The organism is Dongshaea marina (assembly GCF_003072645.1).
Classification (GTDB): domain Bacteria; phylum Pseudomonadota; class Gammaproteobacteria; order Enterobacterales; family Aeromonadaceae; genus Dongshaea; species Dongshaea marina.
The window spans coordinates 2778972-2836642 of sequence record NZ_CP028897.1; the positions used below are offsets into that span (position 1 = coordinate 2778972).

The following is a 57671-nucleotide window of genomic DNA, read 5'->3' on the forward strand; positions in this document are numbered from 1 at the left end:
CGCCAGCCTACGACCGATAGCATCTGCTGCTTCAGGGCGTGCTCAACCACTTCCCGGGCATGTTGCGCCTTGATCGGATCCTGGCTTAAATACAGCGTCCCCACCGCAAATTTACGATGCAGTGACCAGCCCTGCTCCGCAGCCAGGGTGTGAAAAAACTCCTCCGGCAGACGCATCAGCAAACCGCAGCCATCTCCGGTCTTCTGGTCGGCGCCAATTCCTCCCCGGTGTTGCATCCTTGCCAGGGCGGACATTGACAAACGGATCAGCCGGTGACTGGCTTTTCCCTCGACATGGGCGATTAATCCAAATCCACAATTATCTTTTTCTACTCCAGCATCATAGAGCACTCCAACTCCCTCCTACGCTACAGCACATCAATGCTGCGCCAGCTTAAAAATGGCTGGCGCAATTTCTCACCATATCTGTAATTTTCCTACGGAGCAAGGAAATAAAAACAGTCACGAAATCATCCTGTTAGGTTACAAAACGCAACAAAATGAATTATTACTGGCTGAATTTGGATAAATGAGCCAAATACCAAATTATTAACGATATTCTGCCGTTTCATGAGGGTGCTCGATTCAGCCGAGAATCTCGGGTAAATCGCCTGGAGAGGGAAAAATGTTGTTGAATAACCCCGTTTCACCCCTGAGTAAAAAATCAGCGGGTACTGAACAATCGCTGATGCTGCATGACAGGGATCTGGCGGCGCTGTTTTCTCAATAGCTGGCAATCTATGGTCGCCATCACCACAGACTCCCCCTGTCCGGCCTCGGCTAACACCTCCCCCAGCCTGAGATGATGCAGCTATGGCCATAGGTTTCCCGCAAGGGATCATGAATCCCTCCCTGGTTGGCAGCGATCAGGGTGCACTGATTTTCGATGGCCCGGGCCCGCAGCAGCGGCATCCAGTGAGCCTGGCCAGTCACCCGGGTGAATGCCGATGGCAGTACCACAAGCTCGGCTCCCAGATTAAACAGCTGGCGAAACAGCTCGGGAAAGCGCAGATCGTAGCAGATCCCAACCCCCATCCTGCCAAAGGGAGTCTCCACCAGCGCCACCTCAGAGCCGGGATAATAGCTGGCTGATTCACGATAACTGCCGGTGGCATCGGCAACATCCACGTCAAACAGGTGGATCTTATTGTAGCGAGCCCGCAGCTCTCCCTTATCATCGTAGATAAGGCAACTGCTATATACTCGCTGTGGATCGGGCGAGTCCGCAATCGGGATCGCTCCCCCCACCAGCCAGATCCCAAGCTCCCGGGCACTGCGGGACAAGAGGCTGCGTATTGCTCCGCTGGCTTCACATTCTGCCCTGGCATAATCAACAAGCTGAGCTGAGGAAAACAGGGCAAAGTTCTCCGGAAGAACAACCAGCTCAGCCCCCTGCTGCCGCGCCTTTTTGAGCAGAGCATAGGCCCTGGCCAGGTTATCCTCCAGTTGAGGTGAGCTCACCATCTGCACGGCTGCAACCCGAAAACTATCTTCCATCCGGCACTCCTTCTTCCCTCGCTATATAGATCACCAGAATCGGCGATCCCTATTCAACACGCAAGAGGATTTGAGCTATGCGGTACTAGGCTACACTCTTGATATAGGTGTTCGCTGTGGCTGAAGAATATGGACCTTTTCAACCTGCTTTCTAAAATTATTCAGGTGAAACAAGCTGAATCGCTCAGTACCGATGAGCTGGCCGAGCTCCAGCGTTCTCGCTTTCAAAAGCTGCTGGCATATACCCTCAAGCACTCCAACTTCTACCGCGAATACTATGCCCAGCACGGGATCAAACCCGCCCACATCAAAGAGATCAGTATTCATGATCTGCCCACGGTCAATAAGCACCAGCTGATGGAAAATTTTGATGATGTGGTCACCACAAAGGATCTCACCAAACAGCGGATCCAGGAGTTCATCCGCGATCCTCAAAACATAGGTCGTAAATTTTTGGGCAAATATGAGGTGATCACCACCTCAGGCTCAACCGGAGAACCCGGTTTTTTTATCTATGACCAAAGCGCCTGGAATACCCTCAGAGCCCTGATCCTTGAGCGAGTCTCCAAGGCTGAGCTCAACCCATTTCACCGAGCCCGATTCGCCTTTTACGGGGTAACCGGCGGGCACTATGCCGGAGTAAGCCTTGCAGCAGACGCTCCCCGGGTGTTCTTTAATACTCTGCTGTGCTCGGTCAATGATCCGATCCAGGAGGTCATACGGCGTATTCAGGAGTTTCAACCCAATATCATCTCAGGATACGCCTCCTCGGTGCACACCCTGGCGGAGCAACAGCTCCAGGGGAAACTCGATATCTGGCCCAAGCGGGTCGTTTGCTCAGCCGATCACCTTACCGAGACGATGCGCGAGAATATTTTTAAAGCCTGGGGGATCGATGCCACCAACTTTTATGCCGCCTCAGAGTCGATCGGGATCGCCGTTGAGTGTGGTTTACATACAGGATTTCATATCTTTAACGATTGGCATTACCTGGAGTCTCTCACCAGCGTCCATCCATCGACTGGAGAAGGTATGAGCGCCAGCACCCTGATGACCAATCTCTATAACTATTGTATGCCGGTAATCAACTACGAGATGTATGATGAAATCGAGCTGGGAGAAAACCTCTGTCCCTGTGGCTGGCAGTTCCCCATGATGCGTAACGTTGCCGGACGGGTTGAGGAGTTTCTCTGGTTTAAAACTCCGGACGGTGGCCATGACTACCTGCACCCCCTGAACATAGTGGTGCTTGCAGCGCCCGGAATGCAGCGGCTACAGCTTCACCAGGACTCACAAGAGTCATTTATTGCCCGGATCGCCCTCGAACCCGAGGCCGATGAAACCCGGGTTGTCGATTCGATTCGCCAGCAGCTCCAGCTGTTACTGCAGCAAAAGCACCTGCCAAATATCTACTTTCAGGTCGAAGTGGTCGACGAGATTCCTCTGGATCCCGTCTCTGGTAAATATAAGTTTATCACCAAGGCTTTGTAGCTCAGGCGAACCGATCCCCTCGGGAGAGAGTCAAGGTTTTAGAGCTTGTCGTATCCCGCCAGGCTAGCTGCCAGAGCAATCCTGCCCCTAACAGGGCTATGGCGCCGGTCATCCACCAGGCAACCGTAAATCCATAGTGCTCAATCACTCCCACCACCAGAGGAGGACTGAGATACTCCCCTGCCATCATCACCATAGGCAACACACCACAGATCCTCGCCCTATGGCTACTGGGTGAGTGGTTTGCAAAGTAGAGGCTACTCTTGATGACTATCAGGATCTCGGCCACACTCATCAGGGCAACGGCCCCCCACAGTGAATAGGAGTGGTGCCACAGAGCCAGCAAGATAAAACCTGCGGCCAGCAAAAGACCGGAAACCGAAAGGCTCAAGGCTTCTGAAACCCGCTTAAACAAAGCAATCAGTATCGGGGTGCAACACACCACAATGATCGCATTTTCAGTCATTAGCTGCCCATACAGATGAGCCCCTGTATCTCCATAGAGAGACTGGGTATAAAGGGGTAGAGCAAACACCAGCTGGGAAAACCCAAAGGTCAGTAGCATGCTATAGAGGGTAAACCAGATGAGATAGGGACGCTGACAAAGCACTCGCCACAAAGAGCCCTCCACAGCTAACTCCTGGCGTGGGGAGTCGTCGGAGCTCGCACTCTCCTGGCATAACTGATTATGCCGGACGAACAATAGGACCAGGCTCATGGCAAACAGTGTCATCATCCCGTCCCCCCAAAACATCCACGGAAGATGATGAGCAAACAGGTATCCTGCGATGACGGGTCCCATCGCAAAGCCGAGGTTAACCGCCAGGTAGCCAAGTGAGATCGCCGTTTCCCTGCGCTCGGGACCCGCCAGATCAATCAGCATCGCGTTGGTACAGGGACGGATCGCCCCCATGGCAAAGCAGCCAATCAACACCGATGGAATGATAAAGAGAGTCTGGGCAAAAAAGCCGCAGATACCTATGCAGAACCCGGTCAGCAACATAGCCGCAAGCATCACCCACTTTCGGCCATGCTTGTCTGCCAGCTTTCCTCCGAGCATGGCACCGGGCAGAAAACTAAAGCTTGCAACCGCCACCAAGACCCCTGCCAAAGCCGGACTAAGGAGTAGTTTTTGAGTCAGGATAAGTCCCAGAAATGGGAAGATAAACGCACCCGCAGCGATAACGAGGCGTGCTAAGGCGACTAAATAGATATCACGAGGTAAAGAGGTGTAAAGCTTCCAGCTGTTGAGAAATCTGTCCTGCATTATCGCTCCTGATTAATAAGATACTGGGTTGATATAAGGGATAAAAAGATAAAGATGAGGAACGCATCGGGATGTTCATGGAAAAATACTCCTATAGAGATGATGACCAACAATTCTCCCTGACGGAGATTGAAATTTGGCCGACGAAACCTCAGTGTAAATCGGCATTTTTTATAATTCAAACCCAATTTAAAAGCAGTTACTTCCGGTTAATCAAATGAATAGCAAACACTCAATCGGGTAGCGGCACCAGAGGCACTGGTGCAAATGACTATGATTTGCATTCGTTTTATTTGATAATTCAACCAAAGTAGTTAAGATGAGGCTCTATTTTGTGAGGGGCATATGAATCGATCATCACGCGCGACAAGCTGGATCCTATATCTTGCATGCTTGCTGATCTTCAGCTGTACCCTGCAGCGCTCGATCAATGTCAGCCCCGCTGATATCCCCTCTAGCCTGTCCGCACAACAACACTCAACACAGGCTGACTCATCCGAACAGTCCCCTGACTTGTGCGATCTCAGTAGTAAATCACTCCACATGGATCCTCTCACACTCCTGAGCCTTGGTGTGATCTGTGCGCTCTTATCCCTGTTACTGGCACAATTAATCCCGCAAGTCATTGGCAGGCTCTACCAGGGCCCCCCTCGGACTCTGTCTCTCCCCTCATCCAGACTTCACTTACGATTGTGCACCTTCCGGGAATAACGCCTTGCTGTAATTCACAGTAAGTTTCATTTATTTCTGGAGAAAAAGATGTTGAACAGATTTAAGGCTGCATGGCTTTGCCTGCTGCTGTGGATCCCGGGTGCCTGGGCCACAGATGCGGCTTGGCTAACCAGCCCGCAAAATACCCATGCAAAAGTTAAGTTTCAGGCACAGACGACCCAGGCCGGGCAAACCCGGATGCTTGTCTCGGTTGCATTAAAAAATGGCTGGAAAACCTACTGGCGCTCACCGGGTGAAGGGGGCATAGCTCCCAGCATTCGCTGGCAGGATCCAAATATCAAAACCCGATGGTTCTGGCCAACCCCACAACGCTTTGAAGTGGCTGGGATCTCAACCCAGGGCTACCAGGGCGATGTTTCATTTCCTCTCAAGCTCGATGGTGTGAACTCCACGAAACTCAAAGGGACACTCACACTCCCAACCTGCAGCAATGTCTGCATTTTAACCGACTACCCGATTGATATTGATCTTGCCGGCTCACCCTCTTCTACGACGTTGGATTACAACTTTACCAAAGCGATGGCGCAACGCCCCCTACACTCAGGTGTCATTGAGGGTATCAGTGCGGGGTATCGTCAGGGAGAGTTACAGATCGTCGCAAAGCGCAAACAGGGGTGGCGATCCCCACAGCTATTCATCGACAGCCTTGCGGGTACCTATTTTGGAGAGCCCAAATTAAAGGTTCGGGGAGATGAACTGGTAGCACGGGTTCCGGTTACCGACGATTTTGGTGACAACACCGCGCAGCTTCATGGGAGGAATATATCCCTGGTGATGGTCAGTGACGGCATCTCACAAGAGAGCCAAGTTGAGGTTGGAGCGAGCCTGTTCCAAGAGCCTGCAACCGATATGTCGTTATGGCATGCCATCTTATTTGCCCTGCTGGGAGGCTTTATACTTAACCTGATGCCCTGTGTCCTTCCGGTTTTAGGCCTGAAGCTCGGTTCAGTGCTACAGGTCACTCATCGGGATCGCAGGCAAGTTCAACTGCAATTTTTGGCTTCATCACTGGGAATCATTAGCTCCTTTGGGATACTGGCGGGCTTTATGACCCTTCTTAGGCTCACCGATCAGGCTTTAGGCTGGGGGATCCAGTTCCAAAATCCCTGGTTTATTGGATTTATGGCCCTGGTCACCGCCCTGTTTAGCGCAAACCTTTTTGAGCTCTTTACCCTACGTCTCCCATCAAGGCTCTCGACCCGGCTGGCGACCTCGGGCGGTCAAGGCCTGGCTGGCAGCTTTTGGCAAGGTAGCTTTGCGACTCTGTTGGCCACTCCCTGCTCGGCCCCCTTTCTTGGCGTTGCCTTAGCATTTGCCCTGGCATCCCCACTCCCTCTGTTATGGGGGATCTTCATCGCCTTAGGGTTTGGAATGAGCCTGCCCTGGTTGCTCATCGCGACCTGGCCTAAAATCGCTCTGGCACTACCGCGTCCCGGTCGCTGGATGGGGAGGTTGCGAATTGCACTGGGATTGATGATGCTGGCCTCATCGCTATGGCTGATTAGCTTGCTAATAAGCCATATTGGCTTGCCTCTCACGGCGCTCATAGCACTGTTCCTGATCATCTCGTTACTGTTAAAAATATTTATGAAACATGGCCCCAACACCGGGATAAAAGTTTCAGTCTGGGCAACCCTGGCCCTTGCTCTGAGTATGACTCTGCCCTCCCTCGGTGCCCGGATTTGGAGTAATAGCGGCCAAGATCAGATCCAGTGGTCCCCCTTTCAAAGCAAGCCATCACTCAGGCCCTGTCTGAAAAAAAACGGGTATTTGTGGATGTTACCGCCGACTGGTGTGTAACCTGCAAAGCCAACAAAATCAATGTGTTGATGACCCCGGAAATTCAAAAAGCCCTTAGTGAAAAAGATGTCGTCACACTCAGGGGGGACTGGACCCTTCGCTCAGACGCTATCACAAGTTTTCTCAACAAACGTGGCGCGGCAGCAGTTCCCTTTAATCAGGTTTATGGCCCGGGTTTACCTCAGGGACAACACTTACCGACCCTCTTAAGTCAGTCATCGGTTCTTGATGCACTCAACCAGGCCAAAGGAGATAAAGCATGAAATACTGGCTACTCATTTTAACGGTGTTTTCCACCACGCTATGGGCAGAGCCTGCGCTCAGCCCGGCCCAGGACACCAGAGTCCGTGAACTGGTCCGCGAAACCTTAGTGAATAACCCGCAGATCCTGGAAGAGGCGATCGCCGCCTTGCAGGCACAACAGCAAAAAAAGCAGGGGCAAGCCCTGAGCGCCTTTATCAAAAATAACGCAAGCATTCTGTATCACGATCCCGCAACCCCGGTCATAGGCGCAAAAGATCCTAAGCTCACTCTGGTGAACTTTACCGACTACAACTGCCCCTACTGTAAGGTGCTGGATCCCGAGCTGATGAAGCTCCTCAGGGCGTTTCCACAGATCGCGGTTGCCATCAAGCATCTTCCCTTCAAGGGAAAATCCTCAGAGCAGGCCGCAGAGTTGGCACTCAGCGTTTGGGAAAAAAATCCTGAAAAATTCAGGGCCCTCCATGAAAACCTGATGCGCTATAAGCCCCACCACACAGAGCAAAGCATCATGCGATCTGAAAAACGTGCGGAAGTCGAACTTTCGCTGGCTGATATTAGCCCCCAAAGCCACGAGACCCTGACTAGCAACTTACAACTTGCCCGGCAACTTGGAATTAACGGCACGCCAACCACCCTCATCGGGGAGCAGCTCTTAGTCGGCGCAGTCCCTTACAACACCCTTGAGCGGGCGGTTCGCCAAGAGTTAGCAAGAGGTGGGCATGGATAAAGTAAAAAAATGGAGCAAAGAGATTGTATTGGGGCTGGTGATCCTTGTGGCTTTCAGCCTATTCATGGATTGGCTTCGCAAGCCGAATACCTCCCCCTTGGTGACGCAAACAAGTTTGATAACCCTTGGAGGTGACCCTGTCACTGTGGATAAGCTGAGTAAGGAAAAGCCCCTGCTTCTCTATGTCTGGGGAAGCTGGTGTTCTATCTGCAACTACACCTCGCCAACCGTCGACACATTAGCAAAGGAGGGAGTAAATGTGATGAGCCTTGCGTTACGCTCAGGTGACGATGCGCGGGTGACCCGCTACCTGGAGCATAAAGGTGTAAACCTTCCAGTGATCAATGATCCTGAGGGTAGAATCGCTTCACAGATGGCAATCGGTGCCACCCCCACCTTTGCAATCTTTTATCAGGGCAAGCTGGTGCAAAGCACCAGCGGCTGGACCAGTGGTTTAGGTCTCAAATTAAGGCTATGGCTGGCAACCCTCTAACCCAGTCATTTAAATTCAGAATAAGGGGCAGGAGACTAAACCCTGCCCTACCTACATAAGCAGGTAAACCTTAGCTCACTTCACGACTCTTTGCTTTTATCCTCCGCTGACTTTGAATCCATGCCTTGCTTGTGTATGGTTTTAAGTTAGCTGCAGATGAATCTGCACTTTAAGTTTCTGAGCAGTAACACGACAAATGATAACCAGGGAAGAGATGATGAATCATTTTCAAGATAAAGTAGTAATTGTAACTGGCGGTGGTAGCGGTATTGGCAAGGCGACAGCTGAAGCTTTTGTGAAGCAGGGCGCCAAGGTACTGATCAGTGGTCGCCGCATTGCTCCTCTCAAAACGTTAAGCGAAGCCCATCCCGGCAAAATTAGTTATATCCAGGCCGACGTCACCCAGGCCGACGATCGCAAACAGATAGTGCAAAGCGCCATAGATAACTATGGCCAGCTGGATATCCTGGTCAACAATGCCGGTATCTTTACCCCCGCCCCACTGCTAGAGTCTACCGATGATGATTTTAACCGGGTTTATCAGACCAATGTGCTCGCGCCTGCTGCCCTGATCCGGGAGGCTGCGCCTCACCTGGAAAAAACTAAGGGCTCGGTTGTCAATGTCTCCTCGATTGTCGGGCGAGCGGCGATGCAGGGAATGTGTTCTTACGGTGCAAGCAAGGCGGCTCTGGATTACCTGACCCGCACCTGTGCCATCGAGCTTGGGCCCATGGGGATCCGGGTTAACGCCATCGCACCCGGAGTCACTCAAACCGACATGGCTGAAAATATCGTCAAAGAGCAGAAGCAGATGTTCCTGGCCATGACCCCTATGGGACGCCTCGGCCAAAGCGATGATATTGCCCAGGCGATCCTGATGCTGGCGAGTAAGAATGCCGGCTGGGTCACCGGGCAAATCGTCGATGCCTCGGGAGGTATGCTGGTTTAATTTAAGCTTTACCCGACCGAAAGCATGCTATGGGGAGTGATATTCGGAGCTCCCCGATTTCAGCGATTATTTCTGACAAGCGGACTCCTTAAGAGCTCTGACAAATCTCATCCATGAGACGAAACACACCAAACAAATAAATAACTCCCGGGGCAAGCCCTCTCGCTTATGCTCGCCCTCGCTTCGCGAAGCGGAGGATTAGACCCACAGAGATTAAAACTACCTTTCTGGCCAAGTTAAAAACTCTATAGGTTCAACACTTTTCGGATACATAGTCCCTTGAACACTAGTTTGCTTAAAAAATGAGAATGAATCATCATTTGACACTCCAATCACATTTGTCTCCATATTGTTTGATAAAAAACCTTCAGACGAATGAATAAAAGCATAGCTTTCAGGCTTAACTCCATCTTCAGGTATCATTTTATCAAGCACTTTAAATATATCCACTTCAATACGGGCATCTTGCATATTACTATATACTAATGGCTCATTTTTTATTAACTCTTCAGGATTTTCTGGGAGCTCTTCTCCATCCCTGGGTTGCAAATGCAGCATTGAGTACTCATTCTGTCCATCACTTTTCCCCCAGTTTAAAATGCATACAATACAGCCACTTTGAGTGTCAGTAGTCCATAGATGGTTGTCGCCAGGCCTGCACTTGTTCGTTTCCTCGAGGCGGAATGGTGAGTCAGGGGATCTCATTGGTGTATATAAAACATTAACACAATCATGAGGATCACAGTCTTTTTCAGGCTGTACAAATAATGCAGCACCATCATAATCATCATCAGGTGATGGGTATGCTACAATCTTAATCGTGTTTAAACCAATGTTTTCACTTCCAACTACAGCTCCAGAAGATAGAACCGGGAAATAAACTTTATTCTCTTTAAGAAACTCTTCAGGTTTGTTAAGCATCATTAGACTTGGTGAGTCTGTATTTATATTTGGCTCATACCTTTGGATAACTCCAGCTCCAACTTGATTTAAATTATGCATTCTACAACCCTTAGACTAGACATATATAATAAACACTTTATACGCTAATGTTAATCCTAGTTCTTTCAAAATCTATTGTCATATATTGAATTTTCACCAATGATATATTTTACAATTGACGATTAATATCAAACAGTATAATTCAGAGCTATTATTGATTACCCCAAACGTCTGGCACTTTCCCGGAACTTCGAGTAGCCAGGGGAAACAGGTGATCTATTATTGTGATGTATTTAATTTAGGCAGGCATTGGTCCTGCGTCCACAAATTATTGCTGCCGAACAACTCCATAGCCAATATAGAATACCCCTAAGCCGCATTGAGTTAACCCCCGTGATAGGCCAGAACGATACTCTCGATGAGGTAACCAGTGTCAGGGGTATGCAGACCATCCGTCAGTGGGCGACAGAACATCAACTGGCGGCCATCCATTTCTGGGAATTCGACCGGGATACCCCCACAGGAAATTCATCCTCAGAAATGAGCGGAGCCCAGACCCCTACCCTGGCCTATAACAATGCGGTTACCGATGCTCAGGCTTCGACCAGCAGTTCACCCTGAGACACAAAACCACAGCTTGTTTCAGTCACTCGCTCGTGACCAGAACCAGATATGACAGACGATCCACACTCTCGAAGAAACTATCGCTCGTTGCACGGCTGGAGACAAACCAGACTATTACTGAATAAATATTCCAAAAATCATCTTCCTATCCCATAAAACCATGAATCTGGTCCTCCAACCAGCTAATTGAGACATGGATCACATCTTATTACTCATAAACAACTTAATGTTACCCAATAAAATGAGAGCGCTCTCATTTTCAGAAAAACTAACGAGAGGGATACTATGAAGAGCATTCTGCTTTGCTGCGCCGCCGGTATGACCACCCGCAGCTATCTCACTTCGCAATGGCGTTGCAAGCTCACTCTATCTATTCCCATTTACAAGCCTACTCCCCTGCTCTCCCGGTACGCGGGTGTGCCCGGAACCTAGTGTTTTCCAACCCAGTTCACCGTTGATATTCACCTGACATGTTGCAGCGGGGGAAACCTTAGATACATGCTGTCCATCCCCTGGATGGCGGGTAATTATCAACACAAACCTGGCCCCATGGGCCAAATACATTCAGCCATGCAGGACGCATAATGAATAGACTCATCAAATTAATCACCATCCTACTTTTTACCGGCCTTTCGACGGCTGTCTTTGCCCACTGCGAAAAGACCCAAGGGTCTGAGCCCGGCCAAGACAAGCTAGATTCTCAATGTGCTCCTTCCGGGAGCTTAGCCCCGCGAGGATTGAGTCAAACCACCGCGGCCAAGGTTCTGTTCTCACCCTATAAGGACGTTGGGATCTCTGAGGTCTGGGACAATGATCTCAATGATGTTGTGCTTGGAAGTCAAATCAATGGCCAGCTTCAATACCTGAGTGATGCTCTGCCAAAGACAGTTCAGACGGTGACCCTTGGCTTTGCTACCGGCCCCTGCGGTGGAGAAAACTGGGCCTATATCCCGGCCCAGCAATTTGCCGATCATGATATATACCGACTAAAGCAGCATAATATCAATTACATAGTCAGTACCGGCGGCGCCGCCGGGACTTTTACCTGTAACTCCCAACAGGGGATGCAGACATTCCTCGAACGCTATGACTCTGCCAACTTTGTTGGGCTCGATTTTGATATTGAGAACGGCTATAACGCCAGCAATCTCCATTCGCTGATGCAATCTGCCGCCGCCGTTCAGAAACAGTGGCAACGTCAGGGCAAGCAACTACGGATCAGCCTGACCCTGGCGACTTTCGGCATCAAGGGTCAATCACTCAACAGCATGGGGGAGACTGCGGTTAACGAGGCAAAAGCTGCTGGCCTTACATTTAACGTGAATCTGATGACCATGGATTACGGAACCGGCGTACAAAGTTGCACCCCGGATGCCAGCGGTTCGCGCTGCGACATGGCCCAGTCAGCGATTGTTGCCGCCGAGCAACTCCATAGTCAACACGCAATCCCCCTAAGCCGCATTGAGTTAACCCCCATGATAGGCCAGAACGATACCCCCGATGAGGTAACCAGTGTCAGGGATATGCAAACCATCAGTCAGTGGGCTAAAGAACATCAACTGGCGGCCATCCATTTTTGGGCATTCGACCGGGATACCCCCACAGGAAATTCATCCTCAGAAATGAGCGGAACCCAGGCCCCCACCCTGGCCTATAGCAATGCGGTTACCGATACTCTGACAACAACTGCCAGTTCATCCAGAGACACAATGGCTACAGCTAGTTTCAATCACTCATAGTGACTAGCTCCTGATATGACGGATGGGCCGCAGCATCGATAGGCTGTGGCTCTCTTCCCGGCTGGCGCTCAGCCAGGCAACTGGAGACTGATTCAGCCTATCGAACGGGATCCCCGGAATTAGTCCAGTTCAGGTAGAGGTAAACCCGGGTGAATAGATATTCCAAAAATCATCCATCAGTCACATAAAACCGTCAATCTGGCACTCCATCCGGTTAATTGAGACCTGGATCACATTTACAAACTCATAAAAAATTTAATGTTACCCGAAATGAGAGCGCTCTCATTTTTAAAGCAAACGAACGAGAGGGATATTATGAAGAACATTCTGCTTTGCTGTGCCGCCGGTATGTCCACCAGTATGCTGGTGAAAAAAATGCTTTCCTCGGCGCAGCAGCGCTCACTGGAGATTGAGATTAAGGCAGTCTCCATTTCTGATATCGAGCAGCATATTAAAACCTCAGATGTGATCTTGCTCGGCCCCCAGGTTAAATACGAGCAACAAAGGCTGACTGAGCTGGCGGCCCCTTTAGGCAAACCCGTCGATGTCATCGACATGATGGACTATGGAATGATGCGAGGGGATAGAGTGCTTGATATCGCGCTGGACTTAATCATTTAGCTAAGGCTCTGCTGACCTTCCTCCCTGGGAGCTGTTGCTCCTTAAGCATCAGGCCGGGATCGTCACCAACCAAACTTCCGATATTTTTCCTTAATTCAAACAGATGCGGGCACTGCCACAGTGCTTGTAGGACCATTTACACCCGGGAACTCATTATGCGATTTTACTCTTCGATGATGAATATGGTTGAAAACTACCTAGCCCCGGTGGCTGCCAGAATTGGTGGCCAGCGGCATATCATCGCAATCCGTGATGGTTTTATATCGGCGATGCCATTTCTGATTGTCGGCAGTATGATGCTGATTGTTGCTAATCCCCCTTTAACTCTGATACCCACTACCTGATTGGCCAATGGTGGCTGCACTTTGCCAAAGAGTATTGGGGCGCCATTACCATGCCCTATTTTATGACCATGGGATTAATGAGTATCTTTGTGAGCCTGGGGACAGCCTATAGCCTGGCTAAATCCTATAAACTGGATGGACTCACCTCAGCCATGCTCTCCCTGATGGCCTTTTTACTGGTGGCCGCTCCCCAGGTGAAAAATGCCATGTCGATGGAGTTTCTCGGTGGCCAGGGGGTGTTTACTGCGATTATTTGCGCCCTCTGGTCCGTCGAGCTCATCCATTTTCTGAAAAAATATAATATTACCCTGCGGATGCCTGAGCAGGTTCCGCCCGCGATTGCCCGCTCCTTTGAGCTGCTTTATCCGGTGATCGGGATCATGTTGACCGTCTATCCGGTCAGTCTGCTTCTACAGAGCCAGTACGGTATCTTACTCCCTGCGGCAATCATGCACGTTTTCCAACCCCTTGTGGCCATGGGGATACCCTGCCAGCAATCTTACTTGCCGTCCTCATTGCCAATCTGTTGTGGTTTGCCGGTATTCATGGCGACAATATTGTCACCGGATTACTCAATCCAATTTTCATGGCTAATCTGGCAACCAATGCGGCACTCATCTCTAAGGGCTTAGATGCAACCCAGGTGATGACCGCCCCTTACTGGTCCTTCTACATCTGTATCGGCGGCTCGGGTTCGACACTGATGCTGGCCTTTCTCTACCAACGCAGCCGCTCTATCCACCTACGGACCATAGGTAAGCTCAGCATTGTCCCGGCCCTGTTCAATATAAATGAACCGCTTATTTTTGGATCACCTGTGGTGATGAATCCGCTGCTGTTTTTCCCGCTGGTTTTAGTCCCCATGGTGAATGCCACCCTGGCCTATGCCGCGATGCACCTCAACCTGGTACAGGATATGATCGCCATGGCCCCTTGGACCACTCCCGCCCCCATTGGAGCCATGATCTCTGCGGCCTGGGACTATCGTGCCTTTGTCCTGGTGATCCTCATCATGCTTATCGATGGACTGCTCTGGTACCCCTTCTTCAAGGCCTACGAAAAGCAACTGGTTGAGCAAGAGATCCAATCTTCCCAGGTTGTTGATGCCGAGCCGGCATCTGCTCAATCCTGAAACCTAACCCCAAGGAGCAATGATGGATATACAACAAACCGCCCCAGATACAGATCTGGATATTGAAGCGATCGTCATGGAACTGCTGGTCAATGCCGGTAGTGCCAGAAGCGCGGCCCTGATGGCGATTGGCCAGGCACGCAAGAGTAACTTTGAGCAGGCTCAGCTGATGCTGAACCAGGCTAAACAAGCGATCAATGAGGCCCACACAATACAAACCCGCCTCATCGGCCTTGATGAAGGCGAAGGCAAACTCAAGGTTAGCCTGATTGTTGTGCATGCTCAGGATCACCTGATGAATGCCATGCTGATCCAGGATCTGGCCCAGGATTTCATCGAACTTTATCGTCGCACCCAAAACCTGTGAGGTCATCGCAATGCAAACCGCAAAAATAGCCATTATCGGAGGGGGTAGCAGCTACACCCCTGAGCTGATTGAAGGGATCATTTTGCGCTGGCAGCAGCTCCCTTTGCATGAAATTGCCCTGGTCGATATTGAGCCGGGTCACCACAAGGTTGAGATTATTGCCGGCCTGACCCGAAGAATGCTGGAGAAAAACAAGCTCTCCCATGTGGTTGTCAGCGTGCATTTTGCCGCCGAGGATGCCATCCGGGACGCCAGTTATGTATTGACTCAGTTCAGGGTAGGCCAGCTACAGGCCCGGGCCTGTGATGAACGCCTCGGCCTGAAACATGGGTTACTCGGCCAGGAGACTGTCGGGATTGGCGGCTTTGCCAAGGCCCTTCGCACCATTCCGGTGATGCTGGATATTGCCCGAAAAGTCGAGCTGTTGGCGCCCGATGCCTGGATCATCAATTTTACCAATCCGGCCGGCATGGTCACCGAAGCCGTGTCTCGCTATAGCAAGGCCAAAATAATCGGCCTGTGTAATGTCCCCGTCACCATGACGCATATGATAGCCAACATGCTACAAGTCGATATCAAAGATCTGCAGGTGAACTTTGCGGGGCTGAATCATATGGTGTGGGCCCATAAAGTCCTCTGTCAGGGTAAGGATGTAACAAGGCAAGTCATCGAGATGCTTTGCAATGGTGCGGCCCTGACGATGAATAACATCCGGGAGCAGCCCTGGTCACCTGAGTTTCTGCGGGCACTAGGAGCGATCCCCTGCCCCTACCATCGCTACTACTACCAGACACGCAGCATGCTTGAGGATGAAATGCGAGAAGCATCCGATCTGGGAACCCGCGCCGAACAGGTGATGCGGGTCGAACAGGAGCTGTTTAGCCTCTATCAGGATCCGACGCTGGATCAAAAGCCAGCACAGCTCAGCCTGCGCGGCGGCTCTTTTTACTCCGAGGTCGCCATCGAGCTCATCTGTGCGATTCACAACAACCTTGGCAGCCGTCTGGTGGTGAATACCCGAAATAACGGGGCTATCTCAGATCTTCCCGATGATGCCGTGATAGAGACGGATTGCATTGTCAATAGTCAGGGAGCCCATCCCCTGACCTTTGGTCCTCTCCCCGATGCGATGAATGGCCTGACCCAGCAAGTTAAAGCCTTTGAGCGACTCACCATAGAGTCTGCGGTTCATGGCAGTGAACAAGCAGCCCTACTGGCCCTGATGAGCAACCCATTGATTGGTGATTCACAGATGATAAAGCCACTATGGGAGGATATACTGGCCAGCAACCGCCAGTATCTTCCTCAATTTTAAGAATAAGAAGGGATTGTTGTGGCGGATAGCGATCCCCTGTTGGAGAGTATTCAGCCATGATCACACTGGAAGATGTAGCCACACATGCAGGCGTTTCAAGAGCCACCGTATCGCGAGTCATCAATCGCGACAGCAAAGTCCGCGACAAGACTCGCCTCAAGATCGAGCGCTCCATCGCCGAGCTGGGTTACGCACCGAACCCTTCGGCACGCTCATTAGCATCCCGTCAAAGTCAAACCCTGGGCCTGGTCACCACCTCCTACCTGGGGGGCTTTTTCGGCATGCTGATGGACAATGTGCAGAACGAAGCCAACAGGCATTACAAGCAGTTACTGGTAACTCAGGGGGGTGGAAGCGAAGCCAATGAGCTTACCGCCATCCGCAAGCTTTATAACCTTAATTGTGATGGGTTGATCCTGCATGTCAGAAGTATCAGTGATGAAAAGCTCCTGGCATTGGCCGATGAAGAATACTCTTTTATCCTGCTGGATCGCCAAGTTACGGGGCTCGAACATCGCTGCGTGGCCTTTGATCATCAAAAAGCCAGCCAAATGGCGACCCAAAGCCTCCTCAAGGCGGGTCATCGTCACATAGCCTGTATCAGCGGGCCACAATCTCGAACCTCGAGTCAACAGCGCACCCAGGGCTTTATTGATGCGATGCAGCAAGCCGGACTCGAGCCAGCGGCTCACCAGTTTGGCGAATATGACCTACTGAGTGGTTATGACGCCTGCTGCCGTATTCTTGAGCAGGGCACAGAGATGACGGCACTCTATTGCTGCAATGAAGAGATGGCGGTTGGAGCCCTGCTGGCGATCGCCAAGGCCGGATTAACGATTCCCGGGGATATCTCACTCATCTGCTACGACAGTGGTGAACGGGCCGCCTTCGTCTCACCCAAATTGACCAGTGTTCACTTTCCTATTGCGGCGATGGCAAAAACCGCGACCGAGCTCCTGATCAACCCACAATCGAAGCGCACACATTATGAGCCGACCATAATAGACAGAGGCTCAGTTGCCAGCATTTAGGCTCAAGATTGCGTTTACCCGTCTAACGACTGTTAAGTGCCCTGGACAGATCTCTCAGCCCACAGGGTATGGCCAAATCTTTCAGGAAGAATGCGCAAATGAGAGATATCGATACTGGCGAAGCTGAATTGAGCAGTAATAATTAGGGAGAGTTAACGAAGAGATTCAGGAGAATCCATGATCGATTATGCTCAGGTATTTTTAGATAGGGAGCAATTAACCAAGGCGTGTGAGTCACTGACTGTATCGGAGCTGGAAAGAGCGCTGCAAAATTACACCCAGATCCTTGAAGAGCGCCGGCAACTCCCAACACATCCGTTACGCCTCGATGCCTTAGCCGGCGCCTTAGCCCACTGTCGCCGGTTGCTTGACGAAATGCGCTCACCCTGAGAGCCTTGGGGCGCCAACAACATCCCGCTGCCAAGTACCATGGCCAGCACACAAATGTTTCACTGTGAGGGCAATTTGTTTAATGGTGGCAGATTTTCAGCCCGATGAGCAGCAAAGGCATGGCCCTTAGAGTTTTCCGGTGCCAGACCTAGCATGGCCCTTTGCCATCCATAGCATGAGGTTTTCTGTGGCTTAAGCCGTGGGCTACCCAAAACAGAGTGATTTTCTAAGTGGCAAACCGCTCAGAGTATCTTGCTGTTTGAGCATTGGATCTTCAGCCAGCACAACATTTAGCATCGGACTTTTGCTGTTCTGAGCATTCGGGAGCAGGCTCTGCCGCTTGCTCCCCGCTCCTTTCGAGTACACTCTCCTCCCGCGTCTTCACCTCGGGCAGAAACAAATTCAACCTGAGCTGCGCATAAGAGGGGAACTAAAAGCCCAAGCTGCGATCTGATCGTTTGTCCAGAACCATCAATCGCCAAGGAGCTTGGGCATGATCAATTTAGAAGCTATTTTCGTTGATGTCGATGATTTCTGTCAGGTCTTTCTACCCGCTTGGCAAAAACAGCAGATCTCCTTAGGTGTGAAGCAGCGGAACAGACCCTCTCGCCTGGCTGTCAGTGAAGTGATGACCATCGTCATCGCATTCCATCGTTTGGGATTCCGAGACTTTAAATCCTATTATCTTCAGTTCGTATGTAAGTACTGGAAAAGCGAGTTCCCCGGCCTGGTGAGTTACACCCGGATGTTGAAATTGATGCAAACGACCCTTGTCCCTTTGTGCTCCTATCTCACCCACAGACAAGCAAAACCTACTGGGATTGCATTCGTCGACTCAACAAAACTTCAGGTTTGCCATAACCTTCGCATCCCTCGACATCAAGTATTTGAAGGTGCTGCCAAGCGTGGCAAAGGAACCATGGGGTGGTTTTATGGATTTAAATTGCACCTTATCATCAATGATCAAGGTGGTGTTATCTCGGTCAAATTAACCCCAGCCAATGTTGATGACAGAACTCCTCTTCCTGAAATGTGCGAGCAGCTCTGGGGTTCACTCTATGGAGATAAAGGCTATATTTCAGGACCACTTGCAGAAGAGCTGGCAGACCAAGGGGTCACATTAATTACCAGCATCAGGAAGAATATGAAACCAAAGTTGATGCGGCTATGGGATAAGCTGATGCTTCGCAAACGCTTCATCATTGAAACCGTCTTTGATCAGCTGAAGAACATCTCTCAGATAGAACACTCACGGCATCGTAGCTGCGTCAGCTTTATGGTGAATCTCCTTGCTGGCCTCATTGCATATACCTTCCAGGAAAAGAAGCCGAGCATCCGAATGTCTCGGCTTGAAAAGGAAGAGCTTATGCAGATCTGAGGTAAATTCAGCACAATGGCGGTGATCCCCCGGCGGCAACCCCGGATGAGAAGATGCTTTTAATGAACTCAGGCATAAACTGCAGAATTTCCGGTTTCTGGGAAACCCCAAGGCCCATGGAGAAAGAGAGCGCCATGATCAGGATGGCCCGGCGATCCAGTTCAACCCGGGAGATAATACGCACCCCGGCCGCCGCGATAGTGCCAAACATCACTATGGTCGCACCACCTAACACCGGCTCGGGAATTCCCTGAACAAACTGCGCGACTCCCGCGAACAGGCCTAGCAGGATCAGCATACCGGAGATGAAGTAGCCCACGTAGCGACTGGCAACACCGGTCAGCATTATCACGCCATTATTCTGGCTAAAGGTCGAATTCGGAAAGCTGTTAAACAGTGCGGCCAGGGCCGAGTTCAGTCCATCGGCCAATACCCCACCCTTGATCCGCTTGAGGTAGACAGGGCCCTTGACCGGCTGACCCGAGACTTCCGATGTCGCAGTGATATCACCGATCGCCTCCAGAGCAGTGACGAGAAAGATCAACACCAGCGGGATAAACAGCGACCAGTCAAAACTTAAGCCAAACTGCATCGGCACCGGCAGGGCAAACCACTGATGGCCCTGCACCGGGCTGGTATCGACCATCCCCATCAGGTAGGCCGCAAGGTAGCCTACCAACATAGCGATCACGATTGAGGCAACGCGAATATAGGAGTTTTTAGAGCGATTGAGCAGCACTATGAGTCCGAGCACCAGGCCTGCCAGGGCTAACTTGTCGAGGCTACCGAAGCTACCATCCTTAAGGGCCGAATAGCCGCCGCCCATTGACACCAGGCCCACCTGAATAAGTGTCAGACCGATCAGAGTAACCACGATCCCCGAAACCAACGGAGTAATAATACGTTGAGCATACTCAAGGACCCGGGAGAGCAGGATTTCAGCAAATGATGCCACCACTATGGTGCCGAAGATAGCCGCCATCATGGTGGGTAGCTCGGCGCCACCCGCTTTGAGCGACAAGCCAGCTCCGATAATCGGCCCTAAGAAATTGAAGCTTGTGCCCTGTACCGACAACAGGCCGGAGCCTATCGGGCCAAAGGTGCGAATTTGAATGAATGAGGAGATCCCGGAGGCAAACAGGGACATGCTGATAATAGTGCTGGTCTGCTGAGCAGGCACCCCCAATGACTGGCAGATTATCAGTGACGGGGTAATCACGGCAACAAACATCGCCAGCAGATGCTGCATGGCAGCAAACAGAGTTTCTGGCAATGGTGGTCGATCATTGAGCTGGTACACCAGTTCAGAGTTCGTTTTCATAGCATATTCCTGATTGTATCGGGCGGTAACGGGCTCGCTGAATGGGAGTCCTCACCGGAGCGACAATTGGATAGCACCTGCGTAAGGTCGTTATCCTGCTGTGATTGCTGTTAATCAGTCGCCGCTCAGAGTGGCAGAGCGCAAATTGGCTCAAAAAATTTGAGCGCGATTATAGGGGGTTTAATCAAAAATGCAATGACAGAGAAATCCACCCAATGCTGATGTTTCCAAGGGTATGCACTCAATCTATTGATTTATCTGAATAATACTGTTTTGCATCGACAAAAGATGAGTCGTTACTGTCGAAGCTCAACCAGGTAATACTGTAGTGGAAGTCGAAACAACATCAGGGAGCAGAGCCTAGATCCGAATATCTACTCTCACCCCTTTGTGATCCGAAAGCATGGGATCGCTGAACACTACCTCAGAGCTCTCGACCCTGACGGGCCAGTTGGCAAAGATATAATCGATACGTAAGGATTTCTGGTTATCCTTCCAGCCGTCGATCGCCTTATCGACCGTGAAGCCCGGCTGATTTGAGCCCAGTGGGTAACAGTCCTGATAGCCACTTTCGACCAGCTCCCGATAGCCGGGAGTTCCGGCATCATTGTTAAAGTCACCTAGCAACAGGGCTCGATCCGGCTGCTCCTTCACCCAGGAGTCCAGCTGGCGCCACTGAAAACTAAAGGGCTCATTCGGACAGTCGTACCAGCCCAGATGACATGAATAGAGATCAACCGAGATTCCATGAATATCAACCCTGGCTCTGGCGATTTTTCGGCTGCGGGTAAAGGTCGGATCACAGGAGCGGGAGATATAGCGCTCTTCGCGTGCGGTGATCGGGAAGCGGCTTAGGATAGCTACGCCCTCCTGATACATCTGCTGATAACTAAAGTGTGAAAACGCCCAGACACTCTCATACTCTTTTCCCCGCTCCCTGAGATAATCACAGATGACGGTAAGGGGATTATCTTCAAAAATCTCTCCCGTAACCTCCTCTGCCTGGCGAAGCTGCGAGGCTTCCTGAAATGCAATCAGGTCGATCTCCTGCTCATGGATATAGCGTGCTATCTCCCGAAAATTTTCGATGGGATCGGCTTCCTGGTGGCCGTGTAGATTCAGTGTCAACAAAGATAATTTCATGATGCCTCCTCACCCTGAACAGCATAAGCCAAAATCAAAACGGGAGCCAAAGGCTCCCGCAATTTAATTAACAACCTGCTTCTGTGCTCAGTTAATTGGAGTGTTGATCCGCCTCACGAAGTGCGATCAGGGTATCAAGCATCGCCGGGTTGGCTAGTGCTGAGATATCGCCCAGTTGATCCCCCTCCATCATCGCGATCTTGCGGAGCACCCGACGCATGATCTTACCGGAGCGGGTTTTTGGAAGATCCGGGACGATCAGGATCTCATCCGGGGTGGCTATCGGCCCGATGTGATGACGCACCTCGTTTTTAAGCTCCCCGATCAGGTTATCACTCATGGCGTAACCCTCTTTGAGGATCACAAAGGCGAACAGGCTCTGCCCCTTGATCGGGTGCGGAATATCCACCACAGCCGCCTCGGCACAGGCCGGATGATTGGTCAGCGCGCTCTCAACCTCGGCACTGCCGATGCGATGCCCCGACACATTGATGACATCATCTACCCTTCCGGTGATCCAGTAATAGCCATCCTTATCCCGGTAGGCTCCATCACCGGTATAAAAATAACCACAGTGGTTGTTAAAATACGCACTTGTGTAGCGCTGATGATCCCCATAGATGGTCCGGGCAATTCCCGGCCAGCTCTTGCGGATCGCAAGCTCTCCCTGACAGTCGGGGCCTATCATGGGTTTACCCTCCTCCCCAGGATCACAGGATCAACTCCGAAGAAAGGATGGGCAGCTGAGCCCGGCTTACTCTCGGTCACTCCTGGCAGTGGCGAGATCATAATCCCGCCGCACTCGGTCTGCCACCAGGTATCCACAATGGCGCAACGTTGCTGACCGATCGCTTCATGATACCAACGCCAGGTCTCCTGATCGATAGGCTCTCCGACCGTACCCAAAATCCGCAGTGATGAGCGATCATAGCCCTCTAACCACTGATCGCCGTGCTTGGCAACGGTACGCAGTGAGGTCGGAGCCGTATAGAAAATATTGATCTTATGGCGCTCTACCATGTCCCAGTAGCGGCCCGGATCAGGATAGGTCGGCAGGCTTTCGAACATGACAGTGGTTGCCCCGTTGGCAAGGGGCCCGTAGACCACATAACTGTGTCCGGTGATCCAGCCGATATCTGCCAGGCAGGCATAGATCTCTCCCGGGTGGTAATCAAAAACATACTGGTGGGTCACCGAGGCGTAGAGCAGGTAGCCTGCAGTGGTATGCATGATCCCCTTCGGGGCTCCGGTACTCCCGGAAGTATAAAGCAGAAATAGCGGGGCCTCACTATCCATCGGCTCACAGGGGCAGTATGGACGCTCGGCCCGCATCACCTCATCCAGGTAAAAGTCACGACCATGCAGCATTCCGATCTGGGCACCGGTACGGCGTGCGACAAATAGAGTATGCACGCCGGGACAGGCCGCAACCGCTTCATCTGCCGTCCGCTTCAGGGGGATCCTTTTTGGCCCCCTGACCCTTCATCGGCGGTGATCAGAAGTTTGGCATTGGCGTTGAGGATCCGATCGCGCAGCGCCTCAGCACTGAACCCGGCAAACACCACCATATGCACGGCACCAATCCTCGCACAGGCCAACATGGCGATGGTTGCTTCCGGGATCATCGGCATATAGATAGCAACACAGTCACCTTTGCGGATCCCACGCTTTTTCAGGGCATTTGCCATTCGGCAGACTTCCCGGTGCAGCTCCTGGTAGGTGATGGTTCGACCTTCATCCGGCTCATTGCCCTCCCAGATGATGGCAGGTTGATCCGCTTTGTCCTGCAGGTGACGGTCGACACAGTTGTAACAGACGTTGAGCTGCCCCTCGAGGAACCAGGAAAAAAGTCCCTCCTCCATCACCTCATTTTTGACCTGCTTGAAGGGGTGGATCCACTCCAGGTGACTGCGAGCCAATGTTCCCCAAAATTTTTCAGGCTCATTAATACTCTCTTTGTACATCTGCTGATATTCCGCCAAGCTTGAGATGTGTGCTACCTGACGAATTCTTTCGGGAATGGGGTATCTCTCCATGATTATTTCCTCTTATCTTAATTTAGCAGTGAACTATTTATTTCCCCCAGCAATATATCTGCTGAAAGATTCTTTAACTGAATACTGTAGGGACTTATTCTATAATTTCTCACTTGCCTGATATTAATAATAAAGCAATAAGTATCTGCGCATTTATCTATGGCTTATCGAGATAAATTATCTAAAGGAAACTGGCGGATAAACCAATAAGCCTCAGGTTAGCGCCTATTGCATTGTAAAAGGCTCGAAATAACTACTGCATGTTCCAGCCATGAGAAACAATCAGCGACTGCCCCGTCAGGGCATTGCCAGAAAATGTTGCAAAAAACAGTGCTGTATTTGCAATATCATCAATTGTTGAAAACTCACCATCAACCGTATCTTTAAGCATTGAAGCCTTTACTTCTGACTCACTCAAATTCTCTGCTGCAGCGCGAAGTGGGATCTGTTGCCTCACGAGATCGGTCCACACATATCCGGGGGCAATAAGGTTCGCAGTAATATTGTGCTTTCCTCCCTCTACTGCCAGAGATCGGGTGAGACCTAGCTGGGCATGCTTTGCTGAAACATAGGCAGATTTATTTTCAGAGGCGCATACAGAGTGAACAGATCCGATGGTAATTATCTTTCCGCTGCTAGCAGACTTAATCATCTGTTGCATGCAGTATTTAGAGATTAAGAAACTTCCTGTCAAGTGAACATTTATCATTTTATTCCAGGATTCAAGTTCAAACTCCTCAACGGGTGATATCGTCTGTATGCCAGCATTATTAACAAGAATGTCAATTTGACCGAATGTGATCATCGCTCTTTCAACCACATATTTAATCATCTCCTCGCTCTCAACATTCAGACGCAGACCCAGAGATAGATTACCGGTTTCACTGGTAATCATGGCAGCAAGATCTTCGGCCTCTCCTAAATTAAGGTCTGCAATGACAGTATTTGCGCCATGTCGTGCAAAAGTCTCTGCGATTCCCCGGCCAATCCCCCTGGCTCCGCCAGTGATAATTACGACCTTTCCGGCCAAATCAAACATGGTAAATTCCTATATGCTATATTTAGAACTACATATTTTTATTGTTTTTATTCAATAATCTATAGATTACTCATAGAAAAATCAGTAATCTATACACAATCTGGAAGGTCCTGTTAGTTCATCTGCAATAAAATTAAATCAACCCCTGCACTCGGTGAATTACAAGGGTTGATTCATCACAATGAAAGAAAGGCTATTAATTATCTATCATGGTTAAGATAATCGATTGCAACCTCTCCATAAGGCAGGGTCAAATCCGCGATAAAGTGAGATGCCGAAACAACTCTTTTAATCGGTAATTCATTCACCGGAGCCATCGCATGGGCATGCAACTCCAGCGCCGCCGGCCCTGTATAAGCCCACTTCACCTGAATATCTGTCATCTGGTAACGAACCAGCTGGCAGATGGCTGGTGTTCCATCCACATGTGGGATCGACTTAACCAGGAAGTTCTGACCCCCAGAGCCTCCTGAACCGCCAGTTTATCCAGCTCTTCAAACTTAAAGCCCATGGTGCCTGTCGCAACCCGGGTTTTGCCATAGTCCAGGGTGCCGAGCAGGGTATCACCGTCTACTTCCAGTTTTGGTGCACCCAGTTTCTTAGGAAAGCCCCAGATCTCGCGGCCCCCGGCGATCGGCGGATGGCAATCCAAAAACATCGAGTGCACATAGGTTCCTGGCTGTCCCTCGAAAGTCACAGGGATCACCTGCCCCGACTCATTAAAATCTCCAAAGCCGCTTGAGTTTGGCATCCGCATAAATTCATACTTAACCAGAGGCTCCGGCGCTTCCAGCCCCGGTGGTAAGATACGGGCCAGTGCATCTGGATCTGTTTCATAGGTAATAATGAAATATTCACGATCCACGAATCGATTCGGCGCAACCGTATAGGCTGGATTTCCCTGCTGTACAGGCATCTCGAATGGATATTTACTCGGCTTAGTTTCCATAATACTTCCTGATGAATCTTTTATTCATAATAATTAGCAATGGCATATGGAGTAATTCCAAACCATGGATAGTTACTGGTTTGGTGAGGTTTTGAAACTCTCTGCGACTCCATGATGGAAAGGGCCTTTTTTCCATCAACAGCATTGACTTGATAGGGAGATACAGTAAAACCCTGGTGTAGCAGACTAATCACAATATCCCCAGCATCATGATCGTCCAGAGACTGTGCCATGGTCACATTATCTTTAACCATAAAAATGTATCTGCTTTCTTTCATGAGCTGAAACATTCCTTCTGTACTCAACAGATTGATCATATAACGAGCCAAAAACCTTACGTTTTTGGCTCCCCAATCTGTTTATATTTTAATAGTCCAGAATTGGTCTTAATCCACGCAGCGCATCATAAGTCCCCTGACACAGTGCCTGCATCTCATCCTCACCCGGATAGATCACTACCTCAGGTGTAATGAACTGTACCCGGCTGGAGATCCAATCGGTGAGAAGGCCTGAGTGGGCAATGCTGCCGGTCAGCAAGATTGCATCCACCTTACCGGACAAGGCAACGGCACAACCACCGATCTCTTTGGCAACCTGGTAGGCCATCGCCTCAAAGATCTGATTTGCCTTTACATCACCTTCCAGCGCACGGCTTTCTACTTCACGCATATCCTTGGTTTCCAGGTAGCTGTAGACTCCGCCTTCACCAATCAGCTTCTTATAAACTTCCTGGTAGCTGTACTTACCGGAGAAGCACATATCGATCAAAGCCAGAGGTGGCACACCACCGGCACGCTCAGGTGAGAAGGGACCATCACCACCCAGAGCAGAGTTCACATCAACAATACGGCCGGCCTTGTGCGCACCAATGCTGATCCCGCTTCCCAGGTGAGCCACAATCAGGTTTAACTCTTCGGTCGACTTGTTCTGCTCTTTGGCATAACGCGTCGCAACAGCTTTCTGATTCAGCGCATGGAAGCTACGAACCCTGGAGATATCAGCCATACCGGAGAATTTTGCAATCTCCTCATACTCATCAACCATGACAGGATCAACGGTGTAGGCGACTTTGTCAGCAGACACCTCTTTGGCCAACTCATCGGCCAGGATCCCGCCCAGATTCGAAGCGTGCTGACCATTCAGACCGACAGAGGCATCCTTGAGATAAGCCTCATTGATCCGATAAACACCGCTCTGAAGGTTTCGCACCATGCCGCCACGGCCGACGAACTGATCGATCTCGTTGAGCTCTAACCCTTCCTCTTTCAGGGCTTCAAGAATCAACTGCTTACGATATGCTTTTTGATCGGCAATCTTCTCAAAAGGAGCCAGTTCATCCATAGAGTGATTGATCGACCTGCAAAATAGCTCCTGTTCATTTTCATAAACTGCGATTTTGGTCGACATGCCACCCGGGTTGATCGCTAAGATTTTCATCATCACCCCTTACTTAGTTTGCGCTACAACGCAAGCCATAGAGTAGAACTTGGTTTCAATTGAGTCAGAGCGTGATGGGAAGTCGATCGGTGCCATGGTTCCCATGATAAAGCTCGCACCTTTAGCGCCACCCAGGAAAGTACAGGACTTATAGAAAGCGTTCGCGGCATTGATATCCGGCAGCAGGATAAGATCTGCATCACCACCCACCGGAGTCTCCATTCCCTTATGCTCAACAGACTCTTTGCTGAATGTCAGGTCAACAGACAAAGGCCCGTCAACAACACAACCTTTAATACCACCACGACGGTTCATCTGAGTCAGGATCGCAGCATCAATGGTCGATGGCATCGCAGTTTTAACCCCTTCAGTCGCAGCCATGACGGATACTTTTGGATTGTCGATTCCCACGCTGTGGAATACTTTGACGCAGTTTTGGATCATCAAAGCCTTGTCATTGACATCCGGCGCGATGTTGATCCCTGAGTCAGTGAAAGCAAACACCTTGTGATAGGTTGGCATCTCGAGAAATGCTGCATGGGAAACCAGGCGCGCATTTTTCAGACCCTTCTCTTTATTCAGAATCGGTCTCAGGTAATCCGGAGTGCTCAGAAGGCCGCGAGTCAGAACGTCCGCTTCACCTTCACGAACCAGCTCAACCGCTTTTTGACACGCTTTGAATGGGACTTTGACATCAATCAGCTGGAAGCTGCGAATATCAAAATCGATCTCATTACAGATTTGCTGAATCTTCTGTTCATCACCCACCAGAATCGGAGTCGCGATCCCCTCTTCAACAATTCTTTTAAGCGCCTGCAGCGTGGTTTTATCTTCGGCGGCAGCGACAGCAATCTTTTTGCCAGTTTTAGCTTTTGCAAGTTCAACGAAAGTTTGGAGCGACTTTAACATCTTCAAATCCTTAACATCAGGCCCGCCAGGCGGGCGATTATTGTCAAAATATGTCTATTAAAACTGCGAAGTGATTACAGCATCTCAACCGTTGCCGCGATGCCCATTCCTCCACCAATACACAGGGTTGCCAGTCCCTTTTTCAGGTCCTGACGCTTCATCTCATGAAGCAGAGAAACAAAGATCCGGGTTCCGGAAGCACCGATTGGGTGTCCCAGTGCAATGGCACCGCCATTGACATTAACCTTCGCCAGATCCCACCCCATTTCGCGGTTGACTGAGATTGCCTGGGCTGCAAATGCTTCATTTGACTCGATCAGATCAAGTTCGTTGATTCCCCACTGCGCCTTATCTAGCACCTTGCGAGATGCCTGAATCGGTCCGGTGCCCATGATTTTCGGATCAACACCTGCCGTCGCGAAACCAGTGAATTTAGCCATGGGTGCAAGGCCAAGCTCTTTGGCTTTCTGAGCAGATGCCAGAATCACCATAGCAGCACCATCATTGACGCCGGATGCGTTGCCCGCCGTAACACTGCCATCTTTTTTGAAACAGGGGCGCAGCTTGGAAAGACCTTCCTGAGTAGTCTCTACACGGGGGAATTCATCCTCATTAAACACAAGCGGTTCTTTGCGTTTTCTTGGAATTTCAACCGGAACAATCTCTGAAGAGAAACGATTGGTCTGCAGTGCTTTGGCAGCCTTCATCTGAGACAGGTAAGCAAACTCATCCTGCTCTTCACGAGAGATCCCATATTTCTCTGCAATATTTTCTGCAGTCTGACCCATGTGATAGTCGTTAAACGCATCCCACAGCCCGTCTTTAATCATGCTGTCCTCAAGAGACCAGTTGCCCATTTTGACACCCGTTCTTGAGTTTGGAGCCAGGTGGGGAGCCAGACTCATATTTTCCTGACCACCGGCAATGACCAGATCCGCATCACCATTTTTAATCGCTTGATAAGCCAGTTGCAGTGACTTAAGTCCGGAGCCACAGACCTTATTAATCGTGAGGGCGCTAACCCGCTCAGGAAGACCCGCTTCAATGGTTGTTTGACGCGCAGGATTTTGCCCACAACCTGCGGTGAGGACCTGACCAAGAATGACTTCATCGACGTCATTTGGATTTATGTTATTTCTTTCTAACAGCGACTTGATTACTGTTGATCCAAGACGAGTGGCGGCAACACCTGACAGGCTTCCACCGAAAGCACCCACAGCGGTTCTTGCTGCATCCAATACTACAACGTCATTATCGCCCACAATATTACTCCTTAGATGAAGGTTATATCTTCTCGCTGGTTTCCAAAGACAAGCACCCCGTATATCTTCCTTAGAAGATACCCAGAAGTTTTTGTCTTATTAATCCGAAATATTAATTAAAAAATGTTCAGGAAATTATCTCTGATATCTCAACTCATCGTTACGCAACTCTTTGCTGTGATGACTGATAGAGTTCATACAGAGACTTTCCCCAAAAGAGGGTGTAAATCCTCTTTTATAATTGACCCTGACATATTTGCTGTTGTCATTATCCATGACAATCGCAAATCTTTTCTGGCTATTGGCGTAGATAACACGGCCAATCTTTTTTCCTGGATTCATTGTGGCACCCTATAAATTCATAATTATCCATAATCATTTTCCATAATATCAGGACAGCATAAGAGAACATCAATCCATTGAGCTAAAATATCAAACATCTGACATTTAATGAATCATGGGTATTGGCTTTAATAAACAGCCCAATCTGACTCTCTGTCACACCTTGTCACATTAGCGATAAGCTTAATAAGCAGTACTCAAGTGTGCATTTAACGAGACACAATATACATAAGTGATTTTTCACATTCCATAATATATTTTTGCTTTTTTATGGTCGTATTTTATCGTTTGTGACGAGAATTATTCTTAAATGAGTATCTTCTACCATTATCTGCCTGATACGACATCATCTATCTTACATATGGGGATAAGCTAACCGAGAATATATCGCAGAAGCGTTTCAACCCGACAGATAAGGCAGAACACTAGGCGAAGCCATAACCTCAAGGGGACTAAGGCTTCTGCTGTCCTTTCCCTGACTGATTGAATCATTAATTTATTTGTGGATGAACATCGCAGCACCTTATCCAAGTTTTCATATAATTAATTTTATGTACACCAGATCCCAAAATGATAGTTCGTGACTACCACCTATTATTTGTGACCGTACATGCTGAATGTTACAGAGTGTTTCCTCAGATGCCTGAATAGAGAATAATTCGGAACACCCAACCAATAACAGTTTATTAACATCCCTCCGAATTAGAAAAGAATATCCTTTATTTCGTACAGGTTTTATTCATATGCCTCCCTGAATTTAAATAAATCACTCCAAATGAGTCTTCGCATTATTTACAACTCTCCCGTCTTGAATCAGCCAACCTGTGTTACATAGCTGGTTCCGCCTCAAGCCAAGATTGCCGATAGCATTATTTTGTGTCACGATTCTCATCTAATTTTCATACTTGACAGATGGCGTACAGAAATAACGCCTTAATGCCGTCAAAGGTATTGCTGGCAGCAGACGTCTGAAGAAGAGACAGAGATAAACCAAAGGATTTTGATGTTCTACAGATAAAATAGGCGCTACACAACCATGTGCGACAGGGCCAGAAGGGAAAAATCAGGAAACCTGTTGAGCTAAACCAGTCACAGCCTTAGCTCAACCAGAGTCATCTATCTTCTCTTGAGTCATCACCACCTCCTCAGTCAACTGCTTTTGATTCGGGAGCACCCTGTTCTGACATGAATAAAATGCTCTATTGAGCCTCCAGTTTAAGGACGACCTAATCTCATTTTTCCGTCTGAATCATAAGGAGTTTTGATGACGACAAAAATTTTGCTCGTTGAAGATGATGCCGACCTCTCGCAGCTCATCACAAGCTATCTGTCTAAGTATGATTATCAGGTGCAGTGTCATACACAGGGAGATACAGTTTCTCAGGCGATCAGGCAGTACAATCCGGATTTGATCCTGTTGGATATCATGCTTCCCGGCCTTGATGGACTAGAGGTGTGCCGCAGCATTCGTCCTGCGTTCGATGGTGCGATTATCATGATGACGGCTTGTGATGAAGATATGGATCAGATCCTTGGATTGGAGCTCGGGGCCGATGATTACCTGGTAAAACCGGTTCAGCCCAGACTCCTGCTTGCAAGGATCCGCGCCCTGTTTCGCCGCCGCCCCGTGACAAAGTCAACCTCGGGTAATCAGGTTCTGTCATTTGGGCCTGTTGAAATAAACCCTGCAAACCGGACCGTCTTCATCAGTGAGACCCCTATCGAAGTTGCCTGTGGTGAGTTTGATCTCCTTCTGATCCTGGCGCGTAACGCAGGTACGATCCTCAGTCGAGATGAGCTGGGACAAGAACTAAGAGGAGCCGGATTTGATGGGCTCGATCGCACCATTGATGCCAGGGTATCACGGCTGCGCCGTAACCTTGGAGCTCATCATGATTGTCCTCTCGAAATAAAAACCGTACGCAACAAGGGATATCTGTTATCTGGAGCAGATATAGGATGAGCTGTGAAACAGATGACTACAAGCTGGTCACCTCCCCCGGCGTATATTGACTCACTTTGGTGCACTGGTCCTCTTTTGTACTCTGCTCCCCCTGCTGATGGGTGGTGCTATCATGTATTACCGTAACCACAGCTCCCCGGATCAGCCTAATACACTGAAAGCTAAAGATATTCCGGTTATCTTTAAACAGTTGAATGATCTACCATCCGCTCACAGACAACAGAAATTGGAGGAACTTCAACGAACCTATAATCTCCCATTTCAGCTGACTAACGGCTCTCACTCTCATTCAACTCAAATCTATCCCAAAGGCAAAGTCGGTGATTGCCCTATTGATAAGCAGGATAGATCCACATTAACCATCACGGATGGTCAGGGAGCAACGCTGAAGGTTGGCCCTCTGATTGAGAAAAAACGCCCAACGCCTCTATGGATGGATAGCCAGATCGATCTGCTCATTATTTGGCTTTTTTCCAGCCTACTGCTCTTTACTATCGCCACCTGTGTGTACCTGCGCTACCATTTTCGCGACCTTCTCAAGCTGAACCACACAACCTCCCGCCTGGCTGGCGGAGAGTTAAACGCAAGGTGTGACAAACTAAAAAGCCCGCTTTTAAATCCTCTCCACGACTCGATTAACCAGATGGCAGGAAAAATTGAGACCATGGTCCAGGGGTGGAAAGCGATGACCAATGCGGCAGCCCATGAGCTTCGGACCCCACTTGCCCGGCTGCAATTTCGTAACTCGATGCTGAGTGAAGAGGACGACCCACAGCTGAGGGCAGAGCTTCAGGAGGGGATCGAACGTAACATTAAAGAGTTGCAGTCGATGATTGATGCCGTTATCCAGTATGGGCGGATCAGTCGCTGTGATATTCCTCTAAGCCGCGAACCAACCCGATTGGCAGAATGGATCGATAAACTTGTCGCTCAATTGTGGGATCTGCCGGATTCACTCACCCTCTCAGTTAAGTGTCGATCACAGAGTGCCTGCCTTGATCGTAAACTGATGTTTGTCGCCCTACAGAATTTATTGGGAAATGCACGAAAGTATGCCCGAAGCCGGATCCTTCTGAAAATCCTGAGTTTCGGCGAGCAGACCCTGTTCATCATTGATGATGATGGTCCTGGCATCCCGAAAAAATACTGGGATAATCTGTTTGATCCCTTCTATCGGCTGGATCGGCACCAGGACTTTACCAAGGGAGGATCGGGACTGGGGCTCAGCTTTGTCAAAATGATCGCTGAGCATCACCGGGGGCAGGTCAGTGTTACAAAGAGTCCACTTGGAGGTGCTCGGTTTATCCTTTCGATTGCCAGCTGCTAACCCCTTCTTTATGGCTAGAGCGTAACATGAGGTCGGGCTAAATAGTTGCTCCTATTACTGCTACATCTGTTGATGTGTGCTAGCAGACTCGCTATGAATCCATCCATGGAAGCTCCACCACATCGGCTATCATCCCTGATAGCCTTTCCCAGTTCGGCATCCATACCTCTCGTTCAATGGCTTAAAACCATTTCACCCCTGACGCAGAGGGTCTGCTCATTCACAATTCAACAGCTGCCTCAGGGACCTACTGTTAGGAACAGTTATTTAGAGCATTTTTGGTTTAATCCGGGTAATTATTCGCGCCCCTCAAGTTCAAGTGCTGCTTTGAGCTTTGTTAAGCTGACCTTCTGCAGCAAGGATGCTGCAGTAGAGCAACATGGATGTGACTTGCGAGTCAGCGATAAAAGTCAAAGCTGCTTTCATGAGATGAACCGGTTTATCCGGAAAACGCTCTAGCAACGAACCCGCATCACGAAACAATCGCTAGTATCAACATCCGTCGTCAATCGTGGACTTTTCACGCTCAGTGATGACAACTTGCCACCATCGCTGATATAGCCTCACGAATTTGACTATTGGTAGGCGTTGTTTCCTAAATCGATGGAACCTTTTGGTTTGAGCAAGATCTGATCTCCCATCGTCATGATGGGAAGCTTCAAATGGGTAAATCCAACGGCAAAATCAAGAACTGGTCTCAATACAATAAAGCATTGGTAAAGCGTGGCTCGATCACCTTCTGGTTGGATGAGAATGCAGTCAAAAACTGGCATTGTCAGGAGCACCATGGCGACAGAGGAAGAGGCTTCACGTTCAGTGATACCGCTATCGAAACCGCGTTGATGCTCAAAGGAGTATTCAGCCTTCCACTGAGGGGGTTGCAAGGATTCCTTGATTCGGTCTTTCAGCTCATGAATGTTCCTCTTAAGTCACCGACTTATAGCTGTATCAGCAAACGAGCGAAGACCGTTGAGATAAAATATCGCCGCCCCAGCCGAGGCCCTGTTGCTCACGTGGTCGTTGATGGGACAGGGCTCAAAATCCACGGTGAGGGAGAGTGGAAAATGCGCAAGCACGGAAAAGAAAAGCGCCGAGTTTGGCGCAAGCTCCACCTGGCTGTTGATGCTCAAACTCATGAAATCATAGCAGCCGAGGTCAGCCTTGATAGTGTTGGAGATAACGAGGTGTTGCCGACCTTATTAAACCCACTACGACGCAAGATACAGCAAGTCTCAGCAGATGGTGCATACGATACAGAGGCTTGCTATGCACTGTTACAGAGAAAGGGTTGTAAACCAACGATTCCTCCCCGCAGTAATGCAGCTTACTGGAAAGGAGATCATCCCAGAAATGAAGCTGTCGAAGCGCTTAAAAATGGGCAGCTTTCACAATGGAAGCATGACAACGACTACCATCAGCGCTCGTTAGCAGAAACAGCAATGTCTCGCTACAAACAGCTCAATTCTCCACAGCTGAGCTTACGTTGTTATAACGGTCAGGTTGGGGAAGCCTTGGCCGGAGTTAAAGCTTTAAACAAAGTGATCGGGCTTGGTATGCCTGTCAGGCAGCAAGCTGCCTGAATGGGTACAAGTCAATTATCAGACTCGGATTTAGGAAACAACGCCCTATTGGTAAATAACCCCCTTTTTCCTAAATCGCTCTCTTTGAGCCATCTATCGGCAGCGTCAACACAGTGAGTATTTATTAATAAACATCAATTCAGATGACGGAATCATTGCTCCTCAAGGAACAGCTCACTATGATGGCTGACTGATTTGAGGCATACCTCCTCCCCGAACGATGGGAGAAAGCCATTGTCTCGGGGGTAGTTCACCCGAACATATCTTTTCTTATCGCGCTCGATGACAATAGCAAATCTCTTTTGGCTATTGGCATAAATAACGCTCCCGCGACTTTCTACATAACTCATTGCTCGCCCTCTGATAACCCATGATTCTCTATAGCCATGTTCCAACACTTGGATAGAGAAAGCTTAGCGCTGCTAACACTTTCCCTTCAGCAGGTGATAAATAGTGGCTATTAAGATAATAAATGACCGTTCCTAAATTTTTCTAGCTCTGGAAAGATACATAATGTGCTTTGATTGTTCCACTGTATATTTTTTCTTTTTTATGATGATTTATGACCTTCTCACATCGATTTCATGTATCACTATAGCATTTGAAAACTTCCTATATCCGCACACCCTAGGGTCAGGTGTCAGTGGTCTACTCAACTTCGAGTTGAGTAGCTGCTATATGGACAAATCCATCATTATTTGATGGTAGGTGACACAGTGTGACTTTTTATATTTTATTGTGATCTCGTTAGCCCATCTCAGGTAAAATCTTTTACCTCCACCCTGAGAGGAGATAAGGCACAACTCCCTCATGGGTATTAGGTTTTCAATCGAATCACTAATTGCAGCACTGAATAGCAATAGTTCAACAGACTTATCCAGCCAGAACGATAAAACTAAGGCAAAAGCCTTAGTTCATCTACAACACAAAGCAGTTATAATGAAGTTGCCGTTATTAATACAGTCCGATCAAATGTTACTCCCAGCCAGCAGCGGAGCCGCATCCCGTGGACAAGTAGCAGGCATCAGGGATGTCACAAACCGATAAATTTAATATCGAAAAATGTATCTACTTTAAAAAACAACAGAATATTGTATATCTTGACTCTGAACCCGCTTTGAACTGCGCCTGTCTGATTGCTCTCAGTTTTATTTTATGACATGATCTTCTCTCAATTGGCGAATAAAAACCATAAAGACAATTTCACATCCTGGTCATGCTTTACTTATTTCATAAAATAATAGCACCTCCAGTGTTTGAGTTTAAACCAGGCATTAGATATAAATTGCAAATCTTATAGTTTCTCTGTTTTTTTAAAAAATTGGCCTTACAGAGCATAATAGTTCACCAATCTCATTATGCTCTGTAACTTATTTTTAAATTTTCACCCAGCTCCATTACTTAACGTGCGTGGGTATTTAGCTCTTAACCAGTATTAAACATCTATGATGACAAAACGAATTTTACTTGTAGAAGACGATTCCGATCTGTCGCAACTCATCACAACCTACCTTGAGAAGTATGGCTATCAGATCCAAGCTCATACTCAGGGAGATACGGTGCAACAAGCGATTAAGGAGTTCAAACCGGATCTGGTGGTGTTGGACATCATGCTTCCCGGTCTTGACGGACTCGAAATCTGTCGGACCATTCGCCCCGGTTATCAGGGAGCGGTGATGATGATGACGGCCTGCAATGAAGATATGGATCAGATCCTGGGGCTTGAGCTCGGCGCCGATGACTATCTGATCAAACCCGTTGAGCCCAGGCTGCTCCTCGCCAGGGTGAGGGCGATGTTTCGACGTCGCGCGGCAGAGCTCCAAACAGCAGACTCTCAGCTCCTTTCATTTGGTAATTTTGAAATTGACCAGGCCAATCGTACCGTATCCATTGCCGAAGAGGCCATTGAGTTAGCGGGGGGTGAATTTGACCTGCTATGGGCTCTGGCACGTCACTCAGGAACTATCCTCAGCCGGGATGAACTGGCTCAAGAGCTCAGAGGTGCAGGATTTGACGGATTAGATCGGACCATAGACGCCAAGGTTTCTCGCTTGCGCCGCCATCTCAATTCCCACCCTAATTGTCAGATCCAAATCAAGACAGTTCGCAATAAGGGATATCTGCTGACCGGGGCAAATGCCGGATGAACACTAACCAGCTAACCCATATTCCTCACAAAGTGCTGTTCCACTTTATCTCTTTGATGTTCCTGTGCACACTGCTCCCAATCTTTCTGGGAGGATTGGTCGAGTATCTGTATCATGACCACTCCTCATACCTCCCCGAATCGTTACGACCCAAAGACATTCCAGGTATCATTCAACAGATCGATCATCTTTTACCTGAGCAGAAAGAGCAAAAGCTGCAACAGCTGAGTAAGCGCTATGGCGTGCCTTTTGAGCTAAAACCGCCTGAGATCTCAAGCCCATCACTATTTCATCGAACCCTGCAGATCGAGGGGATTCCTATGAGTTATGAGGGGCGAACCATACTCTCTATCCCCAACCCCTACGGTGATACCCTGCAGATTGGCCCATTGCCTTTGAAGTTTCCAATAGGAACATCATGGGTCAACAGCAGGATCAAGCTACTCGCTGTCTGGCTACTCTTTTGTGCCCTACTGTTTTCGGTAGTGACCTACCTCTATCTTCGCTCCCACTTTCAGGATCTGCTCAAACTGAACCAAACCTCCAGCAAGCTCGCCGCCGGAGATATGAATGCAAGGTGCTACGGCTTAACCAGCCCCTGCTCAGCCCCCTTCAACACTCAGTCAACCAGCTTGCTTGTAAAATTGAGACCATGGTCCAGGGGTGGAAAGCGATGACCAATGCGGCAGCTCATGAACTGCGGACCCCTTTGGCTCGCCTTCAGTTTCGAAGCTCACTTTTAAGTGAAGAGGAAGATCCCGAGCTCAGAGCCCAGCTTCAGGAGGGGATCGAACGCAACATTAAAGAGCTCCAAGCGATGATTGATGCGGTACTCCAATACGGGAAGATCAGTCGATGTGATATTCCGCTGCATCGCGAGAAAACCCGACTTTCAAGCTGGCTTCATAAAATCGTCACTCAGGAGCGGGAGACCTGCTCCCTCAAGATGACACTCAAGTGTTTTGCCACTGAAGCCTCGGTCGATCGTAAGCTTCTCTATATCGCTTTGCAGAATCTTTTAGGTAATGCCCGTAAATATGCACGTTCCCAGATCTTACTCACCGTCTGCCCAAGTGAAGATAAAACACTGTTTATTGTTGATGATGATGGTCCCGGTGTCCCACAGAAGCACCAGGGAATGCTCTTTGAGCCCTTCTACCGACTTGATCGAACCCAGGATCTCACCAAGGGGGGCTCCGGGCTTGGACTCAGCTTTGTCAAACTAATTGCTGAGCATCACAGGGGACAGGTGAGCGTGATCAAGAGTCCTTTGGGAGGTGCCCGATTTATCCTGACCATTTCAAGCGCGGGCTCGGATACGCTCGGCAATAGCCGATGACAATACGAATAAGCCATTGCAGATCGCAGGGATGAGGGTAGACAAAAACTGTATTTGAAATACCATCAGGGATTGCCTGCAACAGCAATCCCCGGAAAGTTGCAGCCAGGAGGAGTACTCCTCCGGGCTCTTCATTACTGCTCCAACCACATCCGTGAGGAGCGCGCCGGGATTGTGACATTCACTCCCCCGTTACCATCGGTATAAAATGTTGAGTCGTCTAACGTCTCCTGGTAGCCCTTGTTACTATCCAGACCACTCACCCAGCCAGATTCAGCCGTTCCACACTTATTTATCCCCACCAGGCCCTGATCGCCACGACGGAACAGCAGGATGCAATCACTCGCCTTAACCACTGTCATGGGTTGGCCCTGAACCGAGTTATGGAAACGGATCATCGCCTTGATATCAGAGCGATTATAGTAGTTCACCCAACGAGAGTTATCCTCCGGATGGCTGGCATTGCTCTCTCCATGATCCGAGTAGACCATAGGCACACCACCATCACGCCCCAGAATATAGGCATAGCCGAGCTTTTCATCGGTTGGATCCATGATATTGCCACGGAAAATATCGTTATTCGGTATATCGTGAGTCACCACAAATGTGAGTGCCCTGAACTTGTTCAGTCCATCGGGATCACTCAGATCGCTCATCTTCCCGCTAAAGCTAAAGGTGTTCTTAATGATTGTAAATAAGGGGAAGTCATAAGCATTGTGCTCCGGGTTTTGGGACAGATAATCACTTAAAAAGTGGTAATCTGAAGCACTCTTATTCCCCGAGATGATCTCACCAAAAACATACATTCCCTGAATAATTTCGGGCGTGAAGATCGCTTTAATCTGAGCCTCAGTCATATGCTTGGCCGCATCGATGCGAAACCCCTTGATCCCCATCGCCTTGAGGGCCTTAAGATATTGCTGCTGCTGGCTGACAACCCAGCTGTTATCGTTGAGATCCGGCAGCCCGAAGTCACTGATATTATTGTTGTCACCGGCAGCACCCAGCCAGCCATACTGAACCTGACCGGTATTGTTGTAATCATGAATCACCTGGCGATCATGAAAATCACCTGAGCCCAGGAAGTTCTTATCCAGATCATCCCCATCACTGTTATAGAGCTTCTGGCTCTGATAATAGTCCCAGCGGTTGGCATAATCGCTGAGCACTGCAGCACCCGGATAACTAAGATCCCAGCCCCGACTCTGATATTCATTGGCCATATGATTCAGCACAATATCGGCATACACAGAGATGCCACGGCTTTTCATCGCATCGATCAATGCCTGGAGATCCTGTTTATTGCCCAGGGGATTATCAATGACCCGGTAGTCCTGGGGCTGGTAGCGACCCCACCAGGCATCACCAGAGGATTTGAGGGGGGCGAGATCAACACCTCCTTATAGCCGGCATTTTTTATCTCATCGGCCTTGCGCGTGACCTCACTGTATTTCCAGTTAAACGCATGGAGGATGACGTCCGCCTTCGCTCCAAAGGTAAGCAGCATGCAAGTTGCAACAACAAGTTGCCAAAAATTTCTCATTATCATCAATCCTTAATTTTCATGTTAAGTCAGTTCCTACTCAACTCGTATCATCACCCACTGTTTTCCTTTTGTGGCTCTTTATACTTCTCTCCTTTGTCAGATTAAAGTTTGATGCCCGGGCAAAGAGACCCTTTCACCCGAGCCGTATTAATTCTTTTTAGAGTGCTCCCGCCCCTGGGCTGACACACCCGCTTTTCGTTGATGAAGCTTCTGCACCCCGAAGATAATCACCGCCAGCAGGACCAGGAAGGCCGGCCCCAGCAGCATGGCGTTGGTACGGCCAAAGGCCTCTCCCAGGATCCCGGACACAGAGGTGCCAAGAGGGATGCCGATCGCACCACAGGTCACCAGGAAGGAGGTCGCATTGGCGCTGACATTTTTCAGCTGATCCATCCCAAAACCGAGCACCGAGGGGTAGATGCAGGAGTCACACAGTCCGAGCAGGACCATAGCCACCAGCAGCGCCGTGGTGGAACTCAGGTTCAGGTAGGCCACCATCACCAGGGCAAAGAGTAGAGAGGCACTCACTATGTATTTATAGGTTTTAACCCGGGGCAGCAGGAACTTGCCAAATACCGCCCGGCCAAACAGCTGAGCAAAGGTATAGGCCGACACCATGAAGCCTACGGTCTGCATGTTGAGCTTGAGACCATAATGAAGGTGCGGCTGGTTGAAGTAATTCATGATCTGCTCGACATAGACGATGAGAAACAGTGCCAGGGCACTTAACGCCAGTCCCGGGGTGATAAACTTCTCGCCCTTAGACTTACGTTTAGTTTCCAGGGCTCGTTCCACGGTTTCATCGACCCGAAGCGACAGCAAAAAGGCGATAAACAACACGAACAGCACCATCACCACCACAAACACCATCTGCCAGCTTCCATGCAGAATGATGGAGCCCACCACCGGAGCACTCACCAGAAAACCCAGGCTGAAAAAGACGTTGAGCAGGCTCAGCCGTCCCTGGGACTGCCCCTCTTTGTTGACGGTTCCCATGATCATGTAGTTACAGGAAACCAGTACATAGCCAACGGCCATGTTACAGATGAACACCATCAGGGTGTAGAGGTAGACGTTGGGCGCAAAAATCGATGCCAGAGAGCCCAGGATCATCAACACCGCCGCCAGGATCAGGGTGTTCTTGCCTTTGATCCTGCGGATCACCATGCCGCCGGTTGCCATCGCGAGGATCTGTCCCCACAGGCCGAAACCATCAAAAAAGATGATCCGGTTGGGATCCAGGGCAAAGTGTGCCGAGATGGGAACCGTCAACATGCCATAGATTGCACACTGAAAGCCGGTAAACAGAAATGCGATAAAGGTCAGATACACCGCCTTTTTCGCATCAAGCTCAGTTGGAAATATCATTTTACGACTGGCTTGATCTGAGTTGATTGATACTTGAGCCATCCTATTCTCCTGATCGAAGTTTCACGTTTTTTGTGGGGCGGACTCCCTGGCCCGCCCATCTGATTTTTTTATTCGCCCTTAGGACAGGGTCAGAATCAGCTTGTCGTTGACCTCCTGCTGCTGACCATTGAGATAGATATGGGTTGGCTGGCCTGAGCATATCTCAATCTCGACCGATGAAAAATCAGGTGTATACCCCTGATGTAAGATCTGTGAGGAGATCATCAGATCGCCGCCCTCATAGGTGTATTCCAATTGGAGCTTCCAGTAGCCTCCATCCTGATGATCAAAGCTCAAGCCATCATCAGCGTAGTGACAATAGCCCTGGCCCTTAACACTCTCATCCAGGAACAGCTTGAAACCGAGGGTCTCTGGCTTCTCTCCCAGGTATTGGCAAAGTTCGGCTTGCGGCAAAATCGCCCCGGCCCGCACCAGCAGGGGGAAGCGCTCCAGCGGTGCCCGATAGAGATGTACTCCTCCCTGGTACTGCTCACCGGTAAAGTAATCGATCCACAGCCCCTGGGGCAGAGTCACCACCCGGTGATCCTGCTCCGGTCTGAGCATGGGCGCCAACAGCAGGGAATCCCCTACCATGAACTGGTCCGAAATCGACTCCAACTCGTCCTGCTCAGGGAACTCCATCACCAGGGGGCGGATCATCGGCACGCCACTCTGGTTCGCCTGATAGAAGCAGTCGTAGATATAGGGCATGAAGCGATAGCGCAGCTCAATAGCCTCACGGATCGCCTGCTCATAGACCTCACCAAATCGCCAGGCCTCCTGATAACGCCCATCCAGGTTGCAGTGATTGCGGAAAAACGGGGTGAATGCTCCCATTTGGGTCCAACGGGTCATCAGCTCTCCATTACTATCCCCGGTAAAGCCACCACAATCGACCCCGGCAAAGCTTATTCCGGATAAGCCTAAGTTCATCAGCATCGGCATGGTGAGATAGAGGTGCTCCCACATGCTACGGTTATCGCCGGTCCATACCGCCGCATAGCGCTGCACTCCCGCAAAACCGGCACGGGTCAGGATGAAGGGGCGCTCATTGCGCGACAGCATCCCCTGGTAACTCGCCTGGGCACTGTGGAAGCCATACATGTTGTGATACTCAAGGTGGGTCAATGTCTTACCATCCCCCCGGTGCAGCACATCTTCATCCATGGTGTTGGTATCGTTGAACACCGCAGGCTCGTTCATGTCATGCCAGATCCCGCGCACCCCGGCCCTATCGGCAAAGTCACGCACCTGCTCGCCCCACCATTGACGCACTTTCGCCGTCGAAAAATCCGGGAACACACTTTCGCCGGGCCAGACCTTGCCACTATAGGTGGTGCCATCGGCGTATTTGCAGTAGTAGTCATTGACCGCCCATCCACATAAACCCCATAGTGGCTGTCTTTTTTCACCCCGGGATCCACTATGGTGACCACATTGAAGCCATCATTTTTAAGATCGGCCATCAATTTTTCCGGATTCGGGAAGGCATCGGGATCCCAGCTAAACACCCGGTAGCCATCCATATAGTGGATATCCAAAACCAGGGTGTCACAGGGAATGTTGCGCTGACGCAGGGTGGTCGCTATCTCGCGTACCTCATCCTCGGTGCGATAGCTATAGCGGGATTGCTGGTAGCCAAGACACCACTTGGGAGGCATGGGCGCCCTGCCGGTCAACAAAGAGTAGCGGCTCACCACAGACTTGAGGCTGTCGCCACCTATATAGTAGAAGTCCATCTTGCCGCCTTCGGCGCCAAAGACATACTCACCGGGATCATCGCGCCCCAGATCGAACTGGCTGCGGGCATAGTTATCAAAGTAGATCCCGTAGTAGCTTTGCTGATGGCGGTGGATAAAGAAGGGCACCGACAAATAGAGCGGATCTGTGGTATCCACATGCGGGTCAAAGATGTCGGTATTCCACATCACATACTTGCGCCCCTTCTTATCCAGGTAACCCGTCTTCTCCCCCATTCCGTAAAAACGCGCCTGCTGAGGCGTTGAGAAGTGGCTCATCGAGGTTTTCTTATACCAGTTAAAGGGACGGGTATTTTCGGTTTTAAGATGGCCCTGGCTATCAAGGATTTTCAAGGTGAGATCCTGCCTGGCGATCTCGACGGTCAGAGCCGGGCTGCTCACCCGGTAGTGAGTTTGTGTCTCCTCCAGGGAAAAGTCAGCATAGGCCAGGCCGTGTTCGATCAATGCATCACTGGAGTCCAGGCAAGGTTGTTGCTCAGGGCTCAGTACCACCCGGAACATCTCATCGCTGAGCCACTTCAGGGTCATGGAGCCATTCTCGGCCCGGACTATCAGGATTGGCTCATCGATGCTGTAGCCTGTCGCCTGACCCAGCTCTTTGTGACGATGAGGCTTTACCGCCTGATCTTTTTCCTGCTCCAGGATCTCTCCACAATGCATAAATACTCCTTTGTTAACCGGTTAACCTACCGGTTAAAATTTTTTATGAGGTCTGACGTTCTACCAACGCCAATGGAATTGTGACGCGAGATTCGGTTTGAGCCGAACCACGCAGCCGAACAAGCAGCTGCTCAACAGCTGTCTTGCCTTTAGAAAATACATCCTGATCGATTGTGCTCAGAGCTGGCACCATGTATTGGCAAGCTTCCAGGTTATCGAAGCCGATCAGGGCCAGCTCTTCCGGGATCTTGTGTCCACGGGCGTTGAGATGGGCGGTGATACCAAACGCCACAATATCTGCAATCGCAAACACAGCCTGGATGTTGGGATCCTCCACCAGCTGATCGGCTATCTGCTTGCCCCCTTCGAAGCTAACCTCGGTGCAAAATCTCTGGGTCTCGCTATAGTCAACACCCGCCTCTTTCAGGGCGCGCTGAAATCCACAAAAACGTAATCGGCTGACCTCTCCGGACAGATCGTCCCCCACAAAGGCGATCCCCTTGTAGCCCTTTTTGAGAAGATGACGGGTAGCCAGATAGCCCCCTAACTCATCGTCACTGCCCACCGAGATCGCATGTTGAAAGCCCTGGGGCTGGTGATCGATCAACACAAAGGGCAGATCCAATCGATCCACGGCACACAAGAGCTCGGTATTTTGCAGCCCCATCAACACCAGGGCATCCAGGTTGCGCTTACCCACCCATTCACACAGGTACTCCTGGGCCGAAGCCTCATCCGGGCAGCTTCCCATCACCAGATCGTAGTCAGGCTCACGATTAAGAGCCGCGTCCATACCCGAAAGCAGGGTACTATAGAAGGGGTTACTCTGAAGGAGACCCTTGTTGAGGACAAAACCAATAAGGTGCGAGCGCTTGGTTGCCAGGGCTTTCGCCGCCAGGTTCGGCCGATAGTTCAGCTCCTGCATCACCTTCTCTACCTTCAGGCGAGTCGTCTCGCCGCAACGGGCCTTGCCGTTGATGATATAGGAGACGGTAGCCACAGATACTCCGGCTGCTTTTGCGATGTCGCGAATGGTAACCTTGCTCAAGGGAACTCCAAATGAAACGTTAACCGCTTCACTTTTATTCAATTGCCGGGGGGGATTCAAGTTCTTTGTCACGACAAATCATAAAATTTTGAACCCCTTCACATTCAGCGGGTCACAGTTCATGGTCACTTTGAATTTACCGTGACAAACGCCACAAAAAGAGAGGAAGATGGTGAAGAACTCATAAATCCTATCAGTTTCTTCATTGACCTCAGTCACTTATGCCAAGGGAGTAGCGTTAAGGCGATGACATCCGAGATCCCATTACTGATTGCCGGCCCGATCATCCGCCGCACCAGTCCTAGCCAACTCTGCCTATGGCTGGTTACAGCCAAGCCCTGCACACCGAGACTGGAGATTTTTCTGGCTAACCGGGATGCGCCGACCATGACCCTGGACCATCAGCAACTGCCAGTTGGCGAGCACGCCTATATCCAGCTGCTGAACTACCAGTTCGATGAGGCGACACCTCTGCCCGAAGATGAGCGGATTGAGTATGATCTCAAGCTTAGCCATGACAGTGGCAGCAGCCTCATCTCTGAGTTACTCAAGGCAAGCCTCTATCCGGGCGAGCTGCGCCCCAATTTCGTCATCAAGCGCCACATCGATTCACTGCTGCATGGCTCCTGTCGTAAGCCCCACTATCCGAGCCCGGATGGATTGCTCAGGGTCGATGACAGAATCGCCCAATCCCTGGAACAGCCAAAGCAGCGTCCGGCTCTGCTGATGATGAGTGGCGATCAGATCTATGCCGATGATGTGGCCGGCCCGATGCTGGTTGCGATTCATCAGGTGATCGCGCGACTTAAGCTCTTTGCGGAAACCTGGCAGGGTGCACTACTTAATGACAGTGAATCCCTGTATGCCAGCCCTCTTTGTTACTATCAGCGCGAGGAGCTGCTGCCACACAACAAAGCCAATGAGGCATTGCGTGAGCGATTTTTTGGTGGCGTCTCCAAACCGATTTTTACCACGGACTCCGCCCATAACCACCTCATCAGCCTGGCCGAAGTGCTGGCGATGTATTTTCTTGTCTGGTCTCCCAGTCTGTGGGATGGAATCGATCTCAGTGCGCCGGACTCGCTCTCCACCGAACAGCTTAAGCTATATCGCGAAGAGCTTACGGCCATCGAAGCCTTTATTCCAAGCCTCAACCGGATACAGCGCTGCCTGAGCCATCTGCCTGTGTATATGATCTTTGATGATCACGACATCACGGATGACTGGAATCTGACCCGCAGCTGGGAGGAGAGCGCCTACAGCCATCCCTTCTCCAGACGGATCATCGGCAATACCTTGATCGGTTACTACCTGTGCCAGGGCTGGGGAAATGATCCCGCGCCTTTTAGCAATACCCTGGCTCCCGAGGTTGCGCGCTTTTTGCAAGACCCAGACAGTCAGCGGCAAGACAAGCTAATCGATCAACTTCTGGAGTGGAGCCACTGGCACTACCAGCTGGAAACCACCCCCAAACTGCTGGTGCTGGATACCCGAACCCAGCGCTGGCGCTCAGAAAGTAATGCAGCCAAACCGTCCGGCCTGATGGACTGGGAATCCCTATGCGCCCTGCAGCAGCAGCTGATGAATGAGCCTTCGGTGATCCTGGTCTCCCCCGCTCCTATCTTCGGTGCCAAACTAATTGAGGCGGTGCAGCGTACCCTCACCTACTGTGGCCATGCCCTGGCGGTGGATGCCGAAAACTGGATGGCCCATCCGGGAGCAGCCAATGTGCTACTCAACATTTTTCAGCACCCTAAAACCCCGCAACGCTTCACGATTCTCTCGGGAGATGTGCACTACTCTTTTGCTTACGATGTCAGCATTCGCCATCGCAAACATAGCCCCACCTGTGGCAGATCACCGCCAGCGGTTTTAAAAATGAATTCCCGAGAAAGCTGTTAACGGTCTTCGACTTTCTGAATCGCTGGCTCTACGCCAGCCACTCCCCGCTCAACTGGCTGACCAAGCGTAAAAGGATGCGGATCAAATCCCGACGCCTAGAGGGCCACAGCCCATTACGCCTGCTCAATGCCAGTGGGGTCGGTGAGGTTGTGTTTGACCCGGATGGAACCCCACAGCATATTCGGGTGCTGACAGCCGAAGGCACAGAGGTTGAGTTTAAAGCGGGGTAAAGCTGCTGCGGCTCTCCCGGCGAGAGTCGCCTTGATCTGAATAAATCAGGAATAAATATTCATCAAATAACCCGGGATGAGTTCACAAAATAAAATTAATAGATATCAATTCGTTATAGATAATGGCCGGGGAGTGCATCCTGGCTGGGTCGCTTGTTCCGGGGAGTCAATACTCAAAATGATATATTAACAACAAATGAGAAATCACTCGCGAAATCTACCATTCACGGTTGACAGGAGCCAGCAGAATGGCAAGCTGTCGCTTCACATCGTAAACCAAGGAGTTGTCGTGTGAATCCCATCTGTCAACAGATCAGTTCATCTCCTCCCAGTCACGCATAAATATGTAAGGGGTTGTGTGTTTTTACTCACTCCATTATAGTAGCCCCCTGCCCCGAACGGCTCGTCACAGATCACCGGGTTGGGCTATTTCTTCAAGCAACACAAAAGACACATTTATGGATAAAAAGTTAGGCTTAGGTGCACTCATCTGTTTGATCATTGGATCCATGGTCGGTGCCGGCGTATTTAGCCTCCCACAAAATATCGCGGATCAGGCAGCCCCCGGGGCTGTTGCCATTGGCTGGCTCATCACTGGCGTCGGCATGCTCTGTTTGGCACTGGTCTACCAAAACCTGTCGATTCGCCGTCCCGACCTCGATGGCGGGATCTTTACCTATGCCCAGGCAGGCTTTGGTGACTTTGTTGGCTTTAATGCCGCATGGGGCTACTGGATCTGCCAGATGCTGGCCAATGTCTCTTATGTGGTGGTGGTCTTTAGTGCCATCAGCTATTTTACCGACTCCCCAGGACACGTACTGTTTGGCGACGGAAATACCCTGCCGGCCATCGTCGCCGGTTCCGTCCTGATGTGGGCCCTGACCCTGCTGGTGCTGCGTGGGATCCATGTGGCAGCCATGGTCAATATAGTGACCACAATCGCTAAGCTTATTCCCCTGATTGTATTCTGTATTGCGGTGATCCTGGCTTCGCACCTCAAAGAGTTCAGCTTCGACTTCTGGGGCAGCCAAACCCCGGGGCTGGGTAGTGTGATGGACCAGGTGAAGACCACCATGAAGGTCACCCTCTGGGTATTTATCGGGATTGAAGGGGCCGTGGTTGTTTCCGGACGGGCCCGTAAGCGAACCGATGTGGGTAAGGCCACCATTATCGCTTTTACCGGGGCCATCGCCATCTACATCATGGTGACCCTGTTCTCGTTTGGTGTGATGAGTCAGCCTGAGATCGCCCAGCTGAAAAACCCGTCTACGGCGCTTATTCTGCAAAAAATTGTCGGCCCTTGGGGAGCGATCTTAATCAACATCGGACTGGTGATCTCGGTTTTGGGAGCTCTGCTAAGCTGGATCACCCTGACCGCCGAGGTTCCATACATTGCCGGTAAACAGGGCTTGTTTCCTCGCTGCTTCCAAAGAGAAAACGGCAATCGTGCCCCGACTGTCTCTCTGATCCTCTCCAGCTGCCTGGTTCAACTGTTCCTGATCATAGTGCTGTTTAAGAACAGCTCCTACCTGGCGCTGGTGAATATCACCACCTCGGCCGCCCTGGTTCCCTATGTCTTCTCCGGCGCTTACGGCCTGAAACTGGTTCTCAGCGGTGAGACCTATGACAAAGACAGTGCAAGGCGGCGCCGTGCCCACCTGCTGATCGCAGGGATCGCAACCTTCTACGGAGTATGGCTGGTGTATGCGGCCGGTATCGAGTACCTGCTGCTGGCGACCCTGATGTACTTCCCCGGCGTCCTGGTCTATATGTGGTCGAATAAAGAGCATGGGCAACGCAAGCTCAAAATGGTTGAAAAAGTGATTTCGGTTGCCCTGTTTGGGTTTGCGATTATCGCCCTGCGGATGGTTCTCAACGGGCAGATCTCTTTAACCTGATGGTAAAAAAGGGGGCTTGATAAGCCCCCTTTTCATTTTGAAAACTGATTGGATTAGCGTGTCCGGCGACCCGGTTCACTCCTGGTCTGGACACGCCTTGTGTGACTGAGCTTCTCGCCCCTCTTATAGGCCTCTTTGAGTAAAGAGACCAGCTCAATCTTCTGTAAATCTTGCTGAGTCTGTTTCATACAAATCCCTTTCGTAATCGTTCGGGCTATCCTGCCAAAAAAAAATCTCCCTGTCACTCCCTGATAACAATTAATTAACCTGGCAATTGAAGAAGCATAAAACCCATAAATTAATGATGGATATTGTGGGTGTTTTACCATCAATCCGTCATCTATCTCACATTTTCATCCTATTAACAATTGATCACAATATCCTCTCACCGCTACAATGCGCCGCCTCCCCAAGAAACATTTATGTAACATCATGATTTGTTGCGGGGGCGAAGTTAAATCAACAATAATTTTAGGGGATTTTCATGCAGGTACGGATTGTCGATTGCCAGTCAGCAACAGCAGCCACGGACTTTGCTGCATCGCTCAGAGAAACAGGTTTTGCCGTTGTCAAAAATCACGGTATCTCATTTGAACTGGTCCAGGGATCTATGATGAGTGGCTGAGCTTTTTCCAGAGTGATGCCAAACTGGGTTACCCGTTTGATAAACAAAAACACGATGGCTACTTCCCACCCGAAGTCTCCGAAACAGCCAAGGGACATAGCCAGAAAGATATCAAGGAGTATTACCACATCTTCTCCTGGGGACGCTATCCGAGCGAAGTCAGTGACAAGGCGCAGCAACTTCAGCTGCAGTCCACCGAACTGGCAAGCAAACTGCTGCAGTGGCTCGAAGAGGCGACTCCGGATTCAATTCGCAGCCAACTCTCGGAGCCCCTGTCACAGATGATCCAGGGAAGCGAACGCAGCCTGCAGCGGATCCTGCACTACCCTCCGATGACCGGAAGTGAAGAGCCCGGAGCCATCCGTGCCGCGGCCCATGGTGATATCAACCTGTTGACGGTTCTTCCCTCCTCCAATGAGCCCGGACTCCAGGTCAAGCCCCTGGGCCAGGATTGGCTGGATGTTCCCTGTGAGCCAGACACCCTGGTGATCAACGCAGGTGATATGCTGGAGGAAGCGACCGGTGGTTACTATCCATCGACCCTGCATCGGGTGATCAACCCATCCAGCGAACGCTCGCAAAACTCGCGGCTGACCGCTCCCCTGTTTCTTCATCCTCGCCCGGATGTGGTGCTCTCGAAGCGTCACACCGCCGAGAGCTATCTCGATGAGCGGCTGACCGAGCTGGGAGTAAAGTAACTCCGTCGAATGAGTCATCAGGCCCCGGCTCCAGCCAGGGTCCTGATGACTCTGTTTATAACTTCCCGGTCTACCTCATGCAAAACAAGTCTTGCGAACTTTGCTTACTCCCATGTATCCTCGCGCCCTTCGTCGTGTGTCCTCAGGCACCAGACCCTTCACTGATTGATTGGAAGATAAAAAGAGATGTCCCGTAAACCGACCTCTATTGAGCAAACCACCGAGCGCGTCATCTTTGCCAGCCGCTGGTTGCAGGCCCCCATGTACCTGGTGATGCTGCTGATCCTGTTTGCCTTTGTCTATTTTGCTTTTGCAGATGTCTATAGCCTGTTTCGGCATCTTGGAAGTATCACCGAAGAAGATCTCATTATCACCTCTTTGACCCTGGCGGATCTCATCCTCATCGCCAACCTCATCGTAATTATCGTGATCAGTGGCTATGAAAATTTCGTCTCGCGGCTGGATCTGGAACATCAGGAAGGAGAGCCAACCTGGCTTAAAAAGATCAGTCCGACCGGGGTTAAAATCAAAATAGCGGCCTCCATTGTGGCCATCTCATCGATTCAGCTGCTTAAGGTTTATTTTGAAACCTCGACTCACGCCAAAGCGATCGATACCCGATTATTACAATGGACGGTGATTATTCACATCACCTTTATCCTGTCGGCGCTGCTGCTAACGGTAATGAGCTGGGTGGAGAAAAGGATCTAGAACATTTTCTCCATAAATGGGGTTAATGCTATGTTTAATCTCTGGCTTTGCAGACTGACTCGCAATGCCGATTATCATCCATGATAATCCTTACCAGTTCGGTCTCCCTGCCTCTCGCTTTGTTGCGATGCAACGACGCCCCTGGTGCTCTACTGCAGCGGGTATCTTCCCTGATACTCGCCTCCAGTTCAGCGATATCCATCCATGGATATCTATCCCAGTTCGGCATCCTGCCTCTCGTTCAGTTGCTTCACAACTTCACCCTGCTTCTCGTTTCGCGGCTTTGCAGCAACACCCTTGCTGCAGAGGGTCAGCTTAGCAAAGCCAGAAATTCTTTATCTCAGGCCAAAGTGATGACCCGGGTTAGTCCGAAAGTGCTCTAAGGCGCTGAGACATGCCCGATAACTCTCCCTTTTGGGGAGGAAAGTGCAGGCTTTTCGTCATTTGATCGACAAAGAGGCATGTGTAAATATGCGTCATACCTTGGACAAAGTAGTCAAATGATTCATGAACCCAGCTCAATTAAATATTCGGGAAACCAATGCTGACGATCACCCGCTGATCCGACAGATCCATGAAGATGCCTTTGGTGAGCCCGAAGGTAAAACCATCGCCCAGCTTGCCTGTGACATGCTGAATGATGAGACGGCTAAACCATTGCTCTCTTTAATTGCTCACAGAGATAACAGGCCGGTTGGCCACATACTGTTTAGCAACGTCACCATTGAGGGGCATGAGCAACAATCCGTATTTATCCTTGCCCCACTCGCCGTCTCAAAAGAGTGCCAACATCAGGGCATTGGTGGCCAATTGATTCAGCAGGGTTTACAGCGACTGAAAGAACGTGATGCAGATATTGTGATTGTGCTGGGCGATCCAAACTACTATGGCCGATTCGGCTTCGGTGGCTCTCATCATATACAAGCGCCTCACCCTCTGGCTTACCCACAAGCCTGGCTCGCTTCAGAGCTCAAACCAGGCGCTCTGAACACTGCTGTTGGGATTGCTCGCTGTGCGGACGCTTTGAGTGACCCGGAGTATTGGTGACAATCTCTTTATGTCCCGTAAAAGAGATTGTTGGTGACTGATTCTACAGCCAGTTTTTTCGGGTCGCGGCTCAGCAATCCAGTACCACCCGCTCTGCGAAATATCGCCCCAGACTCTGATCCGATTGTTGATTTGCGTCCAGAGAAGAGGCATAGGCGACGAGCTTAGGATCGGGATCAGCGGGGATCCGCTTGATATGACAGAGCTTTTGTAAGGAGGGATTTAATTGGATATCTTTCCCTGTGGCATAACTCATATCGACATAGTAGCCCGGCTCATAGATCTGTAGCTCGACGCTCTTGCCCTGCATCGCCATGGGATGAGCGAGTGGCAGGGTAAAGCTCAGCGCTAACCTGTGATCTTGATAGGTGAGCTGTGGGTTAGTGGCCAGGCGATATTTCACTGGCTTCCCCTGGTCATACAGGTAACTGAAGTAGTGATCATTGCTCATATTACCGACCATAAAATCTGCGAGCTTTTTGAGGGTCTGCGCTCGGTGCTCCGGCGTAAGATCCTCTCCATCCAGAGTGTAAGCCGAGGTCATCTCATCAAACACCCAGGTATAGTGCAGGGCGGTCAGCTTGCCCTGTGGGCTGCCAATAAACCGGGTGTGAAGCTCAATCCATGAGTGGGGATGCGCTTCCCCATAGCCGCTCATTACAAGAAGCGCTATCGGCATTATGAGTTTTATGGCCTTATTCAAGCTGCCTCCCCCTCAATCTTTTTATTTCACATCAAGGAGATACGAATGATGAGCTCCATCGACCTGAATAGGTGATCGAACTATAGCTGACTTTGAGTTAGGTTAACCTGTCCTGTAAAAACTATCTATCGGATCTTCTTGTACAGGCCCTCCCGCCCGGAGGAGAATACCGATGGCTTTATATCACTTAACTCTGCAAAGCATCTGATAGCCGAGAGTCAGATTTAATGGATATTGCAACAGGTATCATGCACCAGCGGAGCACTCATCACAGACACAATTAAGCTCAAGTTGTGGACTCACCAGCTGGAAGTTAGCTTGCTCCACATCATGTTTTAACTCTTCTTCTGTAATCTTCCCAAGGCTTATCTCTTTGACCCTCTGGCATTTTCCACAAATCAAAAACAGTGGAACCTCATGGGAGTGGCTACAGCTAATATGACAACAGGCGACATACTTGTTGGCCAGGTTTAATTTATGGACAAGTTGCTGCTGCTGCAAGAACTCTAATATCCGATAGACAGACATGGCCGGTATCACTTCACCAAGCTCCTGCTGACAGAAGTCGACCAGTTCATAAGCAGACATGGCTTTTTCACAGAGCAATAACCCGGATAACACCAGTTTTCGTTTACTGGTTAAGCGTCCCCCATTATTCCGACACTTTTGCTCTGCATGCTCCAGGGCTTTTTGCACGCGGTTCATCTTCTCACTTCCCTCTTTAAACTCAAGATCGCCCCTTTGAACTTGGGGCGGTTGCTATGATAACAAAGGGCAATCCATCTGTGTGACTCGGGCTCCAGCTTTATCTTCTGAGCAATGAGCTCAACGGGAGCCTTTTTAATCAGCTTCCCGCCAAAGAGATCCAGAGGTAACCGCCAAGCTTAACCAGCTTCATCGGACTTTAACCATTTTCGGCTAAAAACAAGCGGGAGTAATTTAAAGAGTCCACTCGTCAGAACAAACAGCAGTGCACTGATGCAGACTATGGTTGGGCCTGTCGGGGTATCCAATACATAAGAGGCCCTAAGCCCCGCCAAACTCGCGCAGGCACCAAGACCCGCCGCAATCAGGGCCATCATTTCCGGTGTCCTTGAAAAAGGCCTCGCAGTCGCGGCGGGGACAATCAACATGGCAGCGATCAGTAACACGCCGACGACCTTGATGGCAACTGCAACGACGATAGCCAGGGCAATGGTCAAAATCAGTTGCTCCCGTTTGGGGTTATAACCGCTGGCCCGCGCCAGATCCGGGTTGAGGGTCGACAGCAACAGAGCCGACCAACGCCAGGTAAGCAGGGCTAATACCATCAGGGCACCGCACCCGATCACTATGAGATCGCTCTTGCCAACGGCCAGGATATCCCCAAACAGGTAGGACATGAGATCAATACGTACCCCGGATAGGAAAGAGACAGCCACCAAACCTATGGCTAATGAAGAGTGCGCCGTCACCCCAAGCAGGGTATCCATGGCAAACCCTCTTCCATTTAAAGAGGAAACTGTCATAGCCATCACCAGGCAAACCGCCAGCACCCCCACAAAGATGGGGGCGGACAGCGCCAAAGAGAGGGCCACCCCCAGGACGGCCGCATGGGCGGTGGCATCACCGAAATAAGCCATGCGTCGCCAAATGACAAAGCAGCCTAAGGGCGCGGCAGCCAGTGCCACCCCTATACTGGCCAGGGTGGCTCGGATCAGGAAATCATCAAACATGAGAGCTGCTCCGTGCATGGGCGTATGGGAGGTTGTTTCGGTGCACACAGAGGGCGCTCTCCTCATCTTGGCCCAAGCCAAAAAGGCTGTGATACGCGTGGGAGGCGCTGACGACTTCGGGGGTCCCCTGGCAACAGATATGCCCATTTAAACAGATGACTCGATCCGTTTGGCGCATCACAACCTGTAACTCGTGGCTGATCATCAGGATGCCACATCCTAAGGTTTCCCTTACCCTGGAGATCTGGCGGTAAAAATCTGTGGTTCCCCGGTGATCCAATCCTTGGGTCGCCTCATCTAACAGCAGTAGATTCGGTTCCCCTAACAGGGCTCTGGCAAGTAAAACCCGCTGCAGCTGCCCTCCGGACAGATCCATGATCTGCTGCTTATCCAGGTCCGGTACACCGGCATGAGCCAGAGCCTGAGAAACGGCGGTCGAGCTATGTCCACCCGGCAAATTCATAAAACGCCTGACCGTCATGGGAAGTGTTTCATCAATATGCAGTTTCTGGGGTACATAACCGACCTTAAGGTCCGAGGCTTGCTTTAATCGCCCGGAGCTGGGTTGCACCGCACCAATCAGGGCCTTGAACAGGGTCGTCTTCCCTGAACCGTTAGGACCTATAATGGTGACAATCTCCCCTGCCTCAACAAACATAGTGATCTCATGCAGGATCTTGCGCTTTCCAAAGTGGACGGATAACGCATCACACTCAATCAAGCTTTTACTCAACATCGGCTCCTCATGGGGTCGGCTGTTTAATTTTCGGCTAAGTAATCTTCATATCTCATTCTGTTATGTTATAACATAACATATGTTCTTGCTACTCGATGCTCGACTCATCCGATTTGTATGCTTAATCGCTCTGGAGAACCCCATGCCCAAAAAGATCCTAGCCTCTGCCCTACTCAGTCTTGGCCTGCCACTTGGTGCCGAAGCTGCAGCCCCCTCAGTTGCCGTCGATATAGCCCCCTACACTCCCTGGTTAGTCAAGTCATGGAGGGGGTAAATCAACCTGAGCTCCTGATCCCAGCCGAAGCCTCGCCACACCAATATAGCTTGCGCCCCTCCCAGGCCCGGGCATTGTCTAATGCCCAAGTTGTGTTCTGGATGGGGGAAGGGCTCACACCATGGCTGGAAAAAGCCATGGTCAATGTGGCAGGCTCTGCACAAAAGATAGAGATGCTAGAGGTCGATGGTACAACAAGGTATCAGTTTCGCGAGGGAGCAAGCTTTGAAGGTCACAGCCACCACCAGGAGGAGATCTCTCATAGCGAGGAGCACCATGATCACCAGGCTGATGAGAACTCGAGCCATCATCATGAGCAGCACGACCACCAGGGAGTCGACCCTCACGCCTGGCTGGATCCGGAAAATGCCAAGGTATGGGTGGTCGAAATTAAGAGAGTACTGTCAGAGCAGGATCCGGAGCATGCCGTCGTCTATGAACACAATGCCAACAAGACCATAGCATCTCTGGATCAGCTCATAGCAACAACAGGCAAGCAAATCAACGGTCTGGGCAAGCCAAAGTTCATTGTTTTTCATGATGCCTACCAGTATTTCGAAAAACGCTTCAAGATACCGGCGACAGGGTCGATCTCGCTGAGTGATGCCGAAGATCCAAGTCCGGCACGCATCGCCAAGATCCGAACAACCGTGAACAAACTTGGGGTGAGCTGTATATTCACCGAGCCACAGTTCAACCCGGGCCTGGTTAACAATGTCTTCGAGGGAACCAAGGTTTCAGTAATTGGCGTCATCGATCCCTTAGGGGCCAACATTAAACCCGGCAATGAGCACTATACAAAATTAATTCAGGCGATGGCGAACAGCCTGAGTCAGTGCAAACAGTAAGACTCGCTGGCAGAGTTCGTTTAGTGAGGGACTCTGAGCCCCTCTGCTTTTTCAACTGTGTAAGACCAACAAAAAGCCTGTCCGATGACAGGCTTTTTGAATCATGGTACTGATAAATCAGTTAGATTTTTTCATGTAGCAGCTCAGCAGTACCACCCGGGTACCATTGACCCGCCCCTCAATATGCTCCGGATTGGCGCACAAGGAGATATTGCGCACTGCGGTGCCTCGCTTAGCCGTAAAGCCTGCCCCTTTCACCACCAGATCCTTGGTGATGGTGACCGAATCCCCCGCCTGTAGAAGGGTTCCGTTACAATCAAGGGTCGCAGCCGTCTCTTCATCTTGCTCGCTTAGCCCGGCATCAGCCCAGGATTTCACCTCATCTTCCAGATAAAGCATCTCTAAGAGATCCTGTGCCCAGTTTTCTGTGGCCGACAAGTGCTTGAGCTGACGATACGCCATCACCTGAACCGCTGGCACCTGGCTCCACATGCTATCGTTCAGGCAGCGCCAGTGATTCAGATCCAAAGACTGCGGATTCTCAAGCTGACTGCGACAGGTTTCACAAAGCAGCACCGCCTGTTCGACACTGCCATCACTTTGTGGACCGACTTCGAACACACTGAGCCCTGAATCACTGCCACACAGCTCACATTGATTGCTGCTGCGTTGCTCTAGAGTTTGCTGGATATTCATACTGATGTTGCCCCGGGACTATAATGACCCGCTATTATGCATGGAATCACCTTTATGAAAAGCACCGGTAATCAAAATATCATTCCAAATAGGAATCAGTAATCCCCTTAACTTTCACTATTTTGATAAATAGAGCCGTGTTACCTTGTCTCAACCCTTTCCTTTTGAGATTTTGTTGTGGTTATTACTCCCGAGATGTTACTGCTGCTGTGTGGTGTAGCCATGCTGGCAGGCTGTATCGATGCCATCGCCGGTGGCGGCGGCTTACTCACGGTTCCGGCACTGCTGGCTGCCGGTCTTCCTCCCGCTCACGCCCTGGCGACCAACAAGTTACAAAGCTCGTTTGGTAGTTTTTCATCGAGTTTCTATTTCGTGCGAAAAGGGATCGTTAAGCTCAGTGAGATGAAACTTCCCATCGCCTGTACCTTCATCGGAGCCGCCATCGGGGCGATCCTGGTCCAGCACATCCATGCCTCGATTCTGGAAAAGGTGATCCCCGGTCTTCTGATCGCCATCGCCCTGTATTTTCTGTTCTCACCCGGCGCCAGCCAGGTCAAGGGAAAACCCAGGATCTCAGATTTCTGGTTTGCGATTATCCTGTGTAGTGCCATCGGCTTTTATGATGGCTTTTTCGGCCCAGGTACCGGCTCCTTTTTCACCATCGCTTTTGTCAGCCTGGCACGGCTGGATATTGTGCAGGCCACCGCCCGAACCAAGGTTTTGAATTTCACCTCAAACATCGCCGCCCTGCTGTTGTTTATTTTGGGAGGCATGCCAATCTGGAGCATAGGGCTCAGCATGGCGGTGGGTCAGTTTATCGGAGCTCGTCTTGGAGCTCGCCTGGTGGTCACCCGCGGCCGCAAGCTGATCCGCCCGCTGATCGTGATGGTTGCCATCGCCATGGCCTTTAAACTGCTGATTGCACAACATCCCGAATGGTTTGGGCTAATTGCCTGACCCGATCCCGCTGCAGGGCCGCATGGCGATAACAGAGGCTGATGGGACGCTTTAGCTGCTCCAAAAAACCAAATTCATGGCAGTGCTGAGCATCAATCTGCAGAGCCCGCACTATGCTTTGAGGCACCAGGGCCGGAGCCACTCCGGCCAGGGCCAGCTCGGCACTCGCCGTGTAGGAGTCAAGCTGCATCAATGGCTCAATCCCATGTTGTTGCAGCACACCTGCCTGGTAACGATTCGCCGGATTACTGAGATCATTGGTGATCAATGCTCTTGGTTTTTCACACAGCCTTGATGGGCTAACCAGCCAA

At 50.3% G+C, this 57671-nt stretch carries 60 protein-coding genes and 2 pseudogenes (2 of these 62 cut by a window edge); 33 read left to right on the plus strand and 29 right to left on the minus strand.

What is annotated here, in order from left to right:
* The 3 genes from DB847_RS26845 to DB847_RS13110 all read right to left on the minus strand — a co-directional run.
* Positions 1-350: the 5' portion of a hypothetical protein gene (locus DB847_RS26845; protein WP_267897708.1), read on the minus strand. It extends 142 nt beyond the left edge of the window; the window shows 350 of its 492 coding nt (coding positions 1-350); it begins with the start codon at positions 348-350; its stop codon lies beyond the left edge, outside the window.
* 313 nt (positions 351-663) lie between these two features.
* Positions 664-786, minus strand: coding sequence for a hypothetical protein (locus tag DB847_RS26065; protein WP_267897709.1), 123 nt, complete (start codon positions 784-786; stop codon positions 664-666).
* On the minus strand, positions 780-1496 hold the full coding sequence (locus DB847_RS13110) for a carbon-nitrogen hydrolase family protein (RefSeq protein ID WP_234418395.1): 717 nt from the start codon (positions 1494-1496) through the stop codon (positions 780-782). The genes DB847_RS26065 and DB847_RS13110 overlap by 7 nt, the downstream gene beginning before the upstream one ends.
* A 129-nt stretch (positions 1497-1625) precedes the next feature.
* Between DB847_RS13110 and DB847_RS13115 the strand changes: the two genes are divergently transcribed.
* The gene (locus tag DB847_RS13115; RefSeq protein WP_108651107.1) at positions 1626-2987 is read left to right on the plus strand and encodes a phenylacetate--CoA ligase family protein; all 1362 of its coding nucleotides are present in this window, start codon (positions 1626-1628) and stop codon (positions 2985-2987) included.
* Between the two features lies 1 nt (position 2988).
* Here DB847_RS13115 and DB847_RS13120 read toward each other — a convergent pair whose 3' ends face one another.
* Positions 2989-4254, minus strand: coding sequence for an MFS transporter (locus DB847_RS13120; RefSeq protein ID WP_108651108.1), 1266 nt, complete (start codon positions 4252-4254; stop codon positions 2989-2991).
* Between the two features lie 759 nt (positions 4255-5013).
* Between DB847_RS13120 and DB847_RS13125 the strand changes: the two genes are divergently transcribed.
* From DB847_RS13125 to DB847_RS13140, 5 genes are all read left to right on the plus strand, one after another.
* On the plus strand, positions 5014-6786 hold the full coding sequence (locus DB847_RS13125) for a cytochrome c biogenesis protein CcdA (protein WP_325049077.1): 1773 nt from the start codon (positions 5014-5016) through the stop codon (positions 6784-6786).
* The gene (locus tag DB847_RS26395) at positions 6759-7049 is read left to right on the plus strand and encodes a thioredoxin family protein (protein WP_325049078.1); all 291 of its coding nucleotides are present in this window, start codon (positions 6759-6761) and stop codon (positions 7047-7049) included. The genes DB847_RS13125 and DB847_RS26395 overlap by 28 nt, the downstream gene beginning before the upstream one ends.
* A complete protein-coding gene (locus DB847_RS13130) occupies positions 7046-7777 on the plus strand; it encodes a DsbA family protein (protein WP_108651109.1) in 732 nt (243 codons plus the stop codon). Before DB847_RS26395 ends, DB847_RS13130 begins: the two co-directional genes overlap by 4 nt.
* On the plus strand, positions 7770-8270 hold the full coding sequence (locus DB847_RS13135) for a protein disulfide oxidoreductase (protein ID WP_108651110.1): 501 nt from the start codon (positions 7770-7772) through the stop codon (positions 8268-8270). Before DB847_RS13130 ends, DB847_RS13135 begins: the two co-directional genes overlap by 8 nt.
* Before the next feature lie 217 nt (positions 8271-8487).
* Positions 8488-9219: an SDR family NAD(P)-dependent oxidoreductase gene (locus DB847_RS13140; protein WP_159084605.1), complete on the plus strand. Its 732-nt coding sequence runs from the start codon at positions 8488-8490 to the stop codon at positions 9217-9219.
* Positions 9220-9438: 219 nt separating this feature from the next.
* Here the strand turns inward: DB847_RS13140 and DB847_RS13145 are convergent, their stop codons facing one another.
* Positions 9439-10221, minus strand: a complete 783-nt coding sequence (locus DB847_RS13145; RefSeq protein WP_108651112.1) for a hypothetical protein — start codon at positions 10219-10221, stop codon at positions 9439-9441.
* A gap of 333 nt (positions 10222-10554) precedes the next feature.
* Between DB847_RS13145 and DB847_RS13150 the strand changes: the two genes are divergently transcribed.
* From DB847_RS13150 to DB847_RS13190, 11 genes are all read left to right on the plus strand, one after another.
* Complete coding sequence (locus tag DB847_RS13150) at positions 10555-10782, plus strand: glycoside hydrolase family 18 protein (protein ID WP_108651113.1); 228 nt, start codon at positions 10555-10557, stop codon at positions 10780-10782.
* A 587-nt stretch (positions 10783-11369) separates the two neighbouring features.
* A complete protein-coding gene (locus tag DB847_RS13155; protein ID WP_108651114.1) occupies positions 11370-12524 on the plus strand; it encodes a glycoside hydrolase family 18 protein in 1155 nt (384 codons plus the stop codon).
* Positions 12525-12839: 315 nt separating this feature from the next.
* Complete coding sequence (locus tag DB847_RS13160; protein WP_108651115.1) at positions 12840-13145, plus strand: PTS sugar transporter subunit IIB; 306 nt, start codon at positions 12840-12842, stop codon at positions 13143-13145.
* Positions 13146-13300: 155 nt separating this feature from the next.
* Positions 13301-13489 (plus strand): hypothetical protein, encoded by a 189-nt coding sequence (locus tag DB847_RS25630; RefSeq protein WP_234418396.1) that lies wholly within the window; start codon positions 13301-13303, stop codon positions 13487-13489.
* Between the two features lie 44 nt (positions 13490-13533).
* Positions 13534-14121, plus strand: a complete 588-nt coding sequence (locus tag DB847_RS26070; protein ID WP_325049170.1) for a PTS transporter subunit EIIC — start codon at positions 13534-13536, stop codon at positions 14119-14121.
* Positions 14016-14621 (plus strand): PTS transporter subunit EIIC, encoded by a 606-nt coding sequence (locus DB847_RS26075; RefSeq protein WP_267897710.1) that lies wholly within the window; start codon positions 14016-14018, stop codon positions 14619-14621. The genes DB847_RS26070 and DB847_RS26075 overlap by 106 nt, the downstream gene beginning before the upstream one ends.
* Positions 14622-14643: 22 nt before the next feature.
* Positions 14644-14988, plus strand: coding sequence for a PTS lactose/cellobiose transporter subunit IIA (locus DB847_RS13170; RefSeq protein ID WP_108651116.1), 345 nt, complete (start codon positions 14644-14646; stop codon positions 14986-14988).
* A gap of 10 nt (positions 14989-14998) precedes the next feature.
* Positions 14999-16303, plus strand: coding sequence for a 6-phospho-beta-glucosidase (locus tag DB847_RS13175; RefSeq protein WP_108651117.1), 1305 nt, complete (start codon positions 14999-15001; stop codon positions 16301-16303).
* A 56-nt stretch (positions 16304-16359) separates the two neighbouring features.
* Positions 16360-17334, plus strand: a complete 975-nt coding sequence (locus DB847_RS13180; protein WP_108651118.1) for a LacI family DNA-binding transcriptional regulator — start codon at positions 16360-16362, stop codon at positions 17332-17334.
* 177 nt (positions 17335-17511) lie between these two features.
* Complete coding sequence (locus DB847_RS13185) at positions 17512-17724, plus strand: hypothetical protein (protein ID WP_108651119.1); 213 nt, start codon at positions 17512-17514, stop codon at positions 17722-17724.
* Positions 17725-18217: 493 nt separating this feature from the next.
* Positions 18218-19102, plus strand: a complete 885-nt coding sequence (locus DB847_RS13190; protein WP_108649539.1) for an IS982 family transposase — start codon at positions 18218-18220, stop codon at positions 19100-19102.
* A gap of 2 nt (positions 19103-19104) precedes the next feature.
* Here the strand turns inward: DB847_RS13190 and DB847_RS13195 are convergent.
* The 12 genes and pseudogenes from DB847_RS13195 to DB847_RS13235 all read right to left on the minus strand — a co-directional run.
* A pseudogene (locus tag DB847_RS13195) lies at positions 19105-20423 on the minus strand (uracil-xanthine permease family protein); the annotation flags it as partial.
* Between the two features lie 360 nt (positions 20424-20783).
* Positions 20784-21566 carry an endonuclease/exonuclease/phosphatase family protein gene (locus tag DB847_RS13200; RefSeq protein WP_108651121.1) on the minus strand — a complete coding sequence of 261 codons (783 nt, stop codon included), beginning with the start codon at positions 21564-21566 and terminating at the stop codon, positions 20784-20786.
* 91 nt (positions 21567-21657) lie between these two features.
* Positions 21658-22254, minus strand: a complete 597-nt coding sequence (locus tag DB847_RS25635) for an AMP-binding enzyme (protein WP_267897711.1) — start codon at positions 22252-22254, stop codon at positions 21658-21660.
* A complete protein-coding gene (locus tag DB847_RS25640) occupies positions 22251-22979 on the minus strand; it encodes an AMP-binding protein (protein ID WP_267897712.1) in 729 nt (242 codons plus the stop codon). Before DB847_RS25640 ends, DB847_RS25635 begins: the two co-directional genes overlap by 4 nt.
* A 38-nt stretch (positions 22980-23017) precedes the next feature.
* On the minus strand, positions 23018-23602 hold the full coding sequence (locus tag DB847_RS25645) for an AMP-binding protein (RefSeq protein WP_234418397.1): 585 nt from the start codon (positions 23600-23602) through the stop codon (positions 23018-23020).
* A 253-nt stretch (positions 23603-23855) separates the two neighbouring features.
* A complete protein-coding gene (locus DB847_RS13210; protein WP_108651122.1) occupies positions 23856-24641 on the minus strand; it encodes a 3-hydroxybutyrate dehydrogenase in 786 nt (261 codons plus the stop codon).
* A 200-nt stretch (positions 24642-24841) separates the two neighbouring features.
* Positions 24842-25066, minus strand: a complete 225-nt coding sequence (locus DB847_RS26080) for an acetoacetate decarboxylase family protein (protein ID WP_199911563.1) — start codon at positions 25064-25066, stop codon at positions 24842-24844.
* Positions 25021-25590 carry an acetoacetate decarboxylase gene (locus tag DB847_RS13215; RefSeq protein ID WP_199911564.1) on the minus strand — a complete coding sequence of 190 codons (570 nt, stop codon included), beginning with the start codon at positions 25588-25590 and terminating at the stop codon, positions 25021-25023. The genes DB847_RS26080 and DB847_RS13215 overlap by 46 nt, the downstream gene beginning before the upstream one ends.
* Positions 25591-25610: 20 nt before the next feature.
* On the minus strand, positions 25611-25868 hold the full coding sequence (locus DB847_RS13220; protein ID WP_159084606.1) for a hypothetical protein: 258 nt from the start codon (positions 25866-25868) through the stop codon (positions 25611-25613).
* Positions 25869-25956: 88 nt separating this feature from the next.
* Complete coding sequence (buk, locus tag DB847_RS13225) at positions 25957-27027, minus strand: butyrate kinase (protein WP_108651124.1); 1071 nt, start codon at positions 27025-27027, stop codon at positions 25957-25959.
* 9 nt (positions 27028-27036) lie between these two features.
* Entirely contained in the window at positions 27037-27936 is a 900-nt protein-coding gene (locus DB847_RS13230) for a phosphate acyltransferase (protein WP_108651125.1), read from the minus strand.
* A 74-nt stretch (positions 27937-28010) separates the two neighbouring features.
* The gene (locus DB847_RS13235) at positions 28011-29198 is read right to left on the minus strand and encodes an acetyl-CoA C-acetyltransferase (RefSeq protein ID WP_108651126.1); all 1188 of its coding nucleotides are present in this window, start codon (positions 29196-29198) and stop codon (positions 28011-28013) included.
* Between the two features lie 1606 nt (positions 29199-30804).
* Between DB847_RS13235 and DB847_RS13245 the strand changes: the two genes are divergently transcribed.
* The 6 genes from DB847_RS13245 to DB847_RS13270 all read left to right on the plus strand — a co-directional run bounded on the left by DB847_RS13245 (position 30805) and on the right by DB847_RS13270 (position 37896).
* Entirely contained in the window at positions 30805-31503 is a 699-nt protein-coding gene (locus DB847_RS13245; RefSeq protein ID WP_108651128.1) for a response regulator, read from the plus strand.
* 46 nt (positions 31504-31549) lie between these two features.
* Complete coding sequence (locus tag DB847_RS13250; protein WP_108651129.1) at positions 31550-32830, plus strand: ATP-binding protein; 1281 nt, start codon at positions 31550-31552, stop codon at positions 32828-32830.
* A gap of 662 nt (positions 32831-33492) precedes the next feature.
* The gene (locus DB847_RS13255) at positions 33493-34410 is read left to right on the plus strand and encodes an IS5 family transposase (protein ID WP_108648954.1); all 918 of its coding nucleotides are present in this window, start codon (positions 33493-33495) and stop codon (positions 34408-34410) included.
* A 1448-nt stretch (positions 34411-35858) separates the two neighbouring features.
* Complete coding sequence (locus DB847_RS13265; protein ID WP_108651131.1) at positions 35859-36557, plus strand: response regulator; 699 nt, start codon at positions 35859-35861, stop codon at positions 36555-36557.
* Positions 36554-37234 (plus strand): hypothetical protein, encoded by a 681-nt coding sequence (locus DB847_RS24415; protein ID WP_159084607.1) that lies wholly within the window; start codon positions 36554-36556, stop codon positions 37232-37234. The genes DB847_RS13265 and DB847_RS24415 overlap by 4 nt, the downstream gene beginning before the upstream one ends.
* Positions 37231-37896, plus strand: a complete 666-nt coding sequence (locus DB847_RS13270) for an ATP-binding protein (RefSeq protein ID WP_159084608.1) — start codon at positions 37231-37233, stop codon at positions 37894-37896. The genes DB847_RS24415 and DB847_RS13270 overlap by 4 nt, the downstream gene beginning before the upstream one ends.
* A gap of 134 nt (positions 37897-38030) precedes the next feature.
* Here DB847_RS13270 and DB847_RS13275 read toward each other — a convergent pair whose 3' ends face one another.
* The 6 genes and pseudogenes from DB847_RS13275 to DB847_RS13295 all read right to left on the minus strand — a co-directional run bounded on the left by DB847_RS13275 (position 38031) and on the right by DB847_RS13295 (position 44320).
* Positions 38031-39218, minus strand: coding sequence for an alpha-amylase family glycosyl hydrolase (locus DB847_RS13275; protein WP_234418617.1), 1188 nt, complete (start codon positions 39216-39218; stop codon positions 38031-38033).
* Entirely contained in the window at positions 39176-39439 is a 264-nt protein-coding gene (locus DB847_RS25650) for a hypothetical protein (protein WP_234418398.1), read from the minus strand. The genes DB847_RS13275 and DB847_RS25650 overlap by 43 nt, the downstream gene beginning before the upstream one ends.
* A gap of 150 nt (positions 39440-39589) precedes the next feature.
* Complete coding sequence (locus DB847_RS13280; RefSeq protein WP_108651133.1) at positions 39590-40852, minus strand: MFS transporter; 1263 nt, start codon at positions 40850-40852, stop codon at positions 39590-39592.
* Positions 40853-40930: 78 nt separating this feature from the next.
* Positions 40931-41563, minus strand: coding sequence for a glycoside hydrolase family 31 protein (locus tag DB847_RS26400; RefSeq protein WP_325049171.1), 633 nt, complete (start codon positions 41561-41563; stop codon positions 40931-40933).
* Between the two features lie 42 nt (positions 41564-41605).
* Positions 41606-43272, minus strand: a pseudogene (locus DB847_RS13290) (glycoside hydrolase family 31 protein); the annotation flags it as partial.
* 43 nt (positions 43273-43315) lie between these two features.
* Entirely contained in the window at positions 43316-44320 is a 1005-nt protein-coding gene (locus tag DB847_RS13295) for a LacI family DNA-binding transcriptional regulator (RefSeq protein ID WP_159084609.1), read from the minus strand.
* Positions 44321-44566: 246 nt separating this feature from the next.
* On the opposite strand from DB847_RS13295, the gene DB847_RS13300 reads away from it, so the two are divergent.
* The 7 genes from DB847_RS13300 (at position 44567) to DB847_RS13320 (ending at position 51431) form a co-directional block, all read left to right on the plus strand.
* A complete protein-coding gene (locus DB847_RS13300) occupies positions 44567-46222 on the plus strand; it encodes a metallophosphoesterase family protein (protein WP_199911565.1) in 1656 nt (551 codons plus the stop codon).
* Between the two features lie 74 nt (positions 46223-46296).
* A complete protein-coding gene (locus DB847_RS25070) occupies positions 46297-46452 on the plus strand; it encodes a hypothetical protein (RefSeq protein WP_199911566.1) in 156 nt (51 codons plus the stop codon).
* 458 nt (positions 46453-46910) lie between these two features.
* Positions 46911-48350 carry a basic amino acid/polyamine antiporter gene (locus DB847_RS13305; protein WP_108651137.1) on the plus strand — a complete coding sequence of 480 codons (1440 nt, stop codon included), beginning with the start codon at positions 46911-46913 and terminating at the stop codon, positions 48348-48350.
* 484 nt (positions 48351-48834) lie between these two features.
* The gene (locus tag DB847_RS25655) at positions 48835-48975 is read left to right on the plus strand and encodes a 2-oxoglutarate and iron-dependent oxygenase domain-containing protein (RefSeq protein WP_234418399.1); all 141 of its coding nucleotides are present in this window, start codon (positions 48835-48837) and stop codon (positions 48973-48975) included.
* Positions 48976-49256: 281 nt separating this feature from the next.
* Positions 49257-49673, plus strand: a complete 417-nt coding sequence (locus DB847_RS25660) for a 2OG-Fe(II) oxygenase family protein (protein WP_234418400.1) — start codon at positions 49257-49259, stop codon at positions 49671-49673.
* A 186-nt stretch (positions 49674-49859) separates the two neighbouring features.
* Complete coding sequence (locus DB847_RS13315; protein ID WP_108651138.1) at positions 49860-50384, plus strand: TIGR00645 family protein; 525 nt, start codon at positions 49860-49862, stop codon at positions 50382-50384.
* A gap of 507 nt (positions 50385-50891) precedes the next feature.
* Positions 50892-51431, plus strand: coding sequence for a GNAT family N-acetyltransferase (locus DB847_RS13320; RefSeq protein ID WP_108651139.1), 540 nt, complete (start codon positions 50892-50894; stop codon positions 51429-51431).
* A 70-nt stretch (positions 51432-51501) separates the two neighbouring features.
* Here the strand turns inward: DB847_RS13320 and DB847_RS13325 are convergent, their stop codons facing one another.
* From DB847_RS13325 to DB847_RS13340, 4 genes are all read right to left on the minus strand, one after another.
* A complete protein-coding gene (locus DB847_RS13325; protein ID WP_159084610.1) occupies positions 51502-52134 on the minus strand; it encodes a DUF1007 family protein in 633 nt (210 codons plus the stop codon).
* Between the two features lie 246 nt (positions 52135-52380).
* The gene (locus DB847_RS13330; RefSeq protein ID WP_108651141.1) at positions 52381-52839 is read right to left on the minus strand and encodes a Fur family transcriptional regulator; all 459 of its coding nucleotides are present in this window, start codon (positions 52837-52839) and stop codon (positions 52381-52383) included.
* 179 nt (positions 52840-53018) lie between these two features.
* Positions 53019-53849: a metal ABC transporter permease gene (locus tag DB847_RS13335; protein ID WP_108651142.1), complete on the minus strand. Its 831-nt coding sequence runs from the start codon at positions 53847-53849 to the stop codon at positions 53019-53021.
* A complete protein-coding gene (locus tag DB847_RS13340; protein WP_234418401.1) occupies positions 53842-54582 on the minus strand; it encodes an ATP-binding cassette domain-containing protein in 741 nt (246 codons plus the stop codon). Before DB847_RS13340 ends, DB847_RS13335 begins: the two co-directional genes overlap by 8 nt.
* Positions 54583-54727: 145 nt before the next feature.
* Between DB847_RS13340 and DB847_RS26085 the strand changes: the two genes are divergently transcribed.
* Together DB847_RS26085 and DB847_RS13345 are read left to right on the plus strand one after the other, a co-directional pair.
* Positions 54728-54859, plus strand: coding sequence for a hypothetical protein (locus DB847_RS26085; RefSeq protein ID WP_267897713.1), 132 nt, complete (start codon positions 54728-54730; stop codon positions 54857-54859).
* Positions 54847-55707: a zinc ABC transporter substrate-binding protein gene (locus DB847_RS13345; RefSeq protein ID WP_199911567.1), complete on the plus strand. Its 861-nt coding sequence runs from the start codon at positions 54847-54849 to the stop codon at positions 55705-55707. The genes DB847_RS26085 and DB847_RS13345 overlap by 13 nt, the downstream gene beginning before the upstream one ends.
* Positions 55708-55824: 117 nt before the next feature.
* Here DB847_RS13345 and DB847_RS13350 read toward each other — a convergent pair whose 3' ends face one another.
* Positions 55825-56403: a PhnA domain-containing protein gene (locus DB847_RS13350; protein ID WP_108651144.1), complete on the minus strand. Its 579-nt coding sequence runs from the start codon at positions 56401-56403 to the stop codon at positions 55825-55827.
* A 195-nt stretch (positions 56404-56598) separates the two neighbouring features.
* On the opposite strand from DB847_RS13350, the gene DB847_RS13355 reads away from it, so the two are divergent.
* Positions 56599-57360: a TSUP family transporter gene (locus DB847_RS13355; protein WP_199911863.1), complete on the plus strand. Its 762-nt coding sequence runs from the start codon at positions 56599-56601 to the stop codon at positions 57358-57360.
* Here DB847_RS13355 and DB847_RS13360 read toward each other — a convergent pair.
* Positions 57311-57671, minus strand: partial view of a LysR family transcriptional regulator gene (locus tag DB847_RS13360; protein ID WP_108651146.1) — the end only. 485 nt of this gene lie beyond the right edge of the window; 361 of the gene's 846 nt are visible here — the last part of the coding sequence; its start codon lies beyond the right edge, outside the window; it ends in the stop codon at positions 57311-57313. The two genes, DB847_RS13355 and DB847_RS13360, sit on opposite strands and share 50 nt — an antisense overlap.

Bases quoted from the DNA above. Each gene is read 5' to 3' on its own strand.
- DB847_RS13130 (WP_108651109.1), top strand. From the start codon at position 7,046: ATGAAATACTGGCTACTCATTTTAACGGTGTTTTCCACCACGCTATGG.
- DB847_RS13265 (WP_108651131.1), top strand. From the start codon at position 35,859: ATGACAAAACGAATTTTACTTGTAGAAGACGATTCCGATCTGTCGCAA.
- DB847_RS13140 (WP_159084605.1), top strand. From the start codon at position 8,488: ATGAATCATTTTCAAGATAAAGTAGTAATTGTAACTGGCGGTGGTAGC.
- DB847_RS13330 (WP_108651141.1), bottom strand. From the start codon at position 52,839: ATGAACCGCGTGCAAAAAGCCCTGGAGCATGCAGAGCAAAAGTGTCGG.
- DB847_RS25650 (WP_234418398.1), bottom strand. From the start codon at position 39,439: ATGAGAAATTTTTGGCAACTTGTTGTTGCAACTTGCATGCTGCTTACC.
- DB847_RS13120 (WP_108651108.1), bottom strand. From the start codon at position 4,254: ATGCAGGACAGATTTCTCAACAGCTGGAAGCTTTACACCTCTTTACCT.
- DB847_RS13355 (WP_199911863.1), top strand. From the start codon at position 56,599: ATGTTACTGCTGCTGTGTGGTGTAGCCATGCTGGCAGGCTGTATCGAT.
- DB847_RS13180 (WP_108651118.1), top strand. From the start codon at position 16,360: ATGATCACACTGGAAGATGTAGCCACACATGCAGGCGTTTCAAGAGCC.
- DB847_RS13115 (WP_108651107.1), top strand. From the start codon at position 1,626: ATGGACCTTTTCAACCTGCTTTCTAAAATTATTCAGGTGAAACAAGCT.
- DB847_RS26400 (WP_325049171.1), bottom strand. From the start codon at position 41,563: ATGCCCTATATCTACGACTGCTTCTATCAGGCGAACCAGAGTGGCGTG.
- DB847_RS13320 (WP_108651139.1), top strand. From the start codon at position 50,892: ATGAACCCAGCTCAATTAAATATTCGGGAAACCAATGCTGACGATCAC.
- DB847_RS13155 (WP_108651114.1), top strand. From the start codon at position 11,370: ATGAATAGACTCATCAAATTAATCACCATCCTACTTTTTACCGGCCTT.
- DB847_RS13300 (WP_199911565.1), top strand. From the start codon at position 44,567: ATGACATCCGAGATCCCATTACTGATTGCCGGCCCGATCATCCGCCGC.
- DB847_RS25645 (WP_234418397.1), bottom strand. From the start codon at position 23,602: ATGGAGAGATACCCCATTCCCGAAAGAATTCGTCAGGTAGCACACATC.
- DB847_RS13280 (WP_108651133.1), bottom strand. From the start codon at position 40,852: ATGGCTCAAGTATCAATCAACTCAGATCAAGCCAGTCGTAAAATGATA.
- DB847_RS25660 (WP_234418400.1), top strand. From the start codon at position 49,257: ATGATCCAGGGAAGCGAACGCAGCCTGCAGCGGATCCTGCACTACCCT.
- DB847_RS13255 (WP_108648954.1), top strand. From the start codon at position 33,493: ATGGGTAAATCCAACGGCAAAATCAAGAACTGGTCTCAATACAATAAA.
- DB847_RS13145 (WP_108651112.1), bottom strand. From the start codon at position 10,221: ATGCATAATTTAAATCAAGTTGGAGCTGGAGTTATCCAAAGGTATGAG.
- DB847_RS13245 (WP_108651128.1), top strand. From the start codon at position 30,805: ATGACGACAAAAATTTTGCTCGTTGAAGATGATGCCGACCTCTCGCAG.
- DB847_RS25635 (WP_267897711.1), bottom strand. From the start codon at position 22,254: ATGATAGGCCCCGACTGTCAGGGAGAGCTTGCGATCCGCAAGAGCTGG.
- DB847_RS13210 (WP_108651122.1), bottom strand. From the start codon at position 24,641: ATGTTTGATTTGGCCGGAAAGGTCGTAATTATCACTGGCGGAGCCAGG.
- DB847_RS13200 (WP_108651121.1), bottom strand. From the start codon at position 21,566: ATGAAATTATCTTTGTTGACACTGAATCTACACGGCCACCAGGAAGCC.
- DB847_RS26085 (WP_267897713.1), top strand. From the start codon at position 54,728: ATGCCCAAAAAGATCCTAGCCTCTGCCCTACTCAGTCTTGGCCTGCCA.
- DB847_RS25630 (WP_234418396.1), top strand. From the start codon at position 13,301: ATGCGATTTTACTCTTCGATGATGAATATGGTTGAAAACTACCTAGCC.
- buk (WP_108651124.1), bottom strand. From the start codon at position 27,027: ATGAAAATCTTAGCGATCAACCCGGGTGGCATGTCGACCAAAATCGCA.
- DB847_RS13345 (WP_199911567.1), top strand. From the start codon at position 54,847: ATGGAGGGGGTAAATCAACCTGAGCTCCTGATCCCAGCCGAAGCCTCG.
- DB847_RS25655 (WP_234418399.1), top strand. From the start codon at position 48,835: ATGCAGGTACGGATTGTCGATTGCCAGTCAGCAACAGCAGCCACGGAC.
- DB847_RS13190 (WP_108649539.1), top strand. From the start codon at position 18,218: ATGATCAATTTAGAAGCTATTTTCGTTGATGTCGATGATTTCTGTCAG.
- DB847_RS13350 (WP_108651144.1), bottom strand. From the start codon at position 56,403: ATGAATATCCAGCAAACTCTAGAGCAACGCAGCAGCAATCAATGTGAG.
- DB847_RS13125 (WP_325049077.1), top strand. From the start codon at position 5,014: ATGTTGAACAGATTTAAGGCTGCATGGCTTTGCCTGCTGCTGTGGATC.
- DB847_RS13270 (WP_159084608.1), top strand. From the start codon at position 37,231: ATGACCAATGCGGCAGCTCATGAACTGCGGACCCCTTTGGCTCGCCTT.
- DB847_RS25070 (WP_199911566.1), top strand. From the start codon at position 46,297: ATGCGGATCAAATCCCGACGCCTAGAGGGCCACAGCCCATTACGCCTG.
- DB847_RS13185 (WP_108651119.1), top strand. From the start codon at position 17,512: ATGATCGATTATGCTCAGGTATTTTTAGATAGGGAGCAATTAACCAAG.
- DB847_RS13315 (WP_108651138.1), top strand. From the start codon at position 49,860: ATGTCCCGTAAACCGACCTCTATTGAGCAAACCACCGAGCGCGTCATC.
- DB847_RS24415 (WP_159084607.1), top strand. From the start codon at position 36,554: ATGAACACTAACCAGCTAACCCATATTCCTCACAAAGTGCTGTTCCAC.
- DB847_RS13110 (WP_234418395.1), bottom strand. From the start codon at position 1,496: ATGGAAGATAGTTTTCGGGTTGCAGCCGTGCAGATGGTGAGCTCACCT.
- DB847_RS13230 (WP_108651125.1), bottom strand. From the start codon at position 27,936: ATGTTAAAGTCGCTCCAAACTTTCGTTGAACTTGCAAAAGCTAAAACT.
- DB847_RS13160 (WP_108651115.1), top strand. From the start codon at position 12,840: ATGAAGAACATTCTGCTTTGCTGTGCCGCCGGTATGTCCACCAGTATG.
- DB847_RS13175 (WP_108651117.1), top strand. From the start codon at position 14,999: ATGCAAACCGCAAAAATAGCCATTATCGGAGGGGGTAGCAGCTACACC.
- DB847_RS13220 (WP_159084606.1), bottom strand. From the start codon at position 25,868: ATGAAAGAAAGCAGATACATTTTTATGGTTAAAGATAATGTGACCATG.
- DB847_RS13170 (WP_108651116.1), top strand. From the start codon at position 14,644: ATGGATATACAACAAACCGCCCCAGATACAGATCTGGATATTGAAGCG.
- DB847_RS13135 (WP_108651110.1), top strand. From the start codon at position 7,770: ATGGATAAAGTAAAAAAATGGAGCAAAGAGATTGTATTGGGGCTGGTG.
- DB847_RS13335 (WP_108651142.1), bottom strand. From the start codon at position 53,849: ATGTTTGATGATTTCCTGATCCGAGCCACCCTGGCCAGTATAGGGGTG.
- DB847_RS13305 (WP_108651137.1), top strand. From the start codon at position 46,911: ATGGATAAAAAGTTAGGCTTAGGTGCACTCATCTGTTTGATCATTGGA.
- DB847_RS13215 (WP_199911564.1), bottom strand. From the start codon at position 25,590: ATGGAAACTAAGCCGAGTAAATATCCATTCGAGATGCCTGTACAGCAG.